Source organism: Taklimakanibacter lacteus, from assembly GCA_003576695.1.
Classification (GTDB): Bacteria; Pseudomonadota; Alphaproteobacteria; order Rhizobiales; family Aestuariivirgaceae; genus Taklimakanibacter; species Taklimakanibacter lacteus.
The window spans coordinates 168,047-222,903 of the sequence record QOZQ01000005.1; the positions used below are offsets into that span (position 1 = coordinate 168,047).

A 54,857-nucleotide genomic window follows, 5' to 3' on the forward strand; every position below is an offset into this window, starting at 1 on the left:
GGAAGGGCGGCGGCGACGACAAGGTCCATTCGAGCGTCGTGGCGCCGGCACCCCATGGGTTGTCACCCGCCTTCTGCTTCCTCGCAAAGGCCTGGAACACGCCATAGAGGAAGATCAGCACCGAGAAGGCCGAGATGTAGGAGCCGATCGAGGACACCATGTTCCAGCCGGCATAGACTTCCGGATAGTCGATGTAGCGGCGCGGCATGCCGGCAAGGCCCAGGAAGTGCTGCGGAAAGAAGATCAGGTTCACGCCGATGAACTGGATCCAGAAATGCGCCTTGCCGATCGCTTCCGAATACATGTAGCCGGTGATCTTCGGGAACCAGTAGTACCAGGCGCCGAAGATGGCAAACACCGCGCCCAGCGACAGCACGTAGTGGAAATGCGCCACCACGTAATAGGTGTCGTGCAGCGAGCGGTCGGCGCCGGCATTGGCGAGGACCACGCCGGTAACGCCGCCGACGGTGAACAGGAAGATGAAGCCGATCGCCCACAGCATGGGGGTGCGGAACTCGATCGAGCCGCCCCACATGGTGGCGATCCAGGAGAAGATCTTGACCCCGGTCGGCACCGCGATGATCATCGTGGCGGCGACGAAATAGGCCTGCGTGTCGGCGTCCATGCCGACCGTGTACATGTGATGCGCCCACACGACGAAGCCGACGACGCCGATCGCCACCATGGCATAGGCCATGCCGAGATAGCCGAAGACGGGCTTCCGCGAGAAGGTCGATACGATCTGGCTGACGATGCCGAAGCCCGGAAGAATGAGGATGTAGACTTCCGGATGGCCGAAGAACCAGAACAGGTGCTGGAACAGCACCGGGTCGCCGCCCTTCGACGCCACGAAGAAGCTGGTGCCGAAATTGCGGTCGGTGAGCAGCATGGTGATGGCGCCGGCGAGAACCGGCAGCGACAGCAGCAGCAGGAACACCGTCACCAGGATCGACCAGACGAACAGCGGCATCTTGTGCAGTGTCATGCCGGGGGCGCGCATGTTGAAGATCGTGGTGATGAAGTTGATGGCGCCCAGGATGGATGAGGCACCTGCGATATGGATCGACAGGATGGCGAAGTCCATCGCGGGTCCCGGCTGCCCGGTCGTCGATAGCGGCGGATAGATCGTCCAGCCGCCGCCGACGCCATGGGCGCCGGCCGGGCCTTCGACGAACATCGAGATGAGCAGCAGGCCGAGCGCCGGCGGCAGGAGCCAGAAGGAGATGTTGTTCATGCGCGGGAAGGCCATGTCGGGCGCGCCGATCATCAGCGGCACGAACCAGTTGCCATAGCCGCCGATCATCGCCGGCATGACCATGAAGAAGATCATCAGCAGGCCGTGCGCGGTGACGAACACGTTGAACATGTGCTTGCCGGCGTCGATCGACGCATCGGCCTCGCCGCCATAGACCATCGCGGCAAGCCCGTGGAATATCTGGATGCCGGGCTCGGCGAGCTCGATGCGCATCATGATCGAAAGAATGCCGCCGATGATGCCGGCGAAGATCGCGAACCACAGATACATCGTGCCGATGTCCTTGTGGTTCGTCGAATAGACGTAACGGCGCCAGCCGGTGGGATGGCCGTGATCGTCATGAGCGGTTGCGGCATGTGCCATGTTGGTAAACCTCTAAAATCCTGTCCCCGTCGCCGGGTTCCCCTTATTTCTGCGCGACCTGGCCTTGGGCCTTGAGCCGCGCCATCAAAAAGCTGCGCGCCTCGTCGGCTCCGGCGGTCTTGATCTTCTCGGCCCAGGCGTCGAAATCGGCCTGCGACACGACATGGACCTCGATCGGCATGAAAGCGTGGTCCTTGCCGCACAGCTCCGAGCACTGGCCGTAATAGACGCCTTCCTTGGTGGCCTGGAACCAGTCCTCGTTGAGGCGGCCGGGAATGGCGTCGATCTTCATGCCGAAGGCCGGGATGGTCCAGGCATGGATGATGCCTTCCGGATCCGACGTCACATGCAGGCGCACCACCTTGTTGACCGGCACGACGACGGGAACATCGGTCGACAGCAGCCAGGTGTCGTTGGCCTCGAGCTTGTCCTTGGGCTTGAGATAGGCGGTGAACGAAACCTTCGCCGAGCCATCGTCATTGGTGCCGAGATCGGGATACTCGTAGGTCCAGTTCCAGGACGGATTGCCGATGACCTTGATGGTCATGTCGCCCTGGGGCACGTCGCGCTGCAGGTAAAGCAGGCGGAAGGACGGGATGGCGATGACGACCAGGATGATGATCGGGATCACCGTCCACAGGACCTCGACCAGCGTGTTGTGCGTGGTCTTGGACGGAACCGGGTTGGCCTTGGCGTTGAACTTCACCATCACATAGATGAGGAGCCCAAGGACGAAGAGCGTGATGATCGTGATGATCGGCAGCAGCAGGTAGTTGTGGAACCAGTGGATATATTCAGCGACCGGCGTCACGCCCGGCTGCAGGCCCATCTGCCAGGGCACCGCATGGCCGTCCGCCTCGGCCGCCCCGGCCGCGCCAGCGCCCAGTGCCATCGCCACTGCCGCGCCGGCCCAAAGTTTCTCAAATCTCATTCCCGCCTCTTTCCTCATGCCTTGCTGCTCCGCACAAAAGTTCTGCGAAGTGCCCAGCCTGCCATGTTCTGGAACCAATTGTGAACCACATTCGCCAAGCCGCCGCAACCTAACCCGGCGCGGCAAAACGTCATTGCAGGGGAAGCCTTTACCGCAACCGGAATTCCGCCTCATTTTTTACGAACAAACGCGACCTGGCGCCGCTTTCACGATTGTCTTGCAAGCCTGAGAGCGCTAAGAGCCGCCCCGCGAATCGAGATAAAACAAGGATAGCCCCGTGCCAACCTTCTCCAAACATCTGCTGAGCTGGCCCGTTCTGACGGTGGCCGCCCTCCTTGCAGCTGCGCCGGCGCTGGCCCAGCAAGACCAGGCGCCTGCCAAGAATAATTTCGGCCCGCGCAACACGCAGGGTCAGGGGCAAGGCAAGGCTCAGCCGGGCCAGGCGGGTCCCCGGGCGCAGCAGCCGGCAGCGGAAGTCGTCGCCACGCATGGCGACTGGAAGATCCAGTGCGGCCAGGAGCCCAAGCCCGGCGCCGACGGCCAGACCGAGAAGCAGTGCGTCATGGTCCTGACATCGCGCAGCGAGAAGAACGCCAAGGTCAGCCTCACCACGCTCTTCGCGCGCGCCAAGCAGAACGGCAAGGATGTCACGATGATGCGCATCCTGGCGCCGATCGGCGTCTATCTGCCGACCGGGGTCGCCATGGAGGTCGATGGCGGCGCCATCGGTCGCGTTCCCTTCATGCGCTGCGCGCCGCAGGTCTGCGTCGCCTTCGGCGAAACGGGCGACCAGACTCTCGACAAGTTCCGCAAAGGCACGGCCGCCAATTTCATCATCTACGAGGCGCCCGGCATCGGCATGCCGATCAAGATCTCGCTCAATGGTTTCTCCGCCGCCTTCGCGGCGCTGGGCAAGCTCTGATCCGCATATGATCCGATGATCTCGCTGCTCGACAAGGCAGGAGTCGACCGGGCGCAGGCTTCTTCCATCCTCGATTCGGCGCTCAAGGACGCCGATGACGGCGAGCTTTTCATCGAGCAGCGCCTGAGCGAGCAGGCCGTTTTCGACGACGGACGGCTCAAATCGGCAAGCTTCGATGAGGCGCAGGGCTTCGGCTTGCGCGCGGTGAGCGGCGAGACCCAGGGCTACTCCCATTCGACCGAGCTGTCGGCTGCGGCGATGAAACGGGCAGCGGATATCTGCCGCACCATCATTTCGACAGCTGGCGCCGGCATCACCGAAGCCCCGGCACGCACCAACCGCCAGCTCTATGTGGCGCAGAACCCTTCCGATCATTTCGCTTTCGCCGACAAGGTGGCGCTGCTGCGGCAGGTCGACGACTTTGCCCGCAAGGCCGATCCGCGCATCCGCCAGGTGAGCATCTCGCTGTCCGGCGACTGGCAGGAGATCGAGATCCTGCGGGCGGGCGGCGAAATCTACCGCGACAGCCGGCCCCTGGTGCGCTTCCATGTCAGCGTCATGGCGAGCGACGGCACCGAGCGGGCCAGCGGGTCCTTCGGTTTCGGCGGACGCGGGCTCTATGGCGACTATGTGAGCGAGACGAAGTGGCAGGACGCGGTCCGCGAGGCAGTGCGCCAGTCGCTTGTCGGGCTCGAGGCGAAGCCCGCACCCGCTGGCGAGATGGATGTCGTGCTGGGCCCGGGCTGGCCCGGCATCCTGCTGCATGAAGCCATCGGCCACGGGCTCGAGGGGGATTTCAACCGCAAGAAGACGAGCGCCTTTGCCGGGCTGATGGGCGAGCGCATCGCCGCCCCCGGCATCACCGTCGTCGATGACGGGACCGTGGCGCGCGCCAGGGGATCGCTGGCCATCGATGACGAAGGCACGCCTTCTTCCGCGACGACGCTGATCGAGGACGGCGTTCTCGTCGGCTATATGCAGGATCGCCTCAATGCGAGGCTCATGGGCATGAGGCCGACCGGCAACGGCCGGCGCCAGTCCTTCGCCCACAGCCCGATGCCGCGCATGACCAACACCTATATGCTCAATGGCGACAAGCATCCGGACGAAATCCTGCGCTCGGTGAAGCGCGGCCTCTTCGCCAAGTCCTTCGGCGGCGGCCAGGTCGACATCACGTCCGGCAAATTCGTGTTCTCCTGCACCGAGGCCTATCTGATCGAGGACGGCAGGGTCACCATGCCGGTCAAGGGCGCCACCATCATCGGCAATGGCGCCGATGCGCTGAAGCGCATCTCGATGGTCGGCAACGACATGGCGCTCGACCCCGGCATCGGCACCTGCGGCAAGCAAGGCCAGGGCGTGCCCGTCTGCGTCGGCCAGCCCAGCCTCAGGCTCGACCGCATCACGGTCGGCGGCACCGCGGCCTGATCAGCAGCATTTAGGCTGCATCATTGATCGGCGTCAGATGAAAGCCCAACGCCTTCAACACGGCGAGGGTCGTCTCAAGTGTTGGATTCCCGTTCTCGCTCAAAGCCGTATAAAGATGCTCGCGAGCCAAGCCGGTATCGCGGGCGATCTTGGTCATGCCTTTGGCACGCGCTACGGTTCCAAGGGCGGTGGCTATAAATTTTGCGTCGCCTGTCTTCCACGCCTCAGTGAGATAGATTTCGATGGTCTCATCGTCCGTAAGCGCGTCGGCGGGGTCAAAGTCATAGAACTTTTCAGCCATTGTCATCACTCCAATCGGCGGCGAGCCTCTTCGCCGTGCGGATATCCTTGTCTTGCGTGCTTTTGTCGCCTCCGCAGAGCAACAACACGATAACGACCCCTCGCCTCTGAAAGTAAACACGATAGCCGGGGCCGTGATGAATTCGCAGCTCGCTGATACCGTCGCCGACGGGCGCCACGTCTCCAGCATTCCCGTCCTCCAACCTTTGGAGGCGCATAGCAATCAGCGCTCGTGCTCGCTTATCCCTAAGCTTGGAAAACCACTTCCTGAACGTGGCTGATTGCTTGATTTCGATCATGGATAACTGTAAGGTAAAACTTACAATTGTCAAGGGACCTATCAACGCACCTGGCAGTGTGCTCGCAGTTCTGCGACGGCCCGCAAGAGCCGATCGGCATTGCGCGGGCTCCGCATGAGATAACAGCTTTCTTCATATGATGCGAAATCTTCATGCGACAACAGCACGACAGATGGCTTGCCGGATTCGCACGTGACGATTACCGGCCGACGATCTTTGGTCACGCCGTCTAGGATCGCCGCCAAATTCCTGCGTAACCCGTGAAAGGATATCGGCTTCATTTTCTTGCAGATCCTTCGATGCCGCCGCATATCTCAATCAAGCGATCGACCTCATCTTCCGTATTGTAGTAGTGCGGCGAGGCGCGGACCAAATCCGGCAAATGGCGGTTCTCGGCGTCGATGCGGGTGCTGGAGGGGCTCGATGCGCCAATGACGATGCCGGCCCCTTCCGCCTGGCTCACCACATTGCGGGCGTCGATGCCCTCGATCGTGAAGCTGACGATCGCTGACGGCGTGCGACCGAGGTCACGTATCGTGACGCCTGGTATGGAAGCGAGCCCCGTCCGCAGTCTCCCTGCCAGCAAGCGGCAGCGCGCTTCGATGGCCGGCAGGCCGATCGCCAGCGCATAATCTATCGCGGCGCCCATGCCGAGGCGCGCCGCATAGTTGTTCTCCCAGTTCTCGAAACGGCGCGCATCGGACCGCAATTCGTAGCGGTCACGCGCCACCCAGCTAGCCGAATAGAGATCGAGCATCGGCGGCTCCATCCGCTCGAGAAAGCCCCGCCTTACATAGAGAAAGCCGGTGCCGCGCGGCCCGCGCAGGAATTTGCGGCCGGTCGCCGACAGCATGTCGCAATCAAGCGCCTCCACATCGACAGGCATCTGGCCCACCGCCTGGCAGGCATCGAGCAGATAGGGAATGCCATGCGCCCGGGCGATCCGTCCGATGGCAGCCGCCGGATTGGTGAGGCCGCCATTGGTCGGCACCCAGGTGACGGCGATGAGCTTGACGCGCTCATCGATCATGCGTTCGAGGGCCGCGATATCGAGCTCGCCGGTCTCATCGCTCGGCACCACATCGATTCTCACGCCGGTGCGCTTCGCCACATGGAGGAAGGCAATATAGTTGGCGGCATATTCGGCTTCGGCGGTGAGAATGCGGTCGCCTTTCGCGAAGGGCAGCGAATAGAACGCCATCTGCCAGGCGACCGTCGCATTCTCGACCAGGGCAATCTCGTCACGCGACGCATTGAGAAGGCGCGCCACGGAATCATAGACCGCCTCGCAGCGCTCCTCCTCCCGCCGCGCTGCGGCATAGCCGCCGATCTCGGCCTCGAGGTCGATATGGGTCTTGAGCACATCGACCACCGGGCGCGGCATCAGCGCCGCCCCGGCATTGTGCATATAGACCCGCCTCGCCGTCGCCGGCGTGTCGGCCCTGATCCTTTCAATATCCATAACGTCATTTTTCTGTCTGATATTCATTGAACAGCAAACGGTTGCCGAAAGGATCGGCCACTTCCACGGTCAGCGCTCCCCAGAAGGCCTCCTCGAGGCCGGGCTTGGCATAGGCATAGTGCTTTTGCGAGAGCTCGCGATGAAATGCCCTGATCCCGGTCATGGTGATGAAGACCTTCGAGCCTGGCGTCGCATCGCCATGATGCTCGCTCAAATGCAAAGCGAGGCCGTCCCGCGAGAGCTGCGCATAAAGGGGAAAATTGTCGCCGAAGCGATGCTCCCAATCGAGCGTGAAGCCGAGGAAGCCCGAATAGAACTCCATCGCCTTGTCGACCGCGAAGATGCGGATGATCGGGATGGCGGAATTGAAGTTGACCTGCCCGTCATCTGCAAGCTTCGCCGCCAGAATGTTCCAGTTGGCGAAACCGAACTGGGCGGCGACGAGCTCCAGACTTTCGCTGTGGGTTATCGCCATGGATTTCTTCTTCAGGCCCTCGCGCAACGCGGCGGCCATGGCCTTGGCATCGTGGAATGTACGCATTGTCATCCTTGCCGGGGCGAAGTTGCTGTCAGTGCCTGCCTTGCCGATCTCTTCGCCCGCTGCAACGGATGAAAGGGAAATTCGTGATACATTCACCATACCCCGAAGGGCGCAAGCGGCAGGCTGCATCAAGCCCGGCAGGAAGACTAGCGAGGGAGCGGCAGGCAAGTCAATCTGCTGACGGCCTGTCAAAATGCCTTCGCAACGTAGTAGCATTTAGACACTGTAAGAATCAAAAAGACCGGCCAGGGATGAGCGTTGACATTGCCATATTCGATCTCGACGACGTGCTCTGCCGCTATGATCTGGGCGCGCGGCTGCGCGCCCTGTCGCGGATTTCCGGCAAGATGCCGCGCGACATCCGCGCCGCCTTGTGGGACTCGGGCTTCGAAGACGCCGCCGATGCCGGCCGCTACCAGACGGCGGAAGAATATCTCGCCGAATTCGCCAGCCGGCTCGGCCACGAGATCACGCGCGACGAATGGATCGAGGCGCGGCGTGCCTCGATCGTGCCCTGGCCCGATATGCTGGCGCTGATCCGCCGGATCGCCGCCCACCGGCGCGTCGCGCTGTTCACCAATAACGGCCCCCTGATGAAGGAGGGATTGGCCCAAATCTTTCCCGAAGCGGCGGAGATTTTCGGCGCCGACTGCTATTTCTCCTTCGAGTTCCTGACCAAGAAGCCCAATCCCGAAAGCTATCGCCGCCTGATCGGGCGTCTCGGCATCGAGGCCGGCAAAGCCTGGTTCACCGACGACAAGAAATCCAATGTCGAGGGGGCCAGGATCGCCGGCCTCCAGGCCCATCATTTCGTGTCCCATGACGTCCTGCGCCAAGAAGCCGTCCGTCTGCAGCTGACCGCTGCATGAGCCATGCTCCGACAAGCGAAGCCCGCTTCGTCACGGGCTCGACCATGCGGCATGTCGTGGTGATGACCTTCACCGGGGCGCTCGGCCTCATGTCGATGTTCCTCGTCGACCTCGCCGACCTGTTCTATCTGAGCCTCCTGGGCAAGACCGAGATCACCGCGGCGATCGGCTATGCCGGCACCGTCGTCTTCACCAATCTCTCCTTGTGCATCGGCACCGGCATCGCCGCCGCCGTCCTGGTCGCCCGCAATCTGGGCGCCAAGCGCCCTGAACGGGCGCGCGAATTCGCCACCAGCTGCTTCATGTATTCTGCCATCCTGTCGGTCGGCTTCTCCTTCCTCATAGCGCTTGCCGCCGACTGGCTCCTGCGCCTGCTCGGCGCCCAGGGCGAAGCGCTGGCACTTGCCAAGCAGTTCATCTGGATCGCCTCGCCCGGCTTCGTGTTCCTCGCCGGCGGCGTCGCCTGCTCCTTCATCCTGCGCGGCCTCGGCGATGCGCGGCGTGCGATGTATGTGACGCTGGTCGTCGCCATCATCATCGCCATCCTCGATCCGATCTTCATCTTCTGGCTGGGCTGGGGCATCCAGGGCGCGGCGCTCGCGGGCGTGCTGGCGGATCTGGGAGCGCTCGCCATCGGCCTGCGCAGCGTCCATCGCGTGCACAATTTCTTCGCCCCGCCGAGCTGGACGAGGCTCAGGGCCGACATGCGCGAGATCTCCGAAATCGCCATCCCGGCCATGCTGACCCAACTCGCCACCCCGTTCGCCAATGCCTATGCGACCCGCTCGGTGGCCCCCTTCGGCAATGAGGCGGTCGCCGCCGCCGCCATCGTCGGGCGCATCATCCCGGTCGCCTTCGGCATCATCTTCGCGCTCTCGGGCTCGGTCGGCCCTGTCATCGGGCAGAATTTCGGCGCGCGGCGCTACGACCGCGTGCGCCGCACACTGACCGACGGGCTGATCTTCGCCACCATCTATACGCTCGCCACATCGGCGCTCCTGTTCCTTTTCCGCCACGAGATCGCCGACCTCTTCCGTGCCAGCGGCCGCACCATCGACCTCGTCCTGTTCTTCTGCAGCTTCATTGCCGGCAGCTGGGCCTTCGCCGGCGCCCAGTTCGTCGCCTCGGCCGCCTTCAACAATCTCGGCCATCCCAATACGTCAACAGCGTTCAACTGGGGCAAGGCCACGCTCGGCACCATTCCCTTCGCGCTCTATGGCGCCCATGTCGCCGGCCCCGAAGGCGTCATGGCCGGCATGGCGCTGGGCTCGGTCATCTTCGGTGTTGCCTCCGTGGCCTGGGCCTATAGGATCATCGGCCAGGTGGAGCAGCAGAAGGCATGACATGGGACTGATGGATATCCTGCGCGGCGCTCAGGGTGGTGAGTTCTTCGTCAATGCCGGACAGGCTGCCGGAATCGATGCGGCGAGGGCGGAGCGCGCCCTGGGCCGGCTGGCCCCCGCCATCGCGGCAAAACTGCGCGAGCGGGCGGAGGATCCGAACGCCTTCGAAGGCCTGCTCGATCTGCTTGAGGATGGCGAGGGCGATGCGTTCCTCGATGATTCAAATTTTATGGATGATCCCGAGATCGTCAGCGACGGCGAAGCCGTGCTGGCCGAGATCTATGGATCGGCCCAGGCCGCGCGCAAGGCGCTCGCCATCAAGGCCGATGACGCGGCGATGCAACGGCTTGCCGCCATCGCCGCCAGCGCCGTGCTCGCAGCCCTGGCGCGCAGCTACCGCCAGCCGCAGCCGCAAAGCCTGGTTGGTGCGCAGCCTGCGCAAGGCCAAGGTGAAGAACAGGGCGGCATTCTCTCCTCCATCATCGATGCCGTCGTCAAAGGCGCGGTGCAGGAGGCGACGCGGCAATTCGGCCCGAAGCGACGCCGGCGTCGCCGCAGCACTTCCAGTTATTTCGGCACACGCAAGAAGCGGAAGACACGGCGCAAGCGCACGGATACGCTGTCGCTCGACCAGATCTTCGGCGAAATCCTCGGCACTATTCGGCGTTAGTTGAAAACAGGAGGCACAAGATGGACATCTCGGAGATCGGACGGCAATTCGGACTGAACGAGGCGCAGACCCGCGCCGCGTTCGAGCAGCTGGCACCGGTGGTCGCCGCCGGCATAAGGCGCAACAACCAGAGCGATGGCGGCCTCGAGAACCTGCTCAAGGCGCTGCAGGCCGGCAATCACGGCCGCTATGCCGATGATGCCTCGTCGCTGCAATATGACCAGGTCGCCGATGACGGGAACGCCATTCTCGGCCATGTCTTCGGTTCGAAGGATGTGAGCCGGGGCGTCGCCAATCATGCAGCGGATCTGTCGGGCGTCGGCTCGGCGGTGCTCAAGAAGATGCTTCCCGTCATTGCCGCCATCGTCATGGGACAGCTCGCCAAGCGCATGGGCGGCGGCGGATCGGCGCGCGCGCAGGTGCCGCAAGGCTCAGGCCAGGGCGGCGGCGGGCTCGGTGATATTCTCGGCGACATACTGGGCGGCGGAAAAGCGGGCCAGACGCCTCCGGCGGGAGGTCCCGGCGGCGGCGGGCTCGGCGACATATTGGGCGACATTCTGGGTGGCGGCACCCGCCAGGGCCAGGCGGCTCCCAAAAGCCCCCCTGCCGGCGGTCCGGGCGGCGGCGGACTTGGCGATATTCTTGGCGACATATTGGGTGGTGGCACCCGGCAGGGACAGGCGGCACCCAAGGGCGGCACCGGCGGGCTGGAGGATATCCTCGGCGACATATTGGGCGGCGGGCGGGCGCAGCAGCAAGGCGGTGGCACAGGCGGCGCTTCACCCAATGCGCCACGACCGCAGCCGGGCTCGGTCAGCCTCGAAGACCTCCTGCGCGAGATGATGGGAGGCGGCCAGGGCGGCAATGTCAACCGCGAGGTCGCCGACCGCAGCCGGCGGCGCATCGATGACGTGCTGGGCGGCGGCACCAAGACCGGCAACGCCGCCGACGACCTGCTCAATTCGGTCGATCGGGTGACCAGGCGGAGATAGAGAAAAGGCGGCCTTGCGCGACAGGGGAGTGATCGGCAAGGCCGCCGCAGTTACGCGATCGGGAATAGGGGCGACAGGATCGTCCGACCGCGTGGGGTGTCAGGTTCAGTAGGCGCCCCAGCCGGCGCGGCGGGCGGGCTGGTGACGCTGGCGCACGGTGACCCGGTTCTCCAGGGCTTCCGTGGGGTCGGTGGTCAAGGGCAGGTTCGCCGCCCAGTCCACGTCGGCGCGGCTGACGCCGATATCGGCCAGCATGAAATCATCGAACGAGGCGAGCTGGTTCACTTCCCGGCGGGCCTTCCAGTTATGGAACAGCCGCGAAAACAACGACCGGTTGCCAATCCTGTCATCGAAAATCGCGCGATTCAGGGCATAGTCTCTCATGACACGATCCTCCGTGGCGCAAGAAGACCATTCTCCTTGCGGCTCCCGCCACCCGAAAGCGGCGCTGGTGTCTCAATTGGATGATCTGAATATGAAGCTCTGCCATTGATAAATCCAACGAATATGTCTTATATTATCCATCAGAACTCTTGATGGAAGCAGGCCATGATCCCCAATCTCGATGTCGATCTCCTGAAGACCTTCCTCGCCATTGCCGATACCGGCAATTTCACCCGGGCGGCCGAGGAGGTGAACAAGACCCAGTCGGCGGTCTCCATGCAGATGAAGCGGCTGGAAGAGCTCATCGGCCGGCCGCTCTTCGTGCGCGACGGGCGGCAGAGCCGGTTCACCGGCGATGGCGAGCGGCTCATCGAATATGCGCGGCGCATCGTCAATCTCAATGACGAGGCGGTGGCGGCCTTCACCAAGCCCGAGCTCACCGGCACGCTGCGCTTCGGCACGCCCGACGACTATGCCGACCGGTTCCTGCCCGAAATCCTTGCCCGCTTCTCGCGCACTCATCCGCTGGTGACGGTCAATGTCGATTGCGCACAGAGCGGCCAGCTGTTCGAGCGCGCCCGCCATGGCGAGCTGGATCTCGCGCTTGTCACCGCGTGCTCCGAGATCTTCGCCGACGAAATCATACGGACCGAACCTTTGGTGTGGGTCACCTCGGCACGCCACAGCGTCCACATGCTCGACACCCTGCCGGTCGCCATTTCTCATACCGGCTGCGAATGGCGGGCGCTCACCATCGGGGCGCTCGAACGCCAGGGGCGCAACTACCGCATCGCCTATTCAAGCCCCAATTCGAATGCGGTCAACGCCGCCGTCCTCGCCGGCCTCGCGGTGGGCTCGATACCGGAGATCTGCGTGCGCCCGGGCATGCGCATCCTGACCGAGAAGGACGGCTTCCCGACGCTCGGCTCGTTCCGTCTCGGCATCGTGCACCGGCCGGGACGACGCAGCTCGGCGGCGGAAGCGCTCGGCCAGCATATTTCGGAAAGCATCTCCAATATGCCGCGCCAGCTGATGGCGGCGGAATAGCTTCCCCCGAAAAGTTGCATGACGTGACGGTTGCGGCGCAAGGCATACTTGGCGCGTTTCAACCATTCGCAAGAGATCAGGCAACATGGCCATCGGCACGGCACTCACGCGCCTTCTCGGCATCACCCATCCGATCATCCTGGCGCCGATGGGCGGTGTCGCTGGCGGCAAGCTCGCGGCTTCGGTGAGCCAGGCGGGCGGGCTCGGCATCATCGGCGGCGGCTATGGCAATGCGAAAGCGGGCTATGGCGGCAAGGATTTCATGGAGGAGCAGTTCCGCGCCGCCGGCAATGCGCCGGTTGGCGTCGGCTACATCACCTGGTCGCTGACGCAATTCCCCGAACTCTTCGACCAGGCGATGGAACGGGCGCCCAAGGCCTTCTTCCTCTCCTTCGGAGATGAGACGCTGTTCGCGTCGCGCATCAAGGCTGCTTGCGTGCCGCTCATCTGCCAGATCCAGGATCTCGACGGCGCCAAGCGCGCGCTCGATGCCGGCGCCGACATCATCGTGGCGCAGGGCACCGAAGCGGGCGGCCATGGCAAATCGGGACGCACGACGCTGACGCTGACACCGGCCGTCGCGGACATTGCCGGAAAGGTGCCGGTGGTCGCGGCCGGCGGCCTGTCGGATGGCCGCGGGCTTGCGGCGGCGCTGATGCTCGGCGCTTCCGGCATACTGGTCGGCACGCGTTTCTGGGCGACGCCGGAAGCGCTCGGCAGCGACAACGCCAAGCAGCTGCTGACCAAGGCGCGAAGCGACGACACGCTGCGCACGCGTGTCTTCGATATCATCCGCGACCTCGACTGGCCGGAGGGCTATACGGGCCGCGCCATCGCCAATGACTTCAGCCGCAAATGGCACGGGAATGAGCGCGCGCTCGGGCAGAATCTCAAAGACGAGGCGGAAGCCTATTGGACCGCTGCGCGCGCTGGCGACACCAGCAAGGCTGTCGTCTTTGCAGGTGAAGGCCTCGATCTCATCCATGACATCAAGCCCGCCGGCGAAATCGTCCGGGAAATCGCGACGGATGCGGAACAGCTACTGAGAACGCAGGCAGGCGTGGCCGTGAGCTGATCAGCTCACTGCGATGATTCCTGTGGAATCTCCTCCGGTTGCTCGGCAGGCATTGAAGCATCCGGCAGAGCGCCGCTGGTCGGCGGCTCGAAGTCCGGCATGGGCGGCTCGGCAGATCCCTCTGCGGCAGACTCATTTTCGCAGCGGCGCGGTTCGGCTTCATTCGCGGTGCCTGGAACAGCCGGCGCGCTCGCCGCCGAACCGCAATCACCGTCCGCCGCCGCATATGCCGCGCCCGAACCGGACAGCATCAATCCGGCAAGCACCGCCGCTGCGATCAACCGCTTATTCAACGAAGGTCGCCTTCACGCGCTTCGAGACCAGGAAATAGGGAATCCAGATGGCGACGCCGAGAAAGGCCCTGATCAGATCCTTCAGCGCCTGACCGACATCGGCGGAGCTCTCGCGGAATTCCTCGAAAGCGAAGACCATGCCCGATTCAAACAACGTCACCGCCAGCACCAGCGAGTAGAACCAGATCATCAGCCGCGGCACTTCGCGCCTCTTCTGGAACAGTCTGACCAGAACATAGATGGCGAAGGCGACGAGAGCGATGCCCAGCACCAGGGAAAGGATGGTCGGCACCGCCATCCAGCGATAGGCCGGGTCGATATTGCCGGTCACCATCGCCATGATGCCGGACCAGTATTGCAAGGCCATCATGACATTGTACGCGGTCAAGAGGATGGTGATGACGAGATGGATGATGGGCAGGATCAGCCAGCCGCCGATACCTCTTGGGCCCTCCGCCGGTTTTGCCGTATCGCTCGCCGCTGCAGAATCTGCCGGTGTTGCCATAGCCCTGTCCCCCGCTCTCTTGCCCTCTTATATATTGAAGGGTTTATTATCCGAGTCGAGCAACCTAAACGGGAAATCCTGTTAGTAGGCGAAATCGCGGAAGACCCGTTTAACGTCGCGATGCCAGCTCGTCTCGTAAAGCTGCAACAGGTCTTCGGCCCGGCTGCGGCCTGAGGCGGCAATGCCATCAAGCTCATCGAGGAAGCGGGTTTCAGTCTTGCCCTTGCAACCGACAATGCGGCGCTCGCCCAGGCCCCTGCGCGACAGAGCCAGCATGTCCTTGGCCACGTCCTGGACGAGACGGCCCTTGACCCTGGCCTGCAACGCCTCACGCGGCACCGCCTCGCGCAATGTCTGCCGGTCCTCGGCCGACCAGTCCTTCACCAGCTCCCAGGCGCCATCGAGGGAAGCCTGGTCATAGAGGAGGCCGACCCATAAAGCCGGCAGCGCGCAGAGGGTGCGCCACGGCCCGGTATCGGCACCGCGCATTTCGAGGAATTTCTTGAGCCGCACTTCCGGGAAGATCGTCGTCAGATGATCGGCCCAGTCCTGCAAGGTCGGCCTGACCCCCGGCAATTGCGGCAGCTTGCCATCGAGAAAGGCGCGGAAGCTTTCGCCTGCAACATTGTGATAATGGCCGTCGCGATGGACAAAATACATCGGCACGTCGAGCGCGTAATCGACATAGCGCTCATAGCCCATGCCCTGCTCGAAGGCGAAAGGCAGCATGCCGGAACGGTCGGGATCGGTGTCGAGCCAGACGGCGGAACGGAAGCTCTTAAAGCCGTTGGGCTTTCCCTCCGTGAACGGAGAATTGGCGAAGAGCGCCGTCGCCACCGGCTGCAAAGCCAGCGACACCCTGAGCTTCTTCACCATGTCGGCTTCGGAAGAGAAGTCGAGATTGACCTGCACCGTCGAGGTGCGGAACATCATGTCGCGGCCGTGCCTGCCTTTCTTGTCCATATAGGCCGCCATGATCTTGTAGCGGCCCTTGGGCATGACCGGCGTCTCGGCCCTGGTCCACAAGGGTGACGAGCCGAGCCCCAGGAAGGCGATGCCCAGCGCATCGCCGACCTCGCGCACCTGGGCCAGATGATTATGCACCTCATCGCAGGTCTCATGCACGGTGCTCAGAGGCGCCCCCGACAGCTCGAACTGGCCGCCGGGCTCGAGCGAGATCGAGCCCATGCCATGCGGGTCGGCAAGGGCGATGATGTTGCCTTCCTCATAGACGCCGGTCCAGCCGAAGCGGTTCTTCAGCCCTTCCAGCAGCGCCTTGATCGAGCGCGGGCCGTCATAGGGGACTGGTTCCAAGGTGTCGGTCAGAAACGGGAATTTCTCATGCTCGGTGCCGATCCGCCAATCGGACGGGGGTTTCTCGCCCTTGGCGATATAGTCGATCAGCTGGCGCTTGCCGGTGATGAGGGCGCGCGCCTCAGGCGTGTCAGGTGTAGGTCCGCTCAAGATCAGTCCCTTGGTTGCGACGCGCTGGGGGCGCGATGGAGACATGGCTACCTACTCGGCGGCCCGCATGACGACAAGTCAAAGATTGTGATGGGTCAGTGATGGATTTTCATGGCTGCCAGTCGCCCAGGACAGCCTGGACCAGCGCCAAGGCGGCGGTGCCCGCCGTATCCGCCCGCATGATCCGGGGACCCAGCGAGATGGCGGTCACGAAGGGGAGGCGCCGGAGCCCTTCCCTTTCCTCGGCCGTGAAGCCGCCCTCGGGGCCGATCAGCAAGGCGGCCGGAAGGCTGAGCCCTTTGAGAAGCGACAGCGTGTCCTCGCCATCGGAGCGTTCATCGCAATAGATCAGCGCGCGGCCACGATCCCAGCCGGCAAGCACCCGGTCGAGCTTTTCGGGCTCCAGGACCTCGGGCACATAGACCAGATTGCATTGCTCGGCGGCTTCCACCGCATTCGATTTCATCCGGTCGAGATTGACGCGCTCGACGATGGTGCGCGCGGTATAGACGGGCCGCAGGCGACGGGCGCCGAGCTCGGTCGCCTTCTGCACCAGGTAGTCGAGGCGCGCATGCTTGAGCGGCGCGAAGAGGAAATCGATATCGGGCGGCGGGGCGGCTTCGGCGAGCTGCTTCTCGCAGATGACGCTCATGGCCTTGCGCGTGACGGAACCCAGATAAGCGCGCCACTCACCATCCCGCGCATTGAAGAGCCTGACCGGATCGCCGGGCTTGAGGCGCATGACGTCACGCAGATAATGCGCCTGCTCCTGCGTCAGGGCATGCTCGGCGCGTTCGGCTAGCTGGAAGTCGACATAAAGGCGCGGCGTGTCTCGCATCGTCTCCTCGTAACCCTGCAAAGCGGCTGCGCGCAATGGGCCTATTGGCTTGAAGCCCATAGCCGGGCTAACAGACGGCCATGACCGATCATGTCGCCGACGCCCGGAAGGACAACTGGGTCGACCGCTTCATGCCGCGGGCCTTGCGGCCCTATGCGCGCCTCATGCGGCTCGACCGGCCGATCGGCTGGTGGCTGCTGCTGCTGCCCTGCTGGTGGGGCCTGGCGCTGGCGCAGATCGCGGCGGGCGGCGGCGCGCCCAATTTCTGGTACGGATTCCTGGTCTTCCTCGGCGCCGTCATCATGCGGGGCGCCGGCTGCACCCTCAATGACATCGCCGATCGCGATTTCGACGCGCAAGTGGCGCGCACCCGCTCACGCCCCATTCCTTCCGGCCAGGTGAGCGTCAAGGCGGCCTTCGTCTTCCTCGTCCTGCAATGCCTTGCCGGGCTCCTCATCCTGCTGCAGTTCAACTGGACGACCGTCCTCATCGGCGCGGCGTCGCTCGTCATCGTCGCCATCTATCCCTTCATGAAGCGCTTCACCTATTGGCCGCAGGTGTTCCTGGGCCTTGCCTTCAACTGGGGGGCTCTCCTCAGCTGGAGCGCCGTTCATGACGGCCTGGCGTGGCCGGCTGTGCTTCTCTATCTCGGCGGCATCGCCTGGACGCTCGCCTATGACACGATCTATGCGCATCAGGACAAGGAAGACGATGTGCTGATCGGGGTGAAATCGACAGCGCTGAAATTCGGCGCTTCATCGGTCTACTGGATCTCCGGCTTCTTCATCCTGGCGCTCATCCTCATCGAGGCCAGCCTGTGGCTTGCGCAAGCGGGACTCTTCGCCCATATGGGTGTGGCCGCGGCCGCCTTCCACGCTGCCTGGCAGATCTCACGCCTCGATATCGACGATCCGCAGCGCTGCCATAGGCTGTTCCTGTCCAATCGCGATTTCGGGCTTATCCTTCTTCTGGGCCTTCTCCTCGATACATTCATAAAATGACTCAAAAGCTCCTTGACCTCGCCGAAGCCGCTCTCGCCGCCGCAAAACAATCCGGCGCAACATCCGCCGATGCGCTGGTCGTCGATGGAAGCAGCCTCGACGTTGCCGTGCGCGACGGCACGATCGAAAATCTCGAGCAGTCGGAGGCCTGCGAGGTGGGCCTTCGGGTCTTTGTCGGCCAGTCTTCCGCGGCGATCGCCACATCCAAGATCGATGCGGCCGGCATCGCACGCATTGCCGAGCAGGCTGTCGCCATGGCGAAAGCGGCGCCGCCCGATCCCTATGCCGGCCTTGCGGATGCAGACCAGATCGCGAAGACCTGGGCTCAACTCGACATAGCGGGCGATGACATGCCCGACGCCGCGACCTTGCGCGACATGGCGCTCGGCGCCGAGAGCGCTGCGCTCGCCGTCGAAGGGGTGAGCAAATCAGGCGGCGCCGGCGCTTCGGCATCAGCCCGTACCGTCGTGCTCGCCGCCTCCAACGGCTTTGCCGGCAGCTACCGGCGCACCGGACTGTCGCTCAGCGCGACGGCCATCGCCGGCGAAGGCACGGGCATGGAGCGCGATTACGATTTCTCCTCCGTCATTCACCGCAGTGATCTCAGGTCGCCGGAGGACATCGGCCGCGAGGCCGGGCGGCGCGCGGCGCGCAAGATCAATCCGCGCAAGGTCAGGTCGCAGTCGGTGCCGGTCATCTATGACAACCGCATCGCCTCGAGCCTCGTCGGCCATTTCCTCTCCGCCATCATGGGCTCGGCCATCGCGCGCGGCACGAGCTTCCTGCGCGACAAGCTCGGCCAGCCGGTCTTCGCGCCCACGATCCAGATCTTCGACGATCCGCTGCGGGCGCGCGGCCTCGCCTCGCGGCCCTTCGATGCGGAAGGCATCGCCACCAGGAGGCTCCCGCTCATCGAAGACGGCGTGCTCAAGAGCTGGATCCTCGATCTGGGCTCGGCGCGCCAACTCGGCCTTGCGACGACCGGCCATGCGGCGCGCGGCCTTGCCGGCCCGCCAGGCCCCTCCTCGTCCAATGTGGAGATGCGGCCGGGCCGCGAGGACCTCGCCCAGATGATGAAGGCGATCGGCACCGGCTTTTACGTCACCGAGCTCATCGGCCATGGCCCGAATATCGTGACCGGCGATTACAGCCGGGGTGCGGCGGGCTTCTGGGTCGAGAATGGCGAGATCGCCTATCCGGTGAGCGAGGTGACACTGGCCGGCAAGCTCGCCGACATGTTCCGCCGTCTCACCCCGGCCAATGACCTCATCTACCGCACCTCCCTCACCGCGCCCTCCTGCCTCATCGAAGGGATGACCCTTGGCGGACGCTGAGCTTCTCCACGCCGCGGTGCGCGAAGCGGGCCGTCTGGCCCGCTCTTTGTTCCAGCAGAAGATCAAGCGCTGGACGAAGAGCGACGGATCGCCGGTGACCGAGGCCGATCTCGCGGTCGACAAGGTCCTGAAGGCGTTGCTGCATGAGGCGCGTCCCGATTATGGCTGGCTGTCGGAGGAAACACCCGACACGCCGGACCGGCTGGCGCGGCGCCAGGTATGGATCGTCGATCCGATCGACGGCACCCGCGCCTTCGCGCAAGGCGGCGATGAATGGTGCGTGGCGGCCGCCCTTCTCGTCGACGGGAGGCCTGAGCTTGCCGCCATCTACCGGCCGATGGCGGATCAATTCTATGAAGCGCAACGCGGCAAGGGTGCAAGGCTGAATGGCGAGAAGCTGCAGTTGGCCCGACCTTCCGGGCTTGCCGGTGCGCGCGTACTCGGCAATGCGAGCGCCATCCGGCAGCTCGAAGCCACGGCGCCGATCGAAGCGATCGCCAGCGGCAACACGCCACTGGCGATGCGCCTTGCGCGGGTGGCGTCAGGCGAGCTCGAGGCCGCCCTCTCCACCACGCCCAAGCATGACTGGGACCTTGCGGCGGGCGACCTTCTGGTGCACGAAGCGGGCGGAACCGTCACCGGGCTCGACGGACAGGTCTTCGCCTATAACCGCGCCGAGACGCGGCAAGCGAATTATGTGGCAACGTCGCACGCTCTTCATGCGGCACTTCTGGAGCATCTCGCAGCAACATGAGCAAGTCACCCAAGAAACAACCGGAGCAGCTTCTCCATCTCGTTTTCGGCGGCGAACTCACCGATCTCGACGGCATCACCTTCAAGGATGTCGCGGGCCTCGACATCGTCGGCATCTATCCCAATTTCAAGACGGCGCAGAAAGCCTGGTCCGGGAAGGCGCGCGAAACCCTCGACAATGCGCAGATGCGCTATTTCATCGTGCATCTGCATCGCCTGCTCGATCCCGCGACGGACACGACGAAGAAGAAGAAATAGTACTCAGAGCCGCAGAGGATTGCTCCAAGCGAGACTCCGACCCGACCCAATTCGTCATCCCGGCGAAAGCCGGGATCCCCTAAATTCCCTCCGAGCCATCAGCGCTGCTCGCGGTGCACTTGTTTAATGGATCCCGGCTTTCGCCGCTATCGGATTCACATATCGTAGAGGGGATTGCGACCTTGCCCTCGCCCCGCTTCAGCGGGGAGAGGGAGGGACCCATTGCGGAAGCAATGGGAGGGTGAGGGGCCTGTATGAAAGTTGCGCGCTGGCCCCTCACCCTTCCCGCCGCTGCGCGGCGGGCCCCTACCCTCTCCCCGCTGAAGCGGGGCGAGGGTGAAAGGCTCGCCCGCGAATTGTGTGCATATGATCGCGGCTTTCGCCGGGATGACGGATGAGGGAGGGTGCGAAACTTTCTGCGCGCGTGGTGGTTACGGAACGATCCTGCGGCGGCGGAGCTCGGTGAAGAGCTCCAGGAACATTGCCTCCGTATCGACCTGGTCATGGAAGCCGAGGCGGCGGGCCTTGCTGCCATCGGCGAAGAAATCATAATCCCACGAGAAGACGAAATCGGCGAAGGGCCAGGAGGAGACGTCCTTGTAGGGCGTCGGGGCAAGCCCGTGGCGTTCGACCATGGCGTTCCAGAGCGGTTCCTTATCGGTCATGACGATGCTGAGCTGCAAAGGCATCGGGCCTGCGACCTCCATGTCGAAGAAGCGGGCAATCCTCGGCCACATGTCGTTCCAGCGGAAGAGATCGCCATTGTTGATGTTGAAGGCCTGGTTGGCCGCTTTGGGCTCGGTCGCCGCCCATGTGGTCGCGCGCGCCAGGAGACCGGCATCCGTCACCTCGATGAGCTTGTCATAGGCCTGGGGCTTGCCCGGAAAGCGCAGCGGCAGGCCCAGCTCCTTCGACATCGCGGCATAGACCGCAATGGCGATGACGAGATTCATCGGATTGCCGAGTGCTACGCCACCGACCACGCTGGGGCGCAGCGCTGACCAGGTCCAGCTTTTGCCTGTCTGGCGGGCCTCCAGAAACCTCTGCTGGTCGATATTGAATTCGGGCGGCATGGGCGGCGGATCGGTCTCGCGCGCCGGCGTCTTGAATGGACCCAGATGCGCGCCATAGACCTTGTAGCCCTGCATCAGGCTCACATGCCGCAGGTGCTGTGCCGAGGCTTCCATGGCCTCGACGAGATAAGTGAGCATTGCGAGGTTGGGCGCCACAAGCTCGGCCCAGCTGCCGCGGTCCTGATAGGCGGCATAGAAGAGATGCGTGACATTGGCGAGGGGACCGAGTTTCGCCTCGACATCGCGGCGATCGAGAAGATCGACGGCGATGTGGCGCGTGCCCTCTTTCGCCTCGCCGCCCCGCCGTGACAGGCCGATGATGTCCCAGCCGCCTTCCGCCTCGAGATGGGTGATGAGATTGCGCCCGATCACACCCTGGGCGCCGGCGACCAGCGCCACCTTGTTCTGCGTTTTCATGAATTCCTCCGTTTATTCGGCCGGGCAAACCGCCAGCCGCTTCGCGGCATCGAGCCGCAAGGCCAGCAGCGCGACGATGAGACCCGATAAGGTCACCAGCGCTGCGGCCCAGGTGACGGATCCCAAGCCGGGTCCGTGATCGATGACGACGCCGCCGAGCCACGCACCGCCGGCATTGCCGAGATTGAAGGCGGCGATATTGAAGCTCGAAGCGAGGCTCTGGCCCGCGCCTTCCGCCTTCTCCAGCACCCACATCTGCAAAGGCGGCACGGTCGCGAAAGCGGACATGCCGAGTAGGAAGACGAAGGCGGCCGCGGCGATGCGGTCATGGATGGCGAAGCTCATCAGCCCCAGCACGACCGTCAGAGCGATGAGGCTGCCCAACAGCGCCGGTGTCAACCTGCGGTCGGCGAGCCTGCCGCCGAGGAGATTGCCGATCATGAGGCCGGCGCCGAAGAGCAGCATCAAGGGCGACACGGCGGCTTCGGAGAAGCCCGACAGGCTCGTCAGGATCGGCGCGATATAGGTGAAGACGGCAAAGACGCCGGCATAGCCCAGCACCGTCGTCAGAAGCCCGAGCAGAACCTGCGGGCGGCGGAAGACCTTGAGATCGTCCCGGAAGCTGCCCTGCGCGGCGACGGCCTTGTTGCGCGGAACGAAGGCCCAGATCACCGCGAGCGCCACGAGACCCACAAAAGTCACGGCCCAGAAGGTCGAGCGCCAGCCGAACATCTGGCCGAGCCAGGTGCCGAAGGGCACGCCCAATATGGTGGCGACGGTGAGGCCGGTGAACATGATGGCGATGGCTGACGCCTTCCGGTTGGGCGCGACGAGGCTGGTCGCCACCACCGAGCCCACGCCGAAGAAGGTACCATGGGCGAAGGCGGTGAGAATGCGCGCCGCCATCAAGGTCCAGTAGTCCGGCGCCACCGCAGCGGCGGCATTGCCAATGGTAAAGATGAGCATGAGGGCGAGAAGCACATTCTTGCGCGGCCAGCGGCTGGTCAAGGCGGTGAGGATCGGCGCGCCGAGCACGACGCCTAGGGCATAGCCCGAGATCAGCAGGCCCGCCGCCGGGATCGAGACGCCGAGATCTCCCGACACCTCGATGAGGAGGCCCATGATCACGAATTCGGTGACGCCTATTCCGAAAGCGCCGGCGGTGAGCGCATAGAGAGCAAGAGGCATGATTTGTCCCACAGCCGGCCCAGATGCCGGCTGCCGGGATAGATGGACGCCTCGCGGACTATGAACTAGAATGCATAAAGTAACAGGATTTGTGAGTTCAATTCACTATGGCAAAGCAATTCACCCGGATCGAGGACGCCCACCGCAATTTCATCGGGCGCCAGCACATCTTCTTCACCGCCTCGGCCGCCGAAGCCACGCGGGTCAATATCTCGCCGCGCCCGACCGACGCCTTGCGGCTCCTCGATGCCCGTAGCGCGATCTATCTCGACCGGACCGGCAGCGGCAATGAGACGGCGGCGCATCTCAAGGCCGATGGCCGGCTCACCATCATGTTCTGCGCCTTCGATGGCCCGCCCGTGATCCTGCGCCTCTATGGCCGAGGCCGCACGATCCGCCGCAACAGCCCGGAATATCTGGCGCTGCTCGACGCCCATTATGGCGGCAGCGAACCTTTGGGGGCGCGCCAGATCATCCGTCTCGATATCGACCTGGTGCAGACCTCCTGCGGCTATGGCGTACCGCTTTTCGACTATCGCGCCGAGCGGCCCAATCTCGACCGCTGGGCGGAAGCCAAAAGCGAGGACGGACTCGAAGCCTATTGGCGCGAGAAGAACCTTACCAGCATGGACGGCCTGCCGACCGGGCTGATCGACGAAGAAGAAATGGTGTCGTGAGCCGGCTCGAGGTCAACCGCTCCGGCGAGATCGAGGTCTTCGTCCGCGTCGTCGACCTGGGCGGCTTCTCCGCCGCCGCCCGCGCCTTCAAGATGACGCCCTCGGCGGTGAGCAAGCTCGTCGCACGCCTCGAGAGCCGCCTCGGCACGCGCCTCATCAACCGCTCGACGCGCAAATTGCAACTCACCGCGGAAGGTGCGGCCTTCCATGAGCGCGGCCTGCGCATCCTCGAAGACATGGCGACGGCCGAGCGCGAAGCGGCGAGCGGTGCCGAGCCGCAGGGGCGGCTTCGCATCAACAGCAATGTCCCCTTCGGCCTCCACTATCTCCTGCCGTTGCTGCCGGGCTTCCTCGACCGGTTTCCGCAGATCAAGGTCGATGTCGGGCTCACCGACCGGGTGGTGGACCTGATCGAAGAGCGCGCCGATGTCGCCATCCGCTCCGGGCCCTTGCGCGAATCGCGCCTCATAGCGCGCAAGCTCGGCGACAGCCGGTTGATCGTCGTCGCTTCACCCGACTATCTCGCCAGGCATGGCGAGCCCAGGACGCTTGCCGATCTCGACCGGCACAATCAGCTCGGCTTCTGCTTCACCCGCCATATCGCCGGCTGGCCTTTCGTCGATGGCAAAGGCGTGAGCATGACCCGCAATCTCAATGGCAATGCGCTGGTCAGCGACGGCGAGGCGCTGCGCCGGCTCGCTCTGTCAGGACTGGGCCTGGTGCGGCTGTCGAGCTTCCACATCACGCCCGATATCAAGGCCGGGCGTCTCGTGCCGGTGCTCGAAAAATACAATCCCGGCGACATCGAGACGATGTTCGCGGTCTATGTCGGCCAGGGCGGACACTTGCCGGCACGCGTGCGGGCATTCCTCGACTATCTGAGCGCCCAGGTGCGTTTTCCGCCGATCGATGCTTAAAGTATTCCGTTTCTCTGCGCCTGCGCCAGCGGAAAGCCCGACAGAGGATCGGCGGCATCCTCGGCGGCGAGGCGGCGCTCGACCGCGGCGCAATCAAGCTTCATCTGCGCCACCAGGTCATCGATGGTGTCGAAGCGGCGGTCGGGCCGGATGAGGTCGATGAAATCGACCAGCATCGTCTTGCCATAGAGATCGCCGTCGAAGCCGAGAAGATGCACTTCGAGGAAGGTCTTCTCGCTGGCGAAAGTGGGCCTGCGGCCGAAATAGCCGGCACCTTTCCAACGTGTCATGCCCCGAACAGCAGCGTCGCGCACGCGCACGGCATAGATGCCCTGGAACGGTTCCGATCCGTCGGGCAGCACGATATTGAGGGTCGGGAAGCCGATGGTGCGGCCGCGCTGGTCGCCATGCACGACCTCGCCCATCACCGTCCAGTGATAGCCGAGCTGGCGCGACGCCTCGCTCACATGGCCGTGGCGCAGCGAATCGCGAATGGCGCTCGAGGAGAAGGGTGCGTAACCGTCATCATCGGTCACCTGGTCGATCACCGTGACGCCGAAGCCCAGCTGCCGGCCCAGAGCGCGCATGGTTTCCGGTGTGCCCTTGCGGCCATGGCCGAAATGGAAGTCATAGCCGGTGACGACATGCGCGACGCCGAGCCTTTCGCTCAATTGCCTGCGGACGAAATCCTCAGGCGTCATCGCGGCAAAGGCGGCATCGAAAGCGAGAACCGCGGTGAAGCTCGCGCCCAGCGCCGCGACGAGGCGCGCCTTCAGGGGCAAGGGTGTCAGGCGGAAGACGGGCTCGGCCGGCCGGAAGAAGCTGCGCGGATGCGGCTCGAAAGTGACGAGCGCCCAATTCGTGTTGCGGCGGCGGGCCTCGGCCTGGGTCTCGGCCAGCAATTGCTGATGGCCGCGATGGATTCCGTCGAAATTGCCGATGGCGATGACAGCGCCGCGCAATTCCTGCGGCAGCGGCGCGCCGGCCTCGATGATCATGCTGGTCATAGGACGATTCTAGAGAAGGATTCTTTCTTGCGCATCGGATTATCCGAAAACCGCTTCACACTTTTCGGTCCGATGCTTAGGCGCGGGAAGGCACCAGGACAAGCGCCTCGCCTTCCAGCACCACCTTGTCGCCGACCGAGACCGAGCAGTCGAGCGAGGCGCGGCGCTTGTCGCGGTCGAGCGACGAGATGCGGGCAAGCGCACGCACCGTGTCGCCGATCCTCACCGGCGCCTTGAAGCGCAAGGTCTGGGAGAGGTAGATGCAGCCATAGCCCGGCAGCTTGGTGCCGAGGATGGTGGAGATGAAGCTCGCGGTCAGCATGCCATGGGCGATGCGGGCCTTGAACGGCGATCTGGCGGCAAAGTCGGCGTCGAGATGGACGGGATTGTTGTCGCCCGAAAGCTCGGCGAAGGTCTCGATGTCATTGCCGGTCACCACGCGTTCGTGGGCCGCCTCCATGCCGACCTCGAGATCCTCGATGCAATAATGGGCGCCGGACATTGCCGCACTCCTTTTGGTTGCAGGTGCTAAATAACCATATTGCGACGCACAAGAAAAGCTCTCCCAAAGTCGCAGCGCCGAGCCTGCGGGAACTTTGGTTAATCCTTTGAATCCAATGGGCAATCAACTCCAGGCCAGATGCGGAAGGCTGCGCATGATGCGGGCCCGGGGCACGATCTGGCGGATTTCGGCCTCCAGATGGGCCGGATCGATGCCTTCCTCGGAAATGCCGCCGGCGATCAGGACGACATCGAGACCGTAATCGGCAGCCCCCTTGATGTCGGTTTCCGGACCATCTCCGATAGCGAGGATGCTCGCCTTGCCGATCCCCGGACGCCGCTCGGCGACACGCGCCAGCGCCAGATCGTAAATGGGCCTGTAGGGCTTGCCGGCCATGGTCACCTCGCCGCCCAGCGCCGCATAGCGCTCGGCAAGGGCGCCGGCGCAATAGATCAGCCGGCTGCCGCGGCGCACCACCTTGTCGGGATTGGCGCAGACCATAGGCAATCGCCGCGCCGCCAGGGTGGCCAGCAGCTCGGCATAATCATCGGGCGTCTCGGTGTCGTCATGAACCAGGCCGACGCACAGCACGACCTCGGCTTTGTCGGGCGATGATTTCTCGATCCTCAGATCATCGAGCACGCCCAGGTCGCGCTCCGGCCCCAGGTAATAGATGCGGTGCCCGTCATAGGGGCGCATCAGCTCATGGGTGACATCGCCCGAAGTGACGATGAGATCATAGTGATCGCCGGTGACGCCCAGATGGGCAAGATGGCCCGCCACCTTGGCGGCGCTGCGCGGCGCATTGGTCAGGAGTACGACAAACCCGCCCTGAGCGCGATGGCGTTGCAGAGCTTCAACGGCCGGGGGGAAGTGTTCCACGCCATTATGCACCACGCCCCAGATGTCGCAGAACCAGACCGGATAGCGCGCCGACAGATCTTTCATGATGTCCTGATATGTCCGAAGGGTTCAGGCGGCCGAGCGGATCCGGTCGATCGACACGGCATCGCCCTTGACGCGGCGCGGCGGTGCGAAGACCGGGCCGCTGCCGAGCTCGGCCCAGCGGCCGGCGATATCGACCTGCTCGGGATAGAAGAGCCCCTGCACGCCGATGCTGAAGCCATAATCGCGGGCGGAGCGCGATGTCTCGGCCCAGGCCGGAACGGCGTGGGCTTCCGGCAGGGCCGCGGCGCTGAAGGAGATGCAGCGGAACTGCAGGTCACGCAGCGCATCGAGATCGATGCCCATGCCATGCGCCCGGCTGAGGGCGAGGCCGGAGCCGAAGCGGGCGATGCGGGCCAGGCCCTCGATGCCGCGCGGACTCAGGGCCGCCATGGTGGCGTGGTCGATCTCGAAGATGATGCCGGCGGCCCGGTCGCCGGCCTGGGTCATCTGCCATTCGATGGCCGAGAGCGCTTCGCGGGAAGCGAGCGTCTCGGGTCCCACCGGCACGAAGACGCAAGTGTCCGGCCGCTTGGCCGCCAGCCGGTGGCCGACGCTCAAGGCGCGGCTCACCGCATGGCCGTCGAGATCGGGACGCAAGCCATTGGCCGCGGCCTGGCGGGTGAGCTCCTCATAGGCAACGCGGTGGCCCTGGCCCTCGAGCACCAGCGAGGCGCGGTAATGGCGCGTCACGTCGTCATTGAGAGACACGATCGGCTCGAGATAGAATTCGAGCTGATGGGCGACGGCGGGCCGCTCTTCCGCATCACGCCGCGGTTCCTCGCGGCGTTGCTCGTCATCGCGCTGCGGCGGAAGTGCGGGCTCGCGGCGCTGGCTGGCGGCGGGCGTGGCCTTGACATATTCCCCGGCAAGCCGCTCGATCGACCGGCGCAGCTCCTCGAATTCCCGGTTGAAGTCCGACGCCTCCGCCGAGCGTGCTGCCGGGCGTTCATCGCGGCTGCCTTCCAGCACATCGACGCGCGTGGTGAGCGCCGCCAGGCGCTCGGCCAGCTTGCGGCCGCGCTGATGCAGCTCGCCCATGGCGGCGAGCCGGCGCCGGTAATAGAGGTCGCGATAAAGAAAGATCACCAGCTGGGTGGCCGCAAGCACGAGGCCCGCAAGCGCCAGAGCAAACTCGATGCGCTGGCCCGAATAGATCACGCCGCCACCGGCCGCGGCGCTCATCGCCACGGCCAGGATCGCAGCAACCCCCAAGGGTAGCGCGGGCCGCGTCATAAGATGTACGTTCCCCGAATCACTCTAGCCCGACACTAACAAAGAAAGTCAACTGCCGGAAACACCTTAAGACGTGACGGCAGAAAACGAAATAGCCATCACGCCCCAATCTGGCGCGCATCCACGCTTTTCTTCAAACGGGCTTTAGAGAGCCGGCCGCGGCTCAGATTGCGGCGAGGACTTTCGGCAGCTTGTCCTCGAAGATTTCCGAGATCTGCTCTTCCTTGATGATGAGCGGCGGCGACAGGGCGATCGTATCGCCGGTGATGCGCAGCATGATGCCATGATCATGGAAGCCCTTCTCCATGGCATCATAGCCGCGCTTGCCGGGCGAACCATCGATCGGGTTGAGATCGATGGCGGCGACGAGGCCCATGGTGCGGATGTCAGCGACATGAGGCTTGCCCCTGAGCGACATGGCGGCATCGGCCCATTTGTCCTCGAGCTTGAGCGCACGCTCGAACAGGCCTTCTTCCTTGTAGGTCTCGAGCGTGGCCACGCCCGCGGCCGCGGCGATCGGATGACCGGAATAGGTATAGCCGTGGAAGAGCTCGATCACGTGATCGGGGCCGTTCATGAAGGCATCATAGATGTGCTGGCGCGCCATGACGCCGCCCATCGGAATGGCGCCCGAGGTGACGCCCTTGGCGAAGGTGATCATGTCGGGAATGACGCCGAAACGCTCGGCGGCGAAGGGATGGCCAAGGCGGCCGAAGCCGGTGATGACCTCGTCGAAAATCAGCAGGATACCGTATTTGTCGCAGATCTGGCGCAGCTTCTTGAGATAGCCGACGGGCGGCGGCAGCACGCCGGTCGAGCCCGCCATCGGCTCGACGATGACGGCCGCGATGGTGGAGGCATCATGCAGGGCGACGAGACGCTCGAGCTCATCGGCGAGATGAGCGCCCCATTTTGGCTCACCCTTGGTGAAAGCCTGCTCGGCGCGGTTATAGGTATGCGGCAGGTGATCGACGCCGGCGAGCATCGTGCCGAAGAACTTGCGGTTGGCGACCATGCCGCCAACGCTGATGCCGCCGAAATTCACGCCATGATAGCCCCGCTCGCGGCCGATGAGGCGGGTGCGCGAGGCCTCGCCCTTGGCGCGGTGATAGGCGAGCGCGATCTTGAGCGCGGTGTCGGCGGCTTCCGATCCCGAATTGCAGAAGAAGGCGTAGTTGAGGTCGCCGGGCGCCAGCGTGGCGAGGCGGGACGACAGCTCGAACACCTTGGGGTGGCCGAACTGGAAGGTCGGGGCGAAATCGAGCTCGGCCGCCTGCTTCTGGATCGCCTCGACGATGCGGTCGCGGCAATGTCCCGCATTGGAACACCACAGGCCCGCCGTCGCGTCGAGCACCGGGCGGCCGGTCATGTCGTAATAATGCATGTCCTTGGCGCGGGCGATGAGGCGCGGCTTCTTCTTGAAAGCGCGGTTCGGGGTGAAGCCCATCCAGAAGGGTTCAAGATTATTGGGTGACGGGTCCCACTGGGCAGCGCCCGCGTGCTTGTTCATGGAAGAGCTCCTCGGTTTCGGTCGCGTGATACCTAGCAGAAAGGCCGGCCCCGAGGAAATGCCAGGGGGCGGAATTGGCACATACCAGATGCGCCGGGGCTGCCGGACATCTTCAAATCACCAGTTTTGGTCAGGCGGCCATTTTCGGCTTGCGAACGGCAATATGGACTTCATCGCCCATACGCTCGACAAAGATAAGCAGCGTGTCCAGGGAGAACTTGCTGAGCTTGCCGCGAACGAGATCGGAGACGCGTGGCCGACTGATGCCAAGCATCTTGGCAACTTCAGGCTGGCTCCACTTGCCCTTTTCTATCTTGTCTTGGACAAGGCGCATGAGATTGGCGCGGCGCTCCAAAGCGCGAGCTTCAATGGGATCGTCCTCAAGGGCATCCCAAACGCTGTCAAATGCTTCGATCTTGACCATCCGGTCTTAACTCCTGTTTCAGGCGATTTCACGCAAGCGCTGCTTGGCGAGATCAAGGTCTTTCTTGGCCGTCTGTTGAGTCTTCTTCTGGAAAGCATGCAGCACATGGACTTTTTCCGCTATCTTGACGACATAGATCACGCGGAATGCGCCGCTGGCCTCCTGCGTCCTCAACTCCCGGACACCGGCACCAATCGACGGCATGGGCTTCCAGTCTTTCGGCTCCCGGTCGTTCTGGACATCCCAGAGCATCTGGCCAAGGTCAATCCGCGCGTCCATCGGGAAGGCTTTCATGTCTTTGCGGGCGGAACCAATGAAATAGACCTTCCGCCGAGCTTTCATGGCAATTTTCGTATCAATATTTATACCTATTGTCAATCGGGACGGCTCAAAATGCGAGCCATTCCAATGCGCGCTTCAGCACGGCTGGATGCCGCAATTCCTTCGCAAAGGCCGGCAATCCTGCTAAATGAGACGGGCTGCGGAGCACTCCATCTATGTCAGCATTTTCCAGGGTTATCGCCGGCGGCCTGATCGGTCTCGGCGTCGCATGCGGCGGCTTTCTGGCCGGTGAATCTCTCGTCAAAAGCCGGCTCGGCTTCCGGACCGTCACGGTCAAGGGCCTGTCCGAGCGCGAGGTCAAGGCCGATCTCGGCTTCTGGCCGATCCGCTTCGTGGCCACGGGGCCGACGCTCGAAGCGGCGCGCTCTTCGCTCGAAACCAGCGAAAACTCGGTCAAGTCCTTCCTGAAAGGCCGCGGCTTCGCCGACACCGACTACAATGTCCAGAACATCCAGGTCGAAGACCGCATGGCGGGCTACAATGCCCAACAGACACCGGAGACCACGCGCTTCGTCCTCACCGAGGACATCCTGGTGAAATCATCGGATGTGCAGAAGCTCGCCGATTCATCGCGCGCCATCGGCGACCTCTTGAGATCGGGCGTCGTATTCTCGTCCGATTCCTATAATGCCGGGCCTTCCTTCATCTTCACCAAGATCGCCGATCTCAAGGGCGAGATGCTGACCGAGGCGACCAAGCGGGCGCGCGAGGCGGCGGAGAAATTCGCTCAAGAATCAGGCGCCAGGGTCGGCGACATCCAGAGCGCCAATCAGGGCATCATCGAAGTCAGTCCGGCGGTCGAGATCCCCAATGATCGGCCGGAAAAGCAGATCGACAAGAAGGTGCGCGTCGTCACCACGATTACCTATTTTCTCGGGAATTGACGTCATCAGAGCCTGACGATTTTTGTCACCCTCACCCTGAGGGGTATCTACAGAAACAGCCTGGGCTCCGGATCCGGCTTCGCTCAAACCGGGGGAGACCAGGCTGCAGGTCACGCGGCAGGGTAGACCGCGCGGGGGGAGCTCGCAAAAGGGTTACTTGTGCCGCAGGCCGCGGCTCATGGGTTTCACCCTGAGCAATTCGGACACCGGATCGACGGCGAGCGGCACGCGCTGGACACGGATAAGCTCGTCACGCGTGAGACCGATATCCATCAGGACATGGTCATCGAGTTGCTCGAGCTGGCGCAGCTGCCGGCGCTTGCGCCAATTCGCTACGATCCTGTTCAGCGCCGGAAACGTGAAGGTCTTATCAGCGGTTTCAGCCTGGTTCAGAATATAATCGCGCATGGCACACCTCATCGAACGGGTTTCGGACAGTCAAAAGGATACGACAGGGGTCGACCCGATTGTGTCAGCAGCGGACATCCTGCTGACATTGCATTCACAAGAAATTGTCTCGATTGTATCTGGCGGATGACAATTAACTTGCCAATTGCAGTGGTTGTTGTAATACAATGCACCCATTGTCACCGTCAAATGGATTATTGTCACCATGACAAATTGGATGCCGACACTTTCTCCCGAGAAACCGCGCTATGTCGCCATTGCCGATGCCATTGCCGCGGATCTGACCGGCGGAAAGCTCAAGGCAGGGGACCGCCTGCCGCCGCAGCGCGAGCTCGCCTGGAAGCTCGGCGTCACCATCGGCACCGTGACAAGGGCCTATCAGGAAGCCTCGAAACGCGGCCTGCTGTCAGGCGAGGTCGGGCGCGGCAGCTATCTGCGCGATCCGCGCCCCAATTATGCGGCGGCGCAAAGCATCTCCAACGGCGTCGAGCCCGGGCTCCTCGACATGCAGATGTCGGCGCCGCCCCGGGTGACGCAAGCCGCCGATTTCGAAGCGGGCCTCACCGAGATCATGCGCGATCCGGGCTGGATCGAGCTTCTCGACTATCCGTCCGCCCAGGGCTTTGCGCTGCACCGCGCCGCCGGCGTCAAATGGCTCAAGAAATCCGGCATCGACATTTCATCCGACCAGGTGGTGCTGAGCTCGGGCGCGCAATCCTCCCTCATCTCCGTCCTCTCCACCATCACCACGCCCGGCGAGCGCTTCCTCATCGAGCCTCTGACCTATCCGACCATGCAGCCGATCTGCCGGCAATTCGGCCTGCAGATGCGCACGCTGCAGAACGACGCCGAAGGTGTCACACCCGACTCGCTCGAGCACTATGCCAGGCGCGGCGAAGCGCGCATCGTCTATATCGTGCCGACGCTGCAGAACCCGACGACGGCCACGCTGTCGATGGAACGACGACAGGCGATCGCCGACATCGCCCGGCACTATGATCTCACCATCATCGAAGACGACGTCTTCCGCCTGCTCGCCGATGACGCGCCGCCCCCCATCCAGTCGATGGCGCCGGAGCGCACCTATCACATCACCAGCCTGTCGAAGACGACGGCGCCCGGCCTGCGCATGGCCTTCATGGCGCCGCCGCCCGGCGCCACTGAAGCGCTCAACCGCCAGCAGATGATCATCGGCGGAAGGCCCAATGCGCTCTCCGCCGAGCTGGCGCGGCGCTGGATCGAGACCGGCGTCGCCGACCGGGCGCTCACGGCGATCAGGCAGGAACTTGGCGTGCGGCGCGACATCGCGATGCAATATCTGGGCGGGCTTCAGGTGCGCTGCGCGCCGGGCTCGATGTTCGCCTGGATTACGCTGCCGCCCTATTGGCGCCCGAGCGATTTCGCCGCGGCGGCGCTCGCCATCGGCATCAAGGTGACACCCGGCAGCGCTTTCGCGATGGACCCTTCGGTGCAGCAGAATGCCATTCGCGCCTGTTTCGGACCGGCGCCCTCGCGCGAAATGGTGGGCGATGCCTTCGAGAGGCTGCGCGCGCTCATCGACAAGTGCCCGGTCGAAGACTGCCATACGATGGCGTGAGCCAGGTCAATGCAAGGTCGGTTACAGGGAATTACAGGGATTATCAGGGAATTTTGGCGAGAAAAACTTCCGCCCTGAATGATATCAATGACTTGCGAATCCGAGCAGGGAATTTCAGATCTGCAGCAGGGAATTTGCGGGTGCGGCCCAAATTTCCAGCGCGCTTCACGCCACTCTGATATTTCCCAACTTCGCACGCGCCCGCCCGCAACAGCAAGGCGACAAATCAATTCTGCAGCCGTCCCAGCACGTCCATGAGCTCGGCGATCTTCTGGCGCTGCTCGTCCTTCTTGCCCGACACGATGGCGTGCTCGACGCAATGGGCGACATGGTCCTTCAGCACTTCCTCCTCGACGCGCTTGAGGGCGGCGCGAATGGCGGAGATCTGCGTCATCACATCGATGCAGTAACGGTCCTCCTCGACCATGCGCGACACGCCGCGCACCTGGCCTTCGATCCGTCCCAGCCGCTTGAGGCAAGATTGCTTGGTGTCGTTTTTCATGCTTGCCATATACCCTATGGGGGTATATAGGGCAAGCGAGAAGATACCCTAAGGGGGTATGCCAGCGGAGACCTCATGCATAAGAAAGAAGACCACGGCGCCCACGCCCATCACGGCCATGACCATCATGGCGAACAGGGCTCGTGCTGCTCGGGCAAGGCCAAGACCGGCGCCGTCCCGCACCAGCATCAGGCGGCAGAGGCCCATTCCTGCTGCTCCGGCCCCAAGGCCGCCGGGACATCCGCCGATCATCTGGCAAAAGATCCCGTCTGCGGCATGAGCGTCACCAAGGCGACCGCCAAGCACACGATCAGCCACAAAAGCGAGACCTTCTATTTCTGCTCGGCCGGCTGCAAGGCGAAATTCGAGGCGGATCCTGAGCGCTATCTGAAGCCCAAGACGGAAGCGCCGGAAGCCGATCCTTCCGCCATCTATACCTGCCCGATGCATCCCGAGATCCGCCAAATCGGGCCGGGCTCCTGCCCGATCTGCGGCATGGCGCTCGAGCCCGAGATCGCCAGCGCCGACAGCGGACCGAATCCTGAGCTCGCCGATATGACGCGGCGCTTCCGGATCGGCCTCGTCCTCACCCTGCCGGTCCTCGTCCTGGAAATGGGCCGCCATCTCTTCCCGGCGCTGATGCATGCCGTGCCGGGGAATGTCTCGAACTGGCTGCAGCTCATTTTCGCAACGCCTGTCGTGCTGTGGGCGGGCCTGCCCTTCTTCGAGCGCGGCTGGCGCTCGCTGGTGACCGCCAGGCTCAACATGTTCACGCTCATCGCCATGGGCACCGGCGTGGCCTGGATCTATAGCGTGATCGCCACGCTGCTTCCCGGCATTTTCCCCGAGTCCCTGCGCAGCCACGATGGCAGCGTGCCGGTCTATTTCGAAGCCGCCGCCGTTATCACGGTGCTCGTGCTTCTGGGACAGGTGCTGGAGCTGCGCGCCCGCGACCAGACCTCGGGCGCCATCAAGGCCCTGCTCGGCCTCGCCCCCAAGACCGCGCGCCGCATCAGCACCAATGACAAAGAGGAAGAGATCGCGCTCGATCTCGTCCAGGCGGGCGACATATTGCGCGTGCGCCCCGGCGAGAAAGTGCCCGTCGATGGCGAGGTCATCGACGGGCGCTCGACGGTCGATGAATCGATGATCACCGGCGAAGCCATGCCGGTGAGCAAGGCGGCAGGCGCCCATGTGACCGGCGGCACGCTCAACCAGACAGGCGCCCTCACTTTGCGCGCCGTCAAGGTCGGGCGCGAGACGATGCTGGCGCGCATCGTACAGATGGTGGCGGAAGCGCAGCGCTCGCGCGCCCCCATCCAGCGCCTGGCGGATCAGGTCTCCGGCTGGTTCGTGCCGCTTGTCATCGCAGTGGCGGCGATCGCCTTCGCCGCCTGGATGCTGCTGGGGCCGGAGCCCCGCTTCTCCTATGCGCTGCTGGCGGCGGTCTCCGTCCTCATCATCGCCTGCCCCTGCGCGCTCGGCCTCGCCACGCCCATGTCGATCATGGTGGGCGTCGGCAAGGGTGCCGAGAGCGGCATATTGATCAAGAATGCCGAGGCGCTGGAGCGGCTGGAGAAGGCCGATGCGCTGGTCGTCGACAAGACCGGCACGCTCACCGAAGGCAAGCCGAAAGTGACACGCATCATCGCCGCATCGGGCCTTGAAGAAAACGACGTCCTGCGTCTCGCGGCCAGCGTCGAGCGCGCCTCCGAGCACCCGCTCGCTCATGCGATCGTCGCCGCCGCGGAAGAGAGGAAGCTCAGCCTGCCGAAGGTCGCGGATTTCGATTCACCGACCGGCAAGGGCGCCAGGGGCAAGGTCGAGGGCAAGATGGTCGTCCTCGGCAATGCCAGATTCCTCAGCTCCGAGGGGATCGACGCGGGATCGCTGGCGAGCCCGGCGGAGCAATTGCGGCAGGACGGCGCCACCGTCATCTTCGCCGGCGCCGACGGCCGGATGCTGGGCGCCATCGCGATCGCCGATCCGATCAAGGCGACGACGCCCGAGGCGTTGAAAACATTGCGCGAGGCCGGAATCCGCATCGTCATGCTGACCGGCGACAACCGCACCACGGCGGAAGCGGTGGCGCGCCAGCTCGGCATCGGCGAAATCGAGGCCGATATCCTGCCCGACCAGAAGGCCAAGGTCGTCAAGCGCCTGCAAAGCGAAGGCCTGGTCGTCGCCATGGCGGGCGATGGCGTCAATGACGCGCCGGCGCTCGCCGCCGCCGAGATCGGCATCGCCATGGGCAAGGGCACCGATGTCGCTATCGAAAGTGCCGGCTTGACCCTGCTCAAGGGCGACCTGATGGGCATCGCCCATGCCCGGCGGCTGTCACGCGCGACGATGCGCAATATCCGGCAGAACCTGCTCTTCGCGTTTCTCTATAATGCGGCGGGCGTGCCGGTGGCGGCGGGCCTGCTCTATCCGACCTTCGGGCTCCTGCTGTCGCCGGTGATCGCGGCGGCGGCCATGGCGCTGTCTTCGGTGAGCGTCATCGGCAATGCGCTCAGGCTGCGGGCGATGAAGCTGTAGCCATCGAGTACATCTGATGCCGTTCATTTACTGCTGACATCGCAGCTCTTTACATTGTGTGCGCAAGCGTGAGATTCGGGAAATATCAGGATTGAAGACTTTGCGACCGGGTTCAACCCGGCCATATCGCCCGGTGCTGCCGGGTTGGCATGCAGGGCTCATATAGCTCGCCAGCGTTCTGATGCCTCTATCGGAACTACTGCTCCACTCTTCGATCATGAGCCGGCCTCGCGGCCACCTACGATAGTCCGCCCTGAAAGGATCAATGCACATGGTACTCGATCGCCGAATCGCAAATCAAATCGCGCGCGCACTGGAATATGCGGAGAACAGAAGGAGGGGCGAGATTGACGCCCCCGATGGGACTGCCCAGACCAGCGCGGCCTCGGGCGACAATGGCGCAAGCCAGCTTGTGCCGACGCCGCGTCCTCACCCCTTCCGCGATCCGTCGCGCTTCACTTTCAGCGGCGAACTTGCCGGAATGGCGCGGAAGAACGGCGTTCCTGCCTACGAACAGCTCGTTCAAAATGTTGCGCCCAGCACGTTGTCGCGCCTGGCCAATCTTCAGACGATGTCCGGCAGGCCGTTTGACGTCTATGGCGCATACAACCCGGACGAACATGCAGATAACTCCGCACACAAGTTGGGCAAGGCCTTTGACATAAATCTCTCTACCTCCATTCCCGAGAGAGCACGCCTCATCGAGGATGCAACACGGATGGGTTTTGCCGGCACCGGGACTTATGACGAGAACAAGCCGGGCATTCGCAATCCGGGCGTTCATATTGACGTTGGGCGGCAGCGCAGCTGGGGCGGGCACACAAAAAAGACCGGGAGCCTGCCCACTCCCGGCTGGCATAAAGCGGCCATCAAGCGCGGCCTCGCTGCCGGTGAGCCGGATATGGAGGCGATCGCCGCAAAGGCGGCGGCAGGATATCCGATATTCCGCCGACGAGGTCAGTGATATCCGCCCTTGGCCTTCCCCATAGTCTCGGAGGGGGCGCGGCTGAAACATGCCTCCTCCGGATCAGAACCGGTCATGCTCCGTGCAAGGCCAGAAGACCCGACTCTTGTAGAGTACGATGTCCTGGTCGCGGTAGTCGGTGCCTTCGCTCCAGTAGTCAATCTTGCCGAAAGTTATGTGCTCCACCCAGAATGGGTCTTCTGCCAAGTTTGTTGTCTTACCTCTAAGGCGAAATTCCGGGCCCTTCTCAAAGAAGACGAGTTCAGCGGGGGGGCCGGTCTCGTCAAATCCATAGGAACAATATTTGGAAGTTGGGGATTTGGCGTAGCAGGTTGCCGCACCGAATATCAATGCTACCGAGGCCAAAGCCAATCGCATGATGTGGGTATCCAATACCATGACGGTCTCCGGTCCGAGCTTTCTTCTCTGTGATCAACATCGATGACAGATCAGACGAAGTCCACCGCCAGCTTCCGTCGGTCGATCTGACTGTGCAGCAGAATTGCAACCTCTGCCTCTCAAAGAGCTGCCAAGATGGTGCGATCTTCTCCATGTCATGAGAAAGTCTGTTACAATTATAAATTGTATATTTAGTTTCGACAAACTACAGTAGCATATGAAAAGAGCGGCCCAAAGAAAAAAGGAAGACATGAGCGAAGGCTCGGCCCGGCGATCCAGCCCTCAACACCACACAGTCGTTGCACGGATTGACTGGATGGCTGCTGCAAGGGCGGCCATGACGAGTGGGGAGACTAGGCTGCCACGCCAGCCTTCGCCCGTGTCGGGTTGTGCTTCATGAAGTTGAGCGTGTGCTCGAAGGATGTGACGCCGGCTTGCGAGCCGAGGCCGGTGGCGTTGAGCGCCGATGTCGCCTGGGCGAAGCGCACCGTGGTCTCGGGATCGAAGCCGCGGCAGAGGCCGACGGCGAAGCCGGCATTGAAGGCATCGCCGCAGCCGCAGGTGCATTTGACCTTCACCTCGAAGGCGGGCACCTGGAAATGCCGGCCCTGGGCGTCGTGGTAATAGGCGCCATCGGCGCCGCGCGTGAAGACGCAGGCGCCAACGCCCAGATCGATGAAATGGCGGGCATTGTCGGCGAGGCCTGAGAGCCCGGTGAGCGCGCTCGCTTCCTCGATCGAGGGCATGAAGTAATCGATATGCGGCAGCACCTGTGCCACCGCCGGCAGGTCGGCTGGTGAGCTGGCAAAGACATCGAGCGTCGTGGTGGCGCCATGCGCCTTGGCCGCCTTCATCAATTCGGCATTGCGTCCCTTGTCCATCCTGTCCATGAGGCCGATGCCGCCAATATGGACGACGCTTGCATCGATCACTTGCTTGAGAAGCTGATCGTCGACGAAGAAATCGCCCGTCGCGCCCTTCATGTGAAGCGCCGGGCGGGTACCGTCGGCACGGGTCGTCACGATCGAGGATGAAGTGCGCGAGCCTTCGATCTTCTGCATGGCGGAAGTGTCGACGGAGAAGCTGTTCAGGCGCTGCAGCACCCAGTCGCCCATGAGGTCGGGGCCGACGCCGCCGACGGCCAGGACCTTGAGCCCCATCTTGGCGGCGGCGATCGCCGCCGTGCCGGCCGCACCCGACACCGCGAGCGTCAGCTCGTCGATGAAATGCGTGCCGCCGCCTTCCGGCACCGAGGTGAAGGGCCAGCCGAGACAGTCGAAAGTGTAGAAGCCGATCGATGAATAATCGTATCGCATGCCCAGGTTCTCTGCCCTCGCCGAAGAAGCGACAGCCTATTCAAAAACTCACGCCAGCATCAAGGCCGGTTCTTCAATGAAGGATCTGAAGGCCGCCAGAAGCTCGGCCCCCAGTGCGCCATCGACCGCGCGATGATCGCAGGAGAGCGTGCAGGTCATCTGCGTCCGCAGCACGATCTCGCCATCGACCGCCGCCGGGCGCTCGATGCCGGCGCCGACCGCGAGGATGGTGGCATGCGGCGGGTTGATGATCGCCGAAAACTGCTCGATCCCATACATGCCGAGATTGGAGACGGCCGTCGTGCCACCCTGATATTCGGAAGGTGTCAGGCGACGGGCGCGGGCGCGCGCGGCGAGGTCCTTCATCTCGAGCGAAATCTGCGACAGTGTTTTCGTCTCGGCCGAGCGGATGACCGGCGTGAAGAGACCGCCTTCGACCGCCACCGCGACGCCGACATCGCAAGTCCGGTGCCTGAGAATGCCGGCATCCGTCCAGGTGACATTGGCACGGGGCACGCGCTGCAGAGCGAGCGCCAGCGCCTTGATGACGAAATCATTGACCGAGAGCTTCCAGGCCGGCTGCTTGTCACCACCGCGTGGCGCACTTTCATTGAGGCGCGCGCGGATCGCCAGGAGCTGGCCCAGGTCGCAAGTGAGGGTGAGATAGAAATGCGGCACCGTCTGCTTCGACTGGACCAGGCGCTCGGCAATGATGCGGCGCATACCGCTCAGAGGCTCGATGTCGTAGCTGCCCGGCGGATAGAGGCTCGACACATCCGCGGCCGGCAGCCGCTCCGCCGGCGCGGGCTCGCCGCGGAAGTTCTTCACATCCTCGGCCTGGATGCGGCCATGGGGGCCGGTGCCCGAGATCGACGGCAAGGACAGCCCGCGCTCGCGCGCCAGGCGGCGGGCGAGCGGTGTGGCGCGGGGCAGGCCGGATGGCGAGACCGTCCTCGATTCATTCACCGGTGCCATCGGCGCGGCCACACTATCCTGGCGGGCCGGCGCGCTGACGGCGGGCTTGGCCGGCTGCGGCGCGGCTGACACCGTCTCGCCGGCGCCATAGATGAAGGCAACCGGCGTGCCGACCGGGATGTCGACGCCTTCGCCCACGGTGATGTTGCGGATCACGCCGTCGCCCGGCGCCTCCACTTCCATCGCGGCCTTGTCGGTCTCGATCTCGAAGATCGGCTTGCCCTTGGCGACGGTCTCGCCTTCCTTGACATACCACTTGCTGATCTTGCCCGTGGCCATGTCCATATCGACACGCGGCAGGATGACCTCAACCGGCATGGCACGCCACATAGACCGCCGTGTTGCCCTCTCCCCGCTTCAGCGGGGAGCGGGAGGGACCCGTTGCGGAGCAATGGGAGGGTGAGGGGCCTGTATGAAAACTACGCGCAGGCCCCTCACCCTTCCCGCCGCTGCGCGGCGGGCCCCTACCCTCTCCCCGCTGAAGCGGGGCGAGGGTAATAGTTGACGAACGATGCGTGAGATCTTGCATCCGACTAGATCCTGCCGGTGACGAGGCTGCGGACCGAGGCGACGATGCCGTCGCTCTGCGGCACGGCGGCTTTTTCGAGCACCGGATTGTAGGGGATCGGCGCTTCCACGCCGCCCAGGCGGACGATCGGCGCGTCGAGATAGTCGAAGGCCTCGCTCTCTGCGATCATGGCGCTGATCTCGGCGCCGATGCCCAGCGTCTTCACGCCTTCATAGACGCAGACCAGGCGGCTCGTCTTCTTGACGCTGTCGATGATGGTCTGCGTGTCCAACGGGCGCAAGGTGCGCAGGTCGATGACTTCGGCCTCGATGCCTTCGCCCTTCAGCACTTCGGCGGCTTCGAGGGCCCGATGCACCATGATGGCGGTGGCAACGATGGTCACATGCCGGCCTTCGCGCCTGACCACGGCCTTGCCGATCGGCACGCGATAGGCCTCTTCCGGCACATCACCCTTGGTCTTGTAGAGAAGCTTGTGCTCGAAGACCATGACCGGATCGGGATCGTCGATGGCCGCGAGCAGCAGGCCCTTGGCGTCATGCGGCGTCGAGGGCTGCACCACCTTGAGGCCCGGCACATGGGCGAACCAGGCATCGAGCGACTGGCTGTGCTGGGCCGCGGCGCCGGTGCCCGAGCCCGCCGGAAAGCGCATGACCAGGGGCACCGAGACCTTGCCGCCGAGCATGAAGCGGATCTTCGCCGCCTGGTTGACGATCTGCTCCATCGCCAAAGTGGCAAAATCGGAGAACTGGAATTCGAAGACCGGCCGGCAGCCGGCGAGCGCCGCGCCGACCGCGACGCCGGCCGCGCCCAATTCGGCGATCGGCGTGTCCATCACCCGGTCCTCGCCGAAGCGATGGACGAGATCGCCCGTCACCTGGAAGGCGCCGCCATAGACGCCAATATCCTCGCCCATGAGGAAGACTCGGCTATCGGCTTCCATGGCCTGGGCCAGCGCCTCCTGCACCGCCTGGGCATAGCTCAATTCGCGCATCAGGAGGCTCCGCCGGTATAGACATCGCGCGCGACTTCGGCGGGCGAGGGATCGGTGCCGTTGCGGGCGAATTCGATGCCGGCCGCGATCTCGGCCTCGGCAGCGAGGCGGATCGCCTCCACCTCGTCCTTGCCGAGAATGCCGAAGGTCTCGAGATTGGCCTCGAAGTGACCGATCGGGTCACGCGTCTTCCATTCCTCGATCTCTTCCCTGGTGCGGTAGCGGTTGCGGTCGCTCTTGGAATGGCCGCGGATGCGATAGGTCTTGGTTTCGATGAGGGTCGGGCCTTCGCCGTTGCGGGCACGCGCGGTGGCGCGCATGACCGCTTCCGAGACATCCTCGATGCGGTTGCCGTCGACGATCTCACCCGGCATGTTGTAGGCGGAGGCGCGGTCGGCGACATTGCGCACCGCCATCGAGCGCTCGGTCGATACCGACATGCCGTATTTGTTGTTCTCGCAGATGAAGAGCACCGGCAATTTCCAGATCGCCGCCATGTTCAGCGCCTCATGGAAGGCGCCTTCATTGGAGGCGCCGTCGCCGAAGAAGCATACCGCCACATCGTCACGCTTCTGCTTGCGGATGGCAAGGGCGGCGCCCACCGCGATCGGCAGGCCGCCGCCGACAATGCCATTGGCGCCGAGATTGCCGCTTTCGACATCGGCAATATGCATCGAGCCGCCGCGGCCGCGGCAATAGCCTTCTTCCTTGCCGAAGAATTCGGCGAACATCAGCGCAGGGTTGGCGCCCTTGGCGATGCAATGGCCGTGGCCCCGATGAGTGGAGGTGATGTAATCGGTCTTGCGCAGATCCATGCAGGAGCCGACCGCGCTCGCCTCCTGGCCGATCGAGAGATGCATGGTGCCGTGGATGAGGCCGCGGGTATAGGCTTCCTCCGCCCCTTCCTCGAAGCGGCGGATCAGATACATGCGGCGCAAGGCGTCACGCAGCGCATCGCCATCGAAATGGCGGTAGAACTCGCGCAGGTTCGAGACGGCGGCGGCTTCCTTGACGGCCCGGGTCATGCGGTTGCCTTGCTCAGCATCTCGTCCTGGCGGCGGCGCAAGGCCACGATGCGCGAGCCCTGATCGAGCGCCACATTGTCATGGGTCAGCAATTCGCCCTTGCGGATGGGCTTCACGACCTTGCCCTGCTCGAGCAGGCCGCAGGGTAGCGCCCCGGCCTCGGCGGCACCCTCATAGGTCATGATCCAGGCGCGATAGGTGTATTCGCCGATCGCATCGAGCGTGTCGCCGACATGGAGATCCTTCTTGGCGACGGCGCAGACTTCCGCCGAGGGACGGTCGAGCGGCTGCATGTCGGCCGTGCCATAGAGAACGGCACGGGCGCAGGAGAGCGGCACTTCCAGGCTGGTGAGATGATAGGGCCGGTAGAAGGTGTAATAGGGGCCCGCTCCGAGCTTCAGGTCATGCATGCGCTCGCGCACGCGCGGATGCGCCATCTCGGCAATCACGAAGACGCCGGGCGCCACGCCCTTGCCGATGGAATAATCGACGACGCCCTTGCGCGACAGCACGCCGCCATCCGCCTTCGGGCACAATACTTTTTCGAGCTCGGGCAAAGTGGCCTGCGGGCCGTGCATGCCGGGGCAATCGGGAACGAGGCCCGTGGCATTGGCGATGGCCGCCATTTCGACCATGGTCTTGGAGCCGTCGACGAATTCGACCAGCATGCGCGGATTCATGTTGCGCCGCTTCGCCTCGTCCATATAGGCGTCGGGCGTGGCCGCGATATTGAGCGGGTTGTTCTTGCCCTTGCCGGCGGCGACGATCGGATAGCCGAGGCTCGAGACGAAATTGATGAGCTCCATGCAGGAGCTCGGCTCATCGCCCGCCCCCAGCGTATAGACGACGCCGAGGCGCTTCGCCTCGCGCTGCAAATAGGCGCCGATGGTGACGTCGGCCTCGACATTCATCATCACCAGATGCTTGCCATGCTCCATGGCGAGGAGGCCGATCTCGGCGCCGACCGCCGGGCGGCCGGTGGCATCGATGATCACATCGATCGCCTCGCTGGTGCAGACGGTCTGCGCATCATCGGTGATGGCGGTGCGGCCCTTGTTCAGCGCCTCTTCGAAGGCCGCCTTGCCGCCCGCGACCACGTGGCTCTCGTCCGGCCTGCCGGCGATCGACAGAGCGCGTTCCGCCGCCTTGATGTTGATCTCGGCAATGGCGGCAACGGTGATGCCCGCCATCTGGTCGCATTGGGTGACGATATCGGTGCCCATCTCGCCCGATCCGATCAGGCCGATCCGGATCGGCCGGCCTTCCGCCGCCTGGCGGCGGGCCAGATCAGCGGCAAGCGAGCCGGAAAAGCTGCCTCGATTTTGACGGGCTGCGACAGCCATTCTGCCTCCCCATGAGTTCTTGTCGGTTATCTTGGTCGAGAATAGATACTTTTATACTCCTGATTGTCAATATGTAATGGTATTTTGCTGCTTTGCAGCGTCGGATTTGTGCAGAGCGGCACGGACTCTCGGCAAGAAACCGCAGCATTCTTTGCCATTTTAGCCCCAGAGATCTAATGGAACAAATGATCTTTCTGGTAGAAAGTGTTGCATTTTCAGGCTGGCGGTATAGTGTTTGCGCCGCCAAGCGCAGAACAACAATATGAGATGGGAGACGCGGCAGATGCAGGGACGCCATGGCTGAAATCAAACTGCGCGGAGTGTCGAAGTCTTGGGGCGACTTCATCGGCGTCGACAATATCGACCTCGATATCAGGGATAAGGAGTTCATGGTCTTCCTCGGCCCCTCGGGCTGCGGCAAGACCACGACCATGCGCATGATCGCCGGCCTCGAGGACCCGACCCAGGGCGATATCAGCATCGATGGCGAGAGCGTCAATGACGTCGATGCGCGCGACCGCGACGTCGCCATGGTGTTCCAGAGCTATGCGCTCTATCCGAACATGTCGATCTACGACAATATCCGCTTCCCCCTGAAGATGCGCGGCATCCCTGCCGGCGATCACGACCGGCTGGTGCGCAAGGCCGCCCAGATGGTGGAGCTCGGCGATTATCTCGACCGCAAGCCGCGCGCTTTGTCGGGCGGCCAGCGCCAGCGCGCCGCACTGGCGCGCGCCATCGTGCGCCAGCCGCAAGTGTTCCTGATGGACGAGCCGCTGTCCAATCTCGATGCGAAACTGCGCCTCACCATGCGGGCCCAGCTCAAGCATATCCAGCGCCAGCTCGAGACGACGACGATCTATGTGACGCATGACCAGATCGAGGCGATGACGCTGGCCGACCGCATCGCGGTCATGAACAAGGGCAAGATCCAGCAGCTCGGCACGCCGGACGAGGTCTATAACAACCCCAACCATCTGTTCGTCGCGGGCTTCATCGGCTCACCGCCGATGAACCTCATTCCGGGCGCACTCGAGAATGGCGATTTCGTCGGGCCCGATACGCGCGTCACGGGCGCAGGCCAGGGCAATCATGCGAAAGTGGTCTTGGGCATAAGGCCGGAAGACATGCAGATCGTCGCGGCGAAGGACGGAAATCTGGTCTCCAAGCTCTATTCGCTCGAGCCGACCGGCGATGTGACGCTGGTGACCGCCTGGGCCGGCGAGCAGCTCGTCGTCGCCAAGGGCGCGCGCACGTTCCGGCAAGAAGTCGACACGCCGATCGCGTTCAATTTCGCCAAGGGCCGCGTGTTCCTGTTCGATGGTGAGGGCGGGAATCGGATCTAAGGCAGTGCATCGATTTTTTATGTATCGAGCGACAAGCGCATCTACCGCCACTCGTCATGGCCGGGCTTGACCCGGCCATCCAGACGACGCCAGTCAGCTGATGCATGGAAAGGCTGGATGGCCGCCTCAAGGGCGGCCATGACGAGAGAGGAAAACGGACGTATCGCGGTTCGGTGTTGTGAGTCAGATGCCGCGCATCAAAGCCATGATTTCATCGGTAGATAGGCCCACGCCGGCGTGACCACGCTGCTTTGCAAACCGGCTCAATGGGCGCTTTCCATCGGCTCGGATGAGCACGACATTTCCATCGGAACCTCGGCGAAATTCGACCGTGCTGCCTGCGGTAATTCCCAGCAGATCACGGACCGCCTTTGGAATGGTTACTTGACCTCTGGCATTTACGATCATGCTCAATACATCCCCTGTATCTCGGCCAGTTCCCGGGCGAGGCCTGCGACGTCGCGCTTGGCGACGAGGCTCTCGATCACCGGCAGGCGCGGCGCGATCAATGCGCCGACGACGGCGAAGAACTGATCCTCGTCGAGCTCGTCCGCGGGCTTGCCCTGCTCGGCGAAGAGAAGCGCTATGCAGGCAATGGCGTAGACGGTGAGATTCTGGTCATCGGTGCGGGCGATGACGGATGCGTCGCGGGGCTTTCCGGCGCGCGCGATCGGCGCGACTTCGACCAATGCCATGATCGCATGGGCGAGGAAATCGGGCTCAGAGCCGTTCAGGCCGGCGCCGATGTCGGCCAGCAAAGTGCGGCGCGCCGCATCGACGCGGTGCTCGAGGACGAGAAAGGGCGGGGTGCGGTAGCGCCGCAGGATGTGGATGGCGGCGCGGTAGAAATAGGCATTGAACAGCGGGTTGACGAGGAAGCTGTCGGCGCGGATGGCGGCCGCCACCTCGTTCATGATGCCATGGGTGAAAGGCGAGGGCAGCTTGCGCCATTCCGGCGCGAAGAGCGTGATCGACAGATTGACCGACCAGGTGGTGAGCCGGTCGGCGATGCGCGCCAGCCGCGATACGAGGGCGGCAAGCAGATAGCCGCCGGGGCGGATATCGGCCGGCGGCGCGGCGGGGCGCGCAGGCGCCTGCCCGGCCGCCTCGAGCGGGCGGCCCCAATATTCGGCGCCCGACAGGATGCGCATGAAGAATTGCGCGGTGCGCACGCTGTCGCGGGCGCCTGCGGCAGCGCAAACGGCATGCGAGGCGAGCGTGTCCTGGTGGCGCGAAGCAGTGGTCATAGGCCTATTCAGCCCTTAACGGCGCCCATCGTCAAGCCGCGCGAGAGATGCTGCTGGATGGCGACAACCAGGAGCATGGCCGGCACGAAGGCAATGAAGGCGACCATGGCGATGGCATTATATATGATGCCGTCGGAGCCTCCGGTAAAGTTGGCGAGCGCCACCGAAAGCGTATAGGCGTTCTGTGTCGAGGCGATGAGCAATGTGAACAAAAATTCATTGATGGCGAAGATGACGGCAATGACACCCGCGGTGATGATGCCCGGAAGGCACATCGGCACGATGATCGACACCAGGATGCGCAGGTCGGAGGCGCCGTCGGTCCTCGCCGCATCCTCGATCTCGGGCGGGATGTCGAGCATATAGGAGCGCACGATCCAGGTGACGAGCGAGAGGTTCATCGCCGCATAGATCAGCATCAGCGCCCAGACCGAATCGAGCAGGCCCATCGTCTTGAACAGGAAGAAGATCGGAATGGCGACGACGGCCGGCGCCATCATGCGGGTGGAGAGGATGTAGAAGCCGATATCCTCGCGGAAGCGGTATTTGTAGCGCGCCAGCGAATAGGCGGCGGGAATGGCGAGCAGGAGATCGATCAGGACGCTGCCGAAGATGGCGATGAGCGAATTGCGCAAATAGGCACCCATCGGCCAGGACGACCAGATCATGTTCCAGGCATCGAGCGTGAAGGTGGGGAAATAGAGCGGCTGCGGCAGGACGATCTCGGTGCGCGGGCGCAGGCCGATGGTGAGGAACCAGATGATCGGGGCGACGCAGAACAGCGCCCAGGAGCCGAGCACCAGATAGCGCAGCAGCAGCGATCCGGCATTGCCCGTCTTGCGGCGTCTGGCCATGGTCTAGTCTCTCCCCGAACGGAAGAAGCGCTTCACGAAGCTCTGGGCGATGATCACGGTGAGCGCCAGCAGCAGCACGGAAGCGGCCGAGGCATAGCCGAAGTCAAAGCGCTTGAAGCCGGTGCGGTAGATGAAATAGCTCATCGTCTCGGTGGCGCCGCCCGGCGTGCCGCCGGTGATGATGAAGATCGAGGTGAACATGGTGACGATGTCGATGCCGCGCAGCACCAGGGCGACCGCGATGATCGGGCGCAGCATCGGCAGCGAGATGTTCCAGAAAATCTGCGACCAGCGGGCGCCGTCGAGGCGCGCCGCCTCCTCGATCTCGGCATCCTGGCCCTGCAGTGCGGCGACGAAGATGACGAACAGGAAGGGCGTCCACTGCCAGACATCGGTGATGATGAGGGAGAGGCGGGCGAGCCAGACATCGCCCAGAAAATCGAGCGGCTGACCGATGAGGCCGATGCGCATCAGGAGATCGGACACCACGCGCCCGTCATTGAAAGCGAGCTTCCAGATGAAGGAGACCGCCGAGGGCATGAACAGCATCGGCAGGAGAAAGACGATGCGCCAGCTGCGGATGAAGGGATCGCGGTAAGCGAGGGCGGCCAGCGTCAGCGCGATGAGGAATTCAAGCAGGAGCGCGCCCGAGCCCATGAGGAAGGTGTTCCACAGGCTGGCCCAGAACTCATTGTCGGCGAGAAGCTTGCTGTAGTTGTCGAGCCCGATGAAGGTCCAGCTGTTGAAGCGGACGCGGAACAGGCTCTGATATATCGCATAGAGGCCGGGATAGAAGGTGATGCCCAGAAGGTAGATCACCGCCGGCGCGACCAGCAGATAGGGAAAGGCCTTGCGCTGCAGCGGGCTGCGGCGCCTCCTGAGAGGCGAACGGGCGACCTGCGCCGCCCGTCCGGAGTTCAGTGTGATGGCTTGAGCCATTCTGTCGAAACATCCTCATGCTGAGGTGCGAGCGAAGCTAGCCTCGAAGCATCCATCAGGATAAAGCGAGACTGTTGCACCAGACCCTTCGAGGGCCGCTACGCGGCCACCTCAGGGTGAGGGTGACAGGCCGAACAAAGCCTATCACGCCTCGTTACCCAAGTCAGACCGGCGGCGTCTTGCCCTTGCCGACCCAGGTCGCATCCACCACGGCGGCATAATCGATGGGCGGCGTTCCGGAATAGAAGCCGTTCTTGTCCATGATCTCGCGCCAGGCCTTGACGCCGGCATCGAGCGCCTCCTTCGGCGTCGTCTGGCCGACGACCGCCTTGTTGATCTCGTTGCCGAGCACCTGCTCCATCTCGAACATGCCGGGCAAACGCGGGGCGCACCAGGCATAATCGAGCTCGGTGCCCCAGACTTCGGCAGGCTGCGAGACCTTCTTCAGATTGGGATTGGTGAGGACCGAGCGATAGCCCGGCGCCACGCCATTGGCGTTGGCCTCGTTCATCGCCATGATCGAGGCGGTGGTGAGGAAGGCCAGCATCAGGAAGGCGCCTTCCGGATTCTTCGACGAGGCGGTGACGACCGAGGTCGAGCCCGCGATGTTGGGCGGCGCGAAACGGCCGCCTTCGACGCGCGGCTCATAGATGGTGATCACGTCGCCGACGATCTTGCTCTGGTCGGGACGCGTCGCCTGGGTGCCGGAATCCTGCCAGGAGATGTTGCTGGCGAGCTGGCCGCCGAGCCAGGCGGCGCGGTTCTCGCCCCAGCCCCAGCCGGCGACACCGGCCGGCGCGTTCTTCTGCAGCGCCAGGATGGTCTCGATCGCCTTGACGCCGGCATCGGAATTGAACACCGGCTCCCATTTGTCGTTGAAGAGATCGACGCCGAACTGGGCGGCGAGATGCTCCCAGGTATAGGTCGACCAGAAGCCGCGGGCCGCCATGAAGCCGACGCCGGCAACGCCCTTGTCGGTCTTGTTGAGCTCGGCCGAGAAGCGGATCAGGTCGTCATAGGTCTTGATGGTGCTCTTGGCGTCGACATCGCCGCCGGTGACTTCCTTGAAGTATTTCGAGCGGACATGGATCTGCTGGATGTCGCAGTCGAAGGGAATGCCATAGAGCCCCTTGCCGCCCCACATGCCGTAATTGAGCTTGTAGGTGTCATAGAAGTCATCGATCGGCAGCTTCCACTTGGCCGCATAATCGTCGAGCTTGGCGAGGAAGCCAGGGGCGGCGAAATCGCCGAGCCAGGGCGAGAAGAACTGCAGCGCATCGAAGCTCGCATTGCCGGAAATGAATTCGGCGACCACCTTGTCATAGAGCGAGTCGTCCGGGATCGGCACCAGCTCGACCGTCATGCCGGAGAGCTCCTGGAACGGCTTCAGGCCGTCGGCGGCGGATTCGGCATCGGCGGCGCCGATCGCGAATTTGACCGTCTTGCCGGCGAATTCCTTGCGCACCTGCTCCCAGTCGACGGTACGGATCCAGTCCTTGCCGGGATCCCACAACTGCTCGTCATCGGCGAGCTTGTACAGCTCGCGATAGTCCTTCTTCACGTAATTGCCGACATTGATCTTGGCGAGCACGCTCGCCGGATCCGGCAGCTCGGCCGCGAGGCTGCGGCGCACATTGAACAGGCTGACGCCGCCCGTGCCCACGAGGCCCGCGGCGCCGAAGGCCGTGGCCGATTTCAGCAAGGACCGGCGCGACAGACGACCGGCTGGTTTGTGCAACATCACTCTTTCTCCTCCCTAGGATTGGCCTGATGAGGCTTGATTGGGCGCAATGTCAGGCCGGACATCGCGCCAGTTCTCCGCAACCTCGCGGTCGCGCAACAGAATCCCGGAAAAATGCGGCAAGAACCGATCAAGGCGAGCGGCAAGATATTGCTGCTGGCAGACGGCACCATGCTCCTCCCACACCCGTTTCGTGACGGTGATTATTCTTCGATTGGAGTGAGAGTACTAAACTACAATTTCGAATGCAAATGTTTCGTAATTCATTCGCGGCAAAAATAATGCTGCTTTGCAGCATGAAACATGCCGTCTGCGCGAGTTTTCGCGTTAAATCATGCTGATGACGGCCTTTATCGCCCCGCTCCGTGGCTCAAAATTGGACAATTACAGGATACAATCGTATACTCGCTTCGCATTTTGTATCTCTGTCACCTTGAACATAAAGGCGAGACGAACACATTATGCTAAGCTATTCCCCCTGAGGACCAGCCGGAGGATAAGCAACAGGCGACATGCTCGAGAAGACGCCAACACGAAGAGGCAAAGCCGCCGCCGGCGAAGCCAGCCCCGGACGGGTGGCGCGCAACCGCATGCGCATTGCCTGGATGTATTATGTCGAGGGCCTGACCCAGAACGAGATCGCCGACCGGCTCGGCATCGGGCGCGTCACGGTGGTGCGCAATATCAATGAAGCGATCCGCCAGCGCGAAGTGAAGATCTGGATCGAGGGCGATGTCGCCGAATGCCTGGAGCTCGAAGGCCAGCTCAAGGAAGCCTTCGGCTTCAAGGAGGCGATGGTGGTGCCCGAGCCCTCCAATCCGGCGCTGACCACCAAGGCGATCGGGGTCGCCGCCGGCATGTATATCACCGACAATCTCACCGACGACATGTCGATCGGCGTCGGCTGGGGCGCCACACTCTATGAATCGCTGCAGACACTGGCCCCGCGCGAGCTCGAGAATGTCCAGGTGATCTCGCTCTTGGGCGGCATCGTGCAGGCGCGCCGCTACAACCCGTCCGAATTCGCCTGGCAGGTGGCGCGCATGGTGGGCGCCGACTGCTATCTCCTCACCGCGCCGGCCGTGGTCGATTCACCCGAGACGCGGGAAACGCTGATCGAGAAATGCGGCCTGCGCGACGTGCTGCGCCGCGCCGACCGGCTCGACATGGCGGTGCTCAGCTGCGGGACGATGGCGCCCGATTCCACCGCCTTCCGCTTCGATCTGCTTTCCGACGAGGACCGCACCGCCTTGATCCGGCTCGGCGCCGTCGGCGACATCTTGTTCAATTTCTTCGATCGCGAGGGCCGGTTGGTCGATCACCCGATCAATAAAAGAGTGATGTCGATCCCGATCGACCAGCTGCGCGACGTGCCGAAGCGGATGATCGCGTCCGGCGGCAACGAAAAGGTCGACACGCTGCTCGGGGCCATCAAGCTCATCGATTGCAATGTGCTGATCACCAACGAGGCGACGGCCCGCGAGCTGCTGATCAGGAGGACGTGACCCCGCCATGATGCTGACCCCGCTCAAGCCGGAAGTGCTCAAGGTCGACGACCTCAGCCATGAGGCGCGGCGCTTCCGCACCATCGTCTGGTCGTTCCAGCGCAATCTCGACCTGCTGTTCAAGGGCACGGGCCTCACCGCCAAGGTCGATCATGCCGCCCTCGCCGAAGCCTTTGCGCGCTGGCGGCAGAAATTCGACCAGTCGAAGCACCTGGCCGATGTCAACCGCAACGACTATGTGATCTATGCGGCAGGCCTCATGTTGCGCGAGCTGATCGTCGCCGCGCCCTTGAAGGCAAGCCAGGGGGAAGAGCTGCCGACGCTGCCGGGCGGCATCGATCATCCGCTGGCGCGCTGGCCCGAAGGCTATGCCTATACGAGCTTCTGCCTGTCGGTGGCGGCCGCCATCCTCAAGGAACTGGGCGATGACGAGCCGACGCCGGCCGAGGTCACCGATGATCCGGGCTTCTGGAACTCGTTCCGCGAGAACACGCATGAGGACCCCGAAACCGCGGTCGGCTTCTTCGACCTCGTCTGCGGGCGCGAGCCCAACTGGGCAGCGCCCGGCGTGCTGTGGCTGCGCAAGGCCTTCGCCCAGCACGGCAAGCTCCTCGACGACAAGGTGTAGAGCGTGATCCGATAACATCCGATTTCTCCCTCCGCCGCGCGCAGCGCGGGGAGGGTGGCGCGCGGAACGCGCGACGGGTGGGGTGTCTACGCAAGAGAGATTTTGCAAGCAGCGCACTCACGCCAATCATTAGATCCGCCGCGGCGGCAAGACCCCACCCGTCCGCCCTCTCGCTTTCGCGAAGCCGAGGCTTCGCTTCGGCGGAGCAAGGTCGGGCGGCCACCCTCCCCGCGCTGCGCGCGGCGGAGGGAGGTTCCTTCCCAACCCGGTTTTAACGATCTGTATACCGAATCAGCTACGCTCGTTCTCCTACCTTCGGGAGGAGTCCCATGAAGCGGGTACTGGCATTCGGCGGCGCGTTCCTGACATTGCTCATTGCCGGCGTGCTGGCGCTGCCCTTCATCATCCCGCATGATTTCATCGGCGGCCAGCTCAAGCAGGCGATCAAGGCCGAGACCGGCCGCACACTGACGATCGGGGAGGCGCCGAAGCTCGTCTTCTGGCCGGATTTCGCGGTGACCCTCAAGGATGTCCGGCTCTCCAATCCGCCCGGCATGTATGAGGGCCAGTTCGCGCAGATGGACGAGATGCGCATCCGCGTCGAAGTCGCGTCACTGTTCGATCGCCGGCTCGACATCAAGGAGCTGCATTTCATCCGCCCGAAGCTCTCGCTCGTCATCGACGGCGAGGGCCGGCCGAACTGGGCAATGTCGAATGGCGAGACGGAACAGACCGGCGGCAGCGGTCCCGGCATCAAGACGGGATCGATCGCGCCCATCACCATCGAGGACGGCGATGCGCGCTTCCTCGATGAGCGCTCCGGCAAGGCCTTCATGGCGCAGAATGTCGACCTCGTCGTGACACTCGATTCGCTGACCGGCCCGGTCGCGGTCAAAGGCTCGCTCGAGACCCTGGGCGATGAAATCACGCTGGCTTTCGCCGTCAGGGCGCCGACCGCGCTGGCGACGGAAGGCTCGCCCCTGTCGCTTGCGGTCAAGAGCAAGCGGCTCGATTTCGGCTTCACAGGCGAGGCCGTCATGCGCGACGGCCTGACGCTCGACGGCACGATCACTGCGGCGACGGGATCGCTGCGCGAGCTGGCCCGCTGGGCCAGGATCGCCGTGCCGGACGGACCGGGCTTCGGTCCCGCCCGGATCAATGGCCGCATCGCCTTTGGCGGCAAGAGCCTCAAGCTCAGCAAGGCCAAGATCACGCTCGATGGGCTCGCCGCGCAAGGCGATGTGGCGCTCGACCTCACGAGCAGGCCTGAGGTGAGCGCCAGCCTCGGTTTCGACACGATCGATGTGAACCGCTATCTGCCGCCACAGGACGCAACAGCGCAGGCAAAGGCCGGGACCGGCTGGAGCACGGCCCCCATTGCATTCCAAGGCCTCGGCGTGATCGATGCCAAGCTCAAGCTCAGCGCCAACCAGCTCATCTATCGCGACCTCACCACCGGCAAGATCGCCATCGACGCGACGCTGAAGAACGGCCGGCTCGATGCCAGGCTGGGCCAGATCGCGCTCTATGGCGGCAGGGCGCAAGGCCGCCTGGTGCTTGACGGCGGCGGCAAGGTGCCGGCGCTGCAGATGACCCTCGACGCCCGGGGCTTCGATGGCCTGCGCCTGCTCAGAGACTATGCCGGGCTCGAGCGTTTCGAGGGAACAGCAGGCGCCCGCCTCGCTCTCGCCGCCAAGGGCCACTCGCAGCGGGAGCTCATCGCCTCGCTCAATGGGACAGCTGCGCTCAGCTTCACCAAAGGCGCCGTGCGCGGCATCGATATCGAGGCGATGGTCAGAAGCCTCGGCACCAATATCCTGACCGGCTGGCGCCAGGATGGCGATGCCAGGACGCCCTTCGAGGGGTTGAGCGCTAGCTTCACGGTGGTGAACGGCCTCGCCAACACCAATGACATCAATTTCGTCAGCCCGGTCCTGTCGGTGAGCGGCGGCGGCATCATCGACCTGCCGCGCCAGGCGCTCAATCTCAAGGTGAGCCCGACGCTCACCATGGCGGCGGCGCAGGGGCTCGATCTCGCCGGCCTGTCGGTGCCCATCATCGCCAAGGGCCCGTGGGCCAACCCCAAGATCTATCCCGATGTCAAAGGCATACTGGACAATCCGCAGGCCGCCTATGACACGCTGCGCAGGCTGGTCGGCGAGGGCAATACCGCGAGCATCGAGCAGGCGGGCCAGGCCGTCAAAACCCAGATCAAGGACAAGGTCTCGGGCGAGATCGGCAAGGTGCTGGGCAATGAGGAGGCCGGCCGGGAAGCCGGCCAGATGATCGAGGACCAGGGCCAGAAGCTGCTCAAGGGGCTGTTCGGCGACAGTCAATAGACCGGGGCGGAAACCGGTTTCCCGGCGATCCCGATCCATGCCAACATCCGCTGGCGGAGAACCCAGCGGATGAGACCCCACGCATTATCGCCAGGCGCCAATTTGCTGACGGTGCCGGCCGTCGCCATCGACACGGAGACGACCGGGCTCGACCCGCGCCAGGCGCGCATCATCGAGCTTGCGGCGGTCAGGATCCATCGCGGCCACATCGTCAAGGACGAG

General features: G+C 63.7%; 57 protein-coding genes (2 of these 57 running past the window's edge). 23 read left to right on the forward strand and 34 right to left on the reverse strand.

What is annotated here, in order from left to right:
* Both ctaD and coxB read right to left on the reverse strand, forming a co-directional pair.
* Positions 1-1,618 carry the 5' portion of a cytochrome c oxidase subunit I gene (gene ctaD / locus DT068_RS11380; RefSeq protein ID WP_119389956.1) on the reverse strand. Its footprint begins 32 nt before the window's first position, so the window shows 1,618 of its 1,650 coding nt (coding positions 1-1,618); it begins with the start codon at positions 1,616-1,618; its stop codon lies beyond the left edge, outside the window.
* A 43-nt stretch (positions 1,619-1,661) separates the two neighbouring features.
* On the reverse strand, positions 1,662-2,549 hold the full coding sequence (gene coxB, locus DT068_RS11385) for a cytochrome c oxidase subunit II (protein ID WP_119389957.1): 888 nt from the start codon (positions 2,547-2,549) through the stop codon (positions 1,662-1,664).
* A 277-nt stretch (positions 2,550-2,826) separates the two neighbouring features.
* Between coxB and DT068_RS11390 the strand changes: the two genes are divergently transcribed.
* Positions 2,827-3,471 (forward strand): invasion associated locus B family protein, encoded by a 645-nt coding sequence (locus DT068_RS11390; protein ID WP_119389958.1) that lies wholly within the window; start codon positions 2,827-2,829, stop codon positions 3,469-3,471.
* Positions 3,472-3,486: 15 nt separating this feature from the next.
* Entirely contained in the window at positions 3,487-4,899 is a 1,413-nt protein-coding gene (tldD, locus tag DT068_RS11395) for a metalloprotease TldD (RefSeq protein ID WP_119389959.1), read from the forward strand.
* A gap of 10 nt (positions 4,900-4,909) precedes the next feature.
* On the opposite strand, the gene DT068_RS11400 is transcribed toward tldD, so the two are convergent.
* From DT068_RS11400 to DT068_RS11420, 5 genes are read right to left on the reverse strand one after another with little or no spacing between them, the layout of a single operon-like run.
* On the reverse strand, positions 4,910-5,200 hold the full coding sequence (locus DT068_RS11400) for an addiction module antidote protein (RefSeq protein ID WP_119389960.1): 291 nt from the start codon (positions 5,198-5,200) through the stop codon (positions 4,910-4,912).
* Positions 5,193-5,498 (reverse strand): type II toxin-antitoxin system RelE/ParE family toxin, encoded by a 306-nt coding sequence (locus DT068_RS11405; RefSeq protein WP_119389961.1) that lies wholly within the window; start codon positions 5,496-5,498, stop codon positions 5,193-5,195. The genes DT068_RS11400 and DT068_RS11405 overlap by 8 nt, the downstream gene beginning before the upstream one ends.
* A 41-nt stretch (positions 5,499-5,539) precedes the next feature.
* Complete coding sequence (locus DT068_RS11410; RefSeq protein WP_368904673.1) at positions 5,540-5,809, reverse strand: type II toxin-antitoxin system Phd/YefM family antitoxin; 270 nt, start codon at positions 5,807-5,809, stop codon at positions 5,540-5,542.
* On the reverse strand, positions 5,776-6,960 hold the full coding sequence (locus DT068_RS11415) for an aminotransferase class V-fold PLP-dependent enzyme (protein WP_119389963.1): 1,185 nt from the start codon (positions 6,958-6,960) through the stop codon (positions 5,776-5,778). Before DT068_RS11415 ends, DT068_RS11410 begins: the two co-directional genes overlap by 34 nt.
* A gap of 4 nt (positions 6,961-6,964) precedes the next feature.
* Positions 6,965-7,501, reverse strand: coding sequence for a glyoxalase superfamily protein (locus DT068_RS11420; RefSeq protein WP_119389964.1), 537 nt, complete (start codon positions 7,499-7,501; stop codon positions 6,965-6,967).
* A gap of 251 nt (positions 7,502-7,752) precedes the next feature.
* On the opposite strand from DT068_RS11420, the gene DT068_RS11425 reads away from it, so the two are divergent.
* Genes DT068_RS11425 through DT068_RS11440 form a run of 4 tightly spaced genes read left to right on the forward strand, consistent with a single transcriptional unit; the run spans position 7,753 to position 11,375 of the window.
* Positions 7,753-8,370, forward strand: coding sequence for an HAD-IA family hydrolase (locus tag DT068_RS11425; protein WP_162914144.1), 618 nt, complete (start codon positions 7,753-7,755; stop codon positions 8,368-8,370).
* Positions 8,367-9,713 (forward strand): MATE family efflux transporter, encoded by a 1,347-nt coding sequence (locus DT068_RS11430; protein WP_119389966.1) that lies wholly within the window; start codon positions 8,367-8,369, stop codon positions 9,711-9,713. The genes DT068_RS11425 and DT068_RS11430 overlap by 4 nt, the downstream gene beginning before the upstream one ends.
* Before the next feature lies 1 nt (position 9,714).
* A complete protein-coding gene (locus tag DT068_RS11435; RefSeq protein WP_162914145.1) occupies positions 9,715-10,383 on the forward strand; it encodes a DUF937 domain-containing protein in 669 nt (222 codons plus the stop codon).
* A gap of 20 nt (positions 10,384-10,403) precedes the next feature.
* Positions 10,404-11,375 carry a DUF937 domain-containing protein gene (locus tag DT068_RS11440; protein ID WP_119389968.1) on the forward strand — a complete coding sequence of 324 codons (972 nt, stop codon included), beginning with the start codon at positions 10,404-10,406 and terminating at the stop codon, positions 11,373-11,375.
* Positions 11,376-11,480: 105 nt separating this feature from the next.
* Here the strand turns inward: DT068_RS11440 and DT068_RS11445 are convergent, their stop codons facing one another.
* Positions 11,481-11,759 (reverse strand): DUF1127 domain-containing protein, encoded by a 279-nt coding sequence (locus tag DT068_RS11445; RefSeq protein ID WP_119389969.1) that lies wholly within the window; start codon positions 11,757-11,759, stop codon positions 11,481-11,483.
* A 165-nt stretch (positions 11,760-11,924) separates the two neighbouring features.
* On the opposite strand from DT068_RS11445, the gene DT068_RS11450 reads away from it, so the two are divergent.
* On the forward strand, positions 11,925-12,806 hold the full coding sequence (locus DT068_RS11450) for a LysR substrate-binding domain-containing protein (protein ID WP_119389970.1): 882 nt from the start codon (positions 11,925-11,927) through the stop codon (positions 12,804-12,806).
* An 85-nt stretch (positions 12,807-12,891) separates the two neighbouring features.
* Positions 12,892-13,881 (forward strand): NAD(P)H-dependent flavin oxidoreductase, encoded by a 990-nt coding sequence (locus DT068_RS11455; protein ID WP_119389971.1) that lies wholly within the window; start codon positions 12,892-12,894, stop codon positions 13,879-13,881.
* A 5-nt stretch (positions 13,882-13,886) separates the two neighbouring features.
* Here DT068_RS11455 and DT068_RS11460 read toward each other — a convergent pair whose 3' ends face one another.
* From DT068_RS11460 to DT068_RS11475, 4 genes are all read right to left on the reverse strand, one after another.
* On the reverse strand, positions 13,887-14,174 hold the full coding sequence (locus tag DT068_RS11460; RefSeq protein ID WP_162914146.1) for a hypothetical protein: 288 nt from the start codon (positions 14,172-14,174) through the stop codon (positions 13,887-13,889).
* Positions 14,167-14,679: a DUF2569 domain-containing protein gene (locus DT068_RS11465; RefSeq protein WP_119389973.1), complete on the reverse strand. Its 513-nt coding sequence runs from the start codon at positions 14,677-14,679 to the stop codon at positions 14,167-14,169. The genes DT068_RS11460 and DT068_RS11465 overlap by 8 nt, the downstream gene beginning before the upstream one ends.
* 81 nt (positions 14,680-14,760) lie before the next feature.
* Positions 14,761-16,188 carry a glutamate--cysteine ligase gene (locus DT068_RS11470; protein ID WP_119389974.1) on the reverse strand — a complete coding sequence of 476 codons (1,428 nt, stop codon included), beginning with the start codon at positions 16,186-16,188 and terminating at the stop codon, positions 14,761-14,763.
* Positions 16,189-16,252: 64 nt separating this feature from the next.
* On the reverse strand, positions 16,253-16,981 hold the full coding sequence (locus tag DT068_RS11475; protein WP_119389975.1) for a 16S rRNA (uracil(1498)-N(3))-methyltransferase: 729 nt from the start codon (positions 16,979-16,981) through the stop codon (positions 16,253-16,255).
* 80 nt (positions 16,982-17,061) lie between these two features.
* Here DT068_RS11475 and ubiA point away from each other — a divergent pair, with 80 nt between their 5' ends.
* From ubiA to DT068_RS11495, 4 genes are read left to right on the forward strand one after another with little or no spacing between them, the layout of a single operon-like run.
* The gene (ubiA, locus tag DT068_RS11480; RefSeq protein ID WP_119389976.1) at positions 17,062-17,982 is read left to right on the forward strand and encodes a 4-hydroxybenzoate octaprenyltransferase; all 921 of its coding nucleotides are present in this window, start codon (positions 17,062-17,064) and stop codon (positions 17,980-17,982) included.
* Complete coding sequence (locus DT068_RS11485) at positions 17,979-19,316, forward strand: TldD/PmbA family protein (RefSeq protein ID WP_119389977.1); 1,338 nt, start codon at positions 17,979-17,981, stop codon at positions 19,314-19,316. Before ubiA ends, DT068_RS11485 begins: the two co-directional genes overlap by 4 nt.
* Positions 19,303-20,070, forward strand: a complete 768-nt coding sequence (locus DT068_RS11490) for a 3'(2'),5'-bisphosphate nucleotidase CysQ (protein ID WP_119389978.1) — start codon at positions 19,303-19,305, stop codon at positions 20,068-20,070. The genes DT068_RS11485 and DT068_RS11490 overlap by 14 nt, the downstream gene beginning before the upstream one ends.
* Positions 20,067-20,327, forward strand: coding sequence for a DUF4170 domain-containing protein (locus DT068_RS11495; RefSeq protein WP_119389979.1), 261 nt, complete (start codon positions 20,067-20,069; stop codon positions 20,325-20,327). Before DT068_RS11490 ends, DT068_RS11495 begins: the two co-directional genes overlap by 4 nt.
* A 431-nt stretch (positions 20,328-20,758) precedes the next feature.
* On the opposite strand, the gene DT068_RS11500 is transcribed toward DT068_RS11495, so the two are convergent.
* Both DT068_RS11500 and DT068_RS11505 read right to left on the reverse strand, forming a co-directional pair.
* A complete protein-coding gene (locus DT068_RS11500) occupies positions 20,759-21,817 on the reverse strand; it encodes an SDR family oxidoreductase (RefSeq protein ID WP_119389980.1) in 1,059 nt (352 codons plus the stop codon).
* 12 nt (positions 21,818-21,829) lie between these two features.
* On the reverse strand, positions 21,830-23,005 hold the full coding sequence (locus DT068_RS11505) for an MFS transporter (RefSeq protein ID WP_119389981.1): 1,176 nt from the start codon (positions 23,003-23,005) through the stop codon (positions 21,830-21,832).
* 107 nt (positions 23,006-23,112) lie between these two features.
* Here DT068_RS11505 and DT068_RS11510 point away from each other — a divergent pair, with 107 nt between their 5' ends.
* Positions 23,113-23,682, forward strand: a complete 570-nt coding sequence (locus DT068_RS11510; protein ID WP_119389982.1) for a pyridoxamine 5'-phosphate oxidase family protein — start codon at positions 23,113-23,115, stop codon at positions 23,680-23,682.
* Positions 23,679-24,599: a LysR family transcriptional regulator gene (locus tag DT068_RS11515; RefSeq protein WP_119389983.1), complete on the forward strand. Its 921-nt coding sequence runs from the start codon at positions 23,679-23,681 to the stop codon at positions 24,597-24,599. The genes DT068_RS11510 and DT068_RS11515 overlap by 4 nt, the downstream gene beginning before the upstream one ends.
* Here DT068_RS11515 and DT068_RS11520 read toward each other — a convergent pair.
* From DT068_RS11520 to DT068_RS11550, 7 genes are all read right to left on the reverse strand, one after another.
* Positions 24,596-25,606: a bifunctional riboflavin kinase/FAD synthetase gene (locus tag DT068_RS11520; RefSeq protein ID WP_119389984.1), complete on the reverse strand. Its 1,011-nt coding sequence runs from the start codon at positions 25,604-25,606 to the stop codon at positions 24,596-24,598. The two genes, DT068_RS11515 and DT068_RS11520, sit on opposite strands and share 4 nt — an antisense overlap.
* 76 nt (positions 25,607-25,682) lie before the next feature.
* Positions 25,683-26,108, reverse strand: a complete 426-nt coding sequence (locus tag DT068_RS11525) for a MaoC family dehydratase (protein WP_119389985.1) — start codon at positions 26,106-26,108, stop codon at positions 25,683-25,685.
* Between the two features lie 123 nt (positions 26,109-26,231).
* Positions 26,232-27,056, reverse strand: a complete 825-nt coding sequence (locus DT068_RS11530) for a TIGR01459 family HAD-type hydrolase (protein ID WP_119389986.1) — start codon at positions 27,054-27,056, stop codon at positions 26,232-26,234.
* Between the two features lie 24 nt (positions 27,057-27,080).
* The gene (locus tag DT068_RS11535; RefSeq protein WP_119389987.1) at positions 27,081-28,289 is read right to left on the reverse strand and encodes an EAL domain-containing protein; all 1,209 of its coding nucleotides are present in this window, start codon (positions 28,287-28,289) and stop codon (positions 27,081-27,083) included.
* A 163-nt stretch (positions 28,290-28,452) separates the two neighbouring features.
* Positions 28,453-29,799, reverse strand: coding sequence for an omega-aminotransferase AptA (aptA, locus tag DT068_RS11540; RefSeq protein WP_119389988.1), 1,347 nt, complete (start codon positions 29,797-29,799; stop codon positions 28,453-28,455).
* 130 nt (positions 29,800-29,929) lie between these two features.
* On the reverse strand, positions 29,930-30,223 hold the full coding sequence (locus DT068_RS11545) for a helix-turn-helix domain-containing protein (RefSeq protein ID WP_119389989.1): 294 nt from the start codon (positions 30,221-30,223) through the stop codon (positions 29,930-29,932).
* Between the two features lie 18 nt (positions 30,224-30,241).
* The gene (locus tag DT068_RS11550) at positions 30,242-30,565 is read right to left on the reverse strand and encodes a type II toxin-antitoxin system RelE/ParE family toxin (protein ID WP_119389990.1); all 324 of its coding nucleotides are present in this window, start codon (positions 30,563-30,565) and stop codon (positions 30,242-30,244) included.
* A 155-nt stretch (positions 30,566-30,720) separates the two neighbouring features.
* Here DT068_RS11550 and DT068_RS11555 point away from each other — a divergent pair, with 155 nt between their 5' ends.
* Entirely contained in the window at positions 30,721-31,449 is a 729-nt protein-coding gene (locus tag DT068_RS11555) for an SIMPL domain-containing protein (RefSeq protein ID WP_119389991.1), read from the forward strand.
* A 153-nt stretch (positions 31,450-31,602) separates the two neighbouring features.
* Here the strand turns inward: DT068_RS11555 and DT068_RS11560 are convergent, their stop codons facing one another.
* Positions 31,603-31,857, reverse strand: a complete 255-nt coding sequence (locus DT068_RS11560; RefSeq protein WP_162914147.1) for a DUF1127 domain-containing protein — start codon at positions 31,855-31,857, stop codon at positions 31,603-31,605.
* Between the two features lie 217 nt (positions 31,858-32,074).
* Here DT068_RS11560 and DT068_RS11565 point away from each other — a divergent pair, with 217 nt between their 5' ends.
* Positions 32,075-33,454 (forward strand): aminotransferase-like domain-containing protein, encoded by a 1,380-nt coding sequence (locus DT068_RS11565; protein WP_162914148.1) that lies wholly within the window; start codon positions 32,075-32,077, stop codon positions 33,452-33,454.
* A gap of 226 nt (positions 33,455-33,680) precedes the next feature.
* Here the strand turns inward: DT068_RS11565 and DT068_RS11570 are convergent, their stop codons facing one another.
* On the reverse strand, positions 33,681-33,956 hold the full coding sequence (locus tag DT068_RS11570) for a metal-sensitive transcriptional regulator (RefSeq protein ID WP_119389994.1): 276 nt from the start codon (positions 33,954-33,956) through the stop codon (positions 33,681-33,683).
* 75 nt (positions 33,957-34,031) lie between these two features.
* Between DT068_RS11570 and DT068_RS11575 the strand changes: the two genes are divergently transcribed.
* The gene (locus DT068_RS11575; RefSeq protein WP_119389995.1) at positions 34,032-36,494 is read left to right on the forward strand and encodes a heavy metal translocating P-type ATPase; all 2,463 of its coding nucleotides are present in this window, start codon (positions 34,032-34,034) and stop codon (positions 36,492-36,494) included.
* A 271-nt stretch (positions 36,495-36,765) separates the two neighbouring features.
* Positions 36,766-37,458 (forward strand): hypothetical protein, encoded by a 693-nt coding sequence (locus DT068_RS11580; RefSeq protein WP_162914149.1) that lies wholly within the window; start codon positions 36,766-36,768, stop codon positions 37,456-37,458.
* Positions 37,459-37,521: 63 nt separating this feature from the next.
* Here the strand turns inward: DT068_RS11580 and DT068_RS11585 are convergent, their stop codons facing one another.
* From DT068_RS11585 to DT068_RS11610, 6 genes are all read right to left on the reverse strand, one after another.
* A complete protein-coding gene (locus DT068_RS11585) occupies positions 37,522-37,857 on the reverse strand; it encodes a hypothetical protein (protein ID WP_119389997.1) in 336 nt (111 codons plus the stop codon).
* A 353-nt stretch (positions 37,858-38,210) separates the two neighbouring features.
* Positions 38,211-39,173 carry a carbohydrate kinase family protein gene (locus tag DT068_RS11590; RefSeq protein WP_119389998.1) on the reverse strand — a complete coding sequence of 321 codons (963 nt, stop codon included), beginning with the start codon at positions 39,171-39,173 and terminating at the stop codon, positions 38,211-38,213.
* Positions 39,174-39,221: 48 nt separating this feature from the next.
* On the reverse strand, positions 39,222-40,466 hold the full coding sequence (locus DT068_RS11595; RefSeq protein ID WP_119390255.1) for a dihydrolipoamide acetyltransferase family protein: 1,245 nt from the start codon (positions 40,464-40,466) through the stop codon (positions 39,222-39,224).
* A 215-nt stretch (positions 40,467-40,681) separates the two neighbouring features.
* Entirely contained in the window at positions 40,682-41,668 is a 987-nt protein-coding gene (locus DT068_RS11600; RefSeq protein WP_119389999.1) for an alpha-ketoacid dehydrogenase subunit beta, read from the reverse strand.
* Positions 41,668-42,693, reverse strand: coding sequence for a thiamine pyrophosphate-dependent dehydrogenase E1 component subunit alpha (locus tag DT068_RS11605; protein ID WP_119390000.1), 1,026 nt, complete (start codon positions 42,691-42,693; stop codon positions 41,668-41,670). Before DT068_RS11605 ends, DT068_RS11600 begins: the two co-directional genes overlap by 1 nt.
* The gene (locus DT068_RS11610; protein WP_119390001.1) at positions 42,690-44,036 is read right to left on the reverse strand and encodes an NAD(P)H-dependent oxidoreductase; all 1,347 of its coding nucleotides are present in this window, start codon (positions 44,034-44,036) and stop codon (positions 42,690-42,692) included. Before DT068_RS11610 ends, DT068_RS11605 begins: the two co-directional genes overlap by 4 nt.
* A 296-nt stretch (positions 44,037-44,332) precedes the next feature.
* Here DT068_RS11610 and DT068_RS11615 point away from each other — a divergent pair, with 296 nt between their 5' ends.
* The gene (locus DT068_RS11615; RefSeq protein ID WP_119390002.1) at positions 44,333-45,382 is read left to right on the forward strand and encodes an ABC transporter ATP-binding protein; all 1,050 of its coding nucleotides are present in this window, start codon (positions 44,333-44,335) and stop codon (positions 45,380-45,382) included.
* A 183-nt stretch (positions 45,383-45,565) separates the two neighbouring features.
* Here DT068_RS11615 and DT068_RS11620 read toward each other — a convergent pair whose 3' ends face one another.
* The 5 genes from DT068_RS11620 to DT068_RS11640 form a co-directional block, all read right to left on the reverse strand.
* Positions 45,566-45,790, reverse strand: a complete 225-nt coding sequence (locus DT068_RS11620) for an AbrB/MazE/SpoVT family DNA-binding domain-containing protein (RefSeq protein ID WP_438816428.1) — start codon at positions 45,788-45,790, stop codon at positions 45,566-45,568.
* Positions 45,791-45,792: 2 nt separating this feature from the next.
* Positions 45,793-46,629 carry a hypothetical protein gene (locus DT068_RS11625; RefSeq protein WP_119390004.1) on the reverse strand — a complete coding sequence of 279 codons (837 nt, stop codon included), beginning with the start codon at positions 46,627-46,629 and terminating at the stop codon, positions 45,793-45,795.
* Positions 46,630-46,637: 8 nt separating this feature from the next.
* Positions 46,638-47,483, reverse strand: coding sequence for a carbohydrate ABC transporter permease (locus DT068_RS11630; protein WP_119390005.1), 846 nt, complete (start codon positions 47,481-47,483; stop codon positions 46,638-46,640).
* A 3-nt stretch (positions 47,484-47,486) separates the two neighbouring features.
* Positions 47,487-48,422: a carbohydrate ABC transporter permease gene (locus DT068_RS11635; protein ID WP_119390006.1), complete on the reverse strand. Its 936-nt coding sequence runs from the start codon at positions 48,420-48,422 to the stop codon at positions 47,487-47,489.
* Positions 48,423-48,585: 163 nt separating this feature from the next.
* Positions 48,586-50,163 (reverse strand): ABC transporter substrate-binding protein, encoded by a 1,578-nt coding sequence (locus DT068_RS11640; protein WP_119390007.1) that lies wholly within the window; start codon positions 50,161-50,163, stop codon positions 48,586-48,588.
* 512 nt (positions 50,164-50,675) lie between these two features.
* Here DT068_RS11640 and DT068_RS11645 point away from each other — a divergent pair.
* From DT068_RS11645 to DT068_RS11660, 4 genes are all read left to right on the forward strand, one after another.
* A complete protein-coding gene (locus DT068_RS11645) occupies positions 50,676-51,668 on the forward strand; it encodes a sugar-binding transcriptional regulator (protein ID WP_119390008.1) in 993 nt (330 codons plus the stop codon).
* Between the two features lie 7 nt (positions 51,669-51,675).
* Positions 51,676-52,296, forward strand: a complete 621-nt coding sequence (locus tag DT068_RS11650; protein ID WP_119390009.1) for a hypothetical protein — start codon at positions 51,676-51,678, stop codon at positions 52,294-52,296.
* A 329-nt stretch (positions 52,297-52,625) separates the two neighbouring features.
* Complete coding sequence (locus DT068_RS11655) at positions 52,626-54,635, forward strand: AsmA family protein (RefSeq protein WP_119390010.1); 2,010 nt, start codon at positions 52,626-52,628, stop codon at positions 54,633-54,635.
* A gap of 69 nt (positions 54,636-54,704) precedes the next feature.
* Positions 54,705-54,857 carry the start of a DUF294 nucleotidyltransferase-like domain-containing protein gene (locus DT068_RS11660; RefSeq protein WP_119390011.1) on the forward strand. The gene runs 1,953 nt beyond the window's last position, so 153 of the gene's 2,106 nt are visible here — the first part of the coding sequence; its start codon is at positions 54,705-54,707; the stop codon falls past the right edge of the window.

What these genes read in the sequence shown, in the direction of transcription:
- coxB (WP_119389957.1), bottom strand. Translation starts at nt 2,549, where the DNA reads ATGAGATTTGAGAAACTTTGGGCCGGCGCGGCAGTGGCGATGGCACTG.
- tldD (WP_119389959.1), top strand. Translation starts at nt 3,487, where the DNA reads ATGATCTCGCTGCTCGACAAGGCAGGAGTCGACCGGGCGCAGGCTTCT.
- DT068_RS11400 (WP_119389960.1), bottom strand. Translation starts at nt 5,200, where the DNA reads ATGGCTGAAAAGTTCTATGACTTTGACCCCGCCGACGCGCTTACGGAC.
- DT068_RS11405 (WP_119389961.1), bottom strand. Translation starts at nt 5,498, where the DNA reads ATGATCGAAATCAAGCAATCAGCCACGTTCAGGAAGTGGTTTTCCAAG.
- DT068_RS11410 (WP_368904673.1), bottom strand. Translation starts at nt 5,809, where the DNA reads ATGCGGCGGCATCGAAGGATCTGCAAGAAAATGAAGCCGATATCCTTT.
- DT068_RS11415 (WP_119389963.1), bottom strand. Translation starts at nt 6,960, where the DNA reads ATGGATATTGAAAGGATCAGGGCCGACACGCCGGCGACGGCGAGGCGG.
- DT068_RS11420 (WP_119389964.1), bottom strand. Translation starts at nt 7,501, where the DNA reads ATGCGTACATTCCACGATGCCAAGGCCATGGCCGCCGCGTTGCGCGAG.
- DT068_RS11425 (WP_162914144.1), top strand. Translation starts at nt 7,753, where the DNA reads ATGAGCGTTGACATTGCCATATTCGATCTCGACGACGTGCTCTGCCGC.
- DT068_RS11430 (WP_119389966.1), top strand. Translation starts at nt 8,367, where the DNA reads ATGAGCCATGCTCCGACAAGCGAAGCCCGCTTCGTCACGGGCTCGACC.
- DT068_RS11435 (WP_162914145.1), top strand. Translation starts at nt 9,715, where the DNA reads ATGGGACTGATGGATATCCTGCGCGGCGCTCAGGGTGGTGAGTTCTTC.
- DT068_RS11440 (WP_119389968.1), top strand. Translation starts at nt 10,404, where the DNA reads ATGGACATCTCGGAGATCGGACGGCAATTCGGACTGAACGAGGCGCAG.
- DT068_RS11445 (WP_119389969.1), bottom strand. Translation starts at nt 11,759, where the DNA reads ATGAGAGACTATGCCCTGAATCGCGCGATTTTCGATGACAGGATTGGC.
- DT068_RS11450 (WP_119389970.1), top strand. Translation starts at nt 11,925, where the DNA reads ATGATCCCCAATCTCGATGTCGATCTCCTGAAGACCTTCCTCGCCATT.
- DT068_RS11455 (WP_119389971.1), top strand. Translation starts at nt 12,892, where the DNA reads ATGGCCATCGGCACGGCACTCACGCGCCTTCTCGGCATCACCCATCCG.
- DT068_RS11465 (WP_119389973.1), bottom strand. Translation starts at nt 14,679, where the DNA reads ATGGCAACACCGGCAGATTCTGCAGCGGCGAGCGATACGGCAAAACCG.
- DT068_RS11470 (WP_119389974.1), bottom strand. Translation starts at nt 16,188, where the DNA reads ATGTCTCCATCGCGCCCCCAGCGCGTCGCAACCAAGGGACTGATCTTG.
- DT068_RS11475 (WP_119389975.1), bottom strand. Translation starts at nt 16,981, where the DNA reads ATGCGAGACACGCCGCGCCTTTATGTCGACTTCCAGCTAGCCGAACGC.
- ubiA (WP_119389976.1), top strand. Translation starts at nt 17,062, where the DNA reads ATGACCGATCATGTCGCCGACGCCCGGAAGGACAACTGGGTCGACCGC.
- DT068_RS11485 (WP_119389977.1), top strand. Translation starts at nt 17,979, where the DNA reads ATGACTCAAAAGCTCCTTGACCTCGCCGAAGCCGCTCTCGCCGCCGCA.
- DT068_RS11495 (WP_119389979.1), top strand. Translation starts at nt 20,067, where the DNA reads ATGAGCAAGTCACCCAAGAAACAACCGGAGCAGCTTCTCCATCTCGTT.
- DT068_RS11500 (WP_119389980.1), bottom strand. Translation starts at nt 21,817, where the DNA reads ATGAAAACGCAGAACAAGGTGGCGCTGGTCGCCGGCGCCCAGGGTGTG.
- DT068_RS11505 (WP_119389981.1), bottom strand. Translation starts at nt 23,005, where the DNA reads ATGCCTCTTGCTCTCTATGCGCTCACCGCCGGCGCTTTCGGAATAGGC.
- DT068_RS11510 (WP_119389982.1), top strand. Translation starts at nt 23,113, where the DNA reads ATGGCAAAGCAATTCACCCGGATCGAGGACGCCCACCGCAATTTCATC.
- DT068_RS11520 (WP_119389984.1), bottom strand. Translation starts at nt 25,606, where the DNA reads ATGACCAGCATGATCATCGAGGCCGGCGCGCCGCTGCCGCAGGAATTG.
- DT068_RS11525 (WP_119389985.1), bottom strand. Translation starts at nt 26,108, where the DNA reads ATGTCCGGCGCCCATTATTGCATCGAGGATCTCGAGGTCGGCATGGAG.
- DT068_RS11530 (WP_119389986.1), bottom strand. Translation starts at nt 27,056, where the DNA reads ATGAAAGATCTGTCGGCGCGCTATCCGGTCTGGTTCTGCGACATCTGG.
- DT068_RS11535 (WP_119389987.1), bottom strand. Translation starts at nt 28,289, where the DNA reads ATGACGCGGCCCGCGCTACCCTTGGGGGTTGCTGCGATCCTGGCCGTG.
- aptA (WP_119389988.1), bottom strand. Translation starts at nt 29,799, where the DNA reads ATGAACAAGCACGCGGGCGCTGCCCAGTGGGACCCGTCACCCAATAAT.
- DT068_RS11545 (WP_119389989.1), bottom strand. Translation starts at nt 30,223, where the DNA reads ATGGTCAAGATCGAAGCATTTGACAGCGTTTGGGATGCCCTTGAGGAC.
- DT068_RS11550 (WP_119389990.1), bottom strand. Translation starts at nt 30,565, where the DNA reads ATGAAAGCTCGGCGGAAGGTCTATTTCATTGGTTCCGCCCGCAAAGAC.
- DT068_RS11555 (WP_119389991.1), top strand. Translation starts at nt 30,721, where the DNA reads ATGTCAGCATTTTCCAGGGTTATCGCCGGCGGCCTGATCGGTCTCGGC.
- DT068_RS11560 (WP_162914147.1), bottom strand. Translation starts at nt 31,857, where the DNA reads ATGCGCGATTATATTCTGAACCAGGCTGAAACCGCTGATAAGACCTTC.
- DT068_RS11565 (WP_162914148.1), top strand. Translation starts at nt 32,075, where the DNA reads ATGCCGACACTTTCTCCCGAGAAACCGCGCTATGTCGCCATTGCCGAT.
- DT068_RS11570 (WP_119389994.1), bottom strand. Translation starts at nt 33,956, where the DNA reads ATGAAAAACGACACCAAGCAATCTTGCCTCAAGCGGCTGGGACGGATC.
- DT068_RS11575 (WP_119389995.1), top strand. Translation starts at nt 34,032, where the DNA reads ATGCATAAGAAAGAAGACCACGGCGCCCACGCCCATCACGGCCATGAC.
- DT068_RS11580 (WP_162914149.1), top strand. Translation starts at nt 36,766, where the DNA reads ATGGTACTCGATCGCCGAATCGCAAATCAAATCGCGCGCGCACTGGAA.
- DT068_RS11585 (WP_119389997.1), bottom strand. Translation starts at nt 37,857, where the DNA reads ATGGTATTGGATACCCACATCATGCGATTGGCTTTGGCCTCGGTAGCA.
- DT068_RS11590 (WP_119389998.1), bottom strand. Translation starts at nt 39,173, where the DNA reads ATGCGATACGATTATTCATCGATCGGCTTCTACACTTTCGACTGTCTC.
- DT068_RS11595 (WP_119390255.1), bottom strand. Translation starts at nt 40,466, where the DNA reads ATGCCGGTTGAGGTCATCCTGCCGCGTGTCGATATGGACATGGCCACG.
- DT068_RS11600 (WP_119389999.1), bottom strand. Translation starts at nt 41,668, where the DNA reads ATGCGCGAATTGAGCTATGCCCAGGCGGTGCAGGAGGCGCTGGCCCAG.
- DT068_RS11605 (WP_119390000.1), bottom strand. Translation starts at nt 42,693, where the DNA reads ATGACCCGGGCCGTCAAGGAAGCCGCCGCCGTCTCGAACCTGCGCGAG.
- DT068_RS11610 (WP_119390001.1), bottom strand. Translation starts at nt 44,036, where the DNA reads ATGGCTGTCGCAGCCCGTCAAAATCGAGGCAGCTTTTCCGGCTCGCTT.
- DT068_RS11615 (WP_119390002.1), top strand. Translation starts at nt 44,333, where the DNA reads ATGGCTGAAATCAAACTGCGCGGAGTGTCGAAGTCTTGGGGCGACTTC.
- DT068_RS11620 (WP_438816428.1), bottom strand. Translation starts at nt 45,790, where the DNA reads ATGATCGTAAATGCCAGAGGTCAAGTAACCATTCCAAAGGCGGTCCGT.
- DT068_RS11625 (WP_119390004.1), bottom strand. Translation starts at nt 46,629, where the DNA reads ATGACCACTGCTTCGCGCCACCAGGACACGCTCGCCTCGCATGCCGTT.
- DT068_RS11630 (WP_119390005.1), bottom strand. Translation starts at nt 47,483, where the DNA reads ATGGCCAGACGCCGCAAGACGGGCAATGCCGGATCGCTGCTGCTGCGC.
- DT068_RS11635 (WP_119390006.1), bottom strand. Translation starts at nt 48,422, where the DNA reads ATGGCTCAAGCCATCACACTGAACTCCGGACGGGCGGCGCAGGTCGCC.
- DT068_RS11640 (WP_119390007.1), bottom strand. Translation starts at nt 50,163, where the DNA reads ATGTTGCACAAACCAGCCGGTCGTCTGTCGCGCCGGTCCTTGCTGAAA.
- DT068_RS11645 (WP_119390008.1), top strand. Translation starts at nt 50,676, where the DNA reads ATGCTCGAGAAGACGCCAACACGAAGAGGCAAAGCCGCCGCCGGCGAA.
- DT068_RS11650 (WP_119390009.1), top strand. Translation starts at nt 51,676, where the DNA reads ATGATGCTGACCCCGCTCAAGCCGGAAGTGCTCAAGGTCGACGACCTC.
- DT068_RS11655 (WP_119390010.1), top strand. Translation starts at nt 52,626, where the DNA reads ATGAAGCGGGTACTGGCATTCGGCGGCGCGTTCCTGACATTGCTCATT.